The sequence below is a fragment of the Nonomuraea sp. NPDC049750 genome (genome assembly GCF_040659625.1).
Taxonomy (GTDB): Bacteria; Actinomycetota; Actinomycetes; order Streptosporangiales; family Streptosporangiaceae; genus Nonomuraea.
In genome coordinates this window covers 168,641-215,984 of the sequence record NZ_JBFANB010000018.1, presented here as the reverse complement: position 1 = coordinate 215,984, position 47,344 = coordinate 168,641, and the positions used below count along the sequence as shown (strand labels likewise).

Annotated in this window: 42 protein-coding genes (1 of these 42 only partly in view); 19 read left to right on the top strand and 23 right to left on the bottom strand. The window is 70.0% G+C overall.

Features of this window, described 5'->3' with window-relative positions; all coding sequences use genetic code 11:
• Positions 1-2: 2 nt before the first annotated feature.
• Positions 3-182, top strand: a complete 180-nt coding sequence (locus tag AB0J16_RS37770) for a zinc ribbon domain-containing protein (RefSeq protein WP_358548848.1) — start codon at positions 3-5, stop codon at positions 180-182.
• A gap of 150 nt (positions 183-332) precedes the next feature.
• On the opposite strand, the gene AB0J16_RS37765 is transcribed toward AB0J16_RS37770, so the two are convergent.
• The 6 genes from AB0J16_RS37765 to AB0J16_RS37740 are packed head-to-tail and all read right to left on the bottom strand — an operon-like array spanning position 333 to position 7,466.
• Positions 333-2,753 (bottom strand): hypothetical protein, encoded by a 2,421-nt coding sequence (locus AB0J16_RS37765; protein ID WP_358548846.1) that lies wholly within the window; start codon positions 2,751-2,753, stop codon positions 333-335.
• A gap of 31 nt (positions 2,754-2,784) precedes the next feature.
• Positions 2,785-4,005, bottom strand: coding sequence for an acyl-CoA reductase (locus AB0J16_RS37760; protein WP_358548844.1), 1,221 nt, complete (start codon positions 4,003-4,005; stop codon positions 2,785-2,787).
• Positions 4,002-5,027 carry an acyl-protein synthetase gene (locus AB0J16_RS37755; protein ID WP_358548841.1) on the bottom strand — a complete coding sequence of 342 codons (1,026 nt, stop codon included), beginning with the start codon at positions 5,025-5,027 and terminating at the stop codon, positions 4,002-4,004. Before AB0J16_RS37755 ends, AB0J16_RS37760 begins: the two co-directional genes overlap by 4 nt.
• Positions 5,024-6,457 carry an AMP-binding protein gene (locus tag AB0J16_RS37750; protein ID WP_358548838.1) on the bottom strand — a complete coding sequence of 478 codons (1,434 nt, stop codon included), beginning with the start codon at positions 6,455-6,457 and terminating at the stop codon, positions 5,024-5,026. The genes AB0J16_RS37755 and AB0J16_RS37750 overlap by 4 nt, the downstream gene beginning before the upstream one ends.
• 30 nt (positions 6,458-6,487) lie before the next feature.
• Positions 6,488-7,240: an SDR family oxidoreductase gene (locus tag AB0J16_RS37745; RefSeq protein WP_358548836.1), complete on the bottom strand. Its 753-nt coding sequence runs from the start codon at positions 7,238-7,240 to the stop codon at positions 6,488-6,490.
• Entirely contained in the window at positions 7,221-7,466 is a 246-nt protein-coding gene (locus tag AB0J16_RS37740) for an acyl carrier protein (protein ID WP_357948443.1), read from the bottom strand. Before AB0J16_RS37740 ends, AB0J16_RS37745 begins: the two co-directional genes overlap by 20 nt.
• 422 nt (positions 7,467-7,888) lie before the next feature.
• Between AB0J16_RS37740 and AB0J16_RS37735 the strand changes: the two genes are divergently transcribed.
• From AB0J16_RS37735 to AB0J16_RS37725, 3 genes are read left to right on the top strand one after another with little or no spacing between them, the layout of a single operon-like run.
• Complete coding sequence (locus tag AB0J16_RS37735; protein WP_358548833.1) at positions 7,889-8,464, top strand: hypothetical protein; 576 nt, start codon at positions 7,889-7,891, stop codon at positions 8,462-8,464.
• On the top strand, positions 8,461-10,203 hold the full coding sequence (locus AB0J16_RS37730; protein WP_358548830.1) for a hypothetical protein: 1,743 nt from the start codon (positions 8,461-8,463) through the stop codon (positions 10,201-10,203). Before AB0J16_RS37735 ends, AB0J16_RS37730 begins: the two co-directional genes overlap by 4 nt.
• 39 nt (positions 10,204-10,242) lie before the next feature.
• Positions 10,243-12,129 (top strand): glycosyltransferase family 2 protein, encoded by a 1,887-nt coding sequence (locus AB0J16_RS37725; RefSeq protein ID WP_358548828.1) that lies wholly within the window; start codon positions 10,243-10,245, stop codon positions 12,127-12,129.
• 8 nt (positions 12,130-12,137) lie between these two features.
• Here AB0J16_RS37725 and AB0J16_RS37720 read toward each other — a convergent pair whose 3' ends face one another.
• Both AB0J16_RS37720 and pseB read right to left on the bottom strand, forming a co-directional pair.
• Positions 12,138-13,262, bottom strand: coding sequence for an aminotransferase class I/II-fold pyridoxal phosphate-dependent enzyme (locus AB0J16_RS37720; protein ID WP_358548825.1), 1,125 nt, complete (start codon positions 13,260-13,262; stop codon positions 12,138-12,140).
• On the bottom strand, positions 13,262-14,245 hold the full coding sequence (gene pseB, locus AB0J16_RS37715; protein ID WP_358548822.1) for a UDP-N-acetylglucosamine 4,6-dehydratase (inverting): 984 nt from the start codon (positions 14,243-14,245) through the stop codon (positions 13,262-13,264). The genes AB0J16_RS37720 and pseB overlap by 1 nt, the downstream gene beginning before the upstream one ends.
• A gap of 88 nt (positions 14,246-14,333) precedes the next feature.
• Here pseB and AB0J16_RS37710 point away from each other — a divergent pair, with 88 nt between their 5' ends.
• Together AB0J16_RS37710 and AB0J16_RS37705 are read left to right on the top strand one after the other, a co-directional pair.
• A complete protein-coding gene (locus AB0J16_RS37710) occupies positions 14,334-15,062 on the top strand; it encodes a glycosyltransferase family protein (RefSeq protein ID WP_358548820.1) in 729 nt (242 codons plus the stop codon).
• The gene (locus tag AB0J16_RS37705; RefSeq protein ID WP_358548817.1) at positions 15,059-16,153 is read left to right on the top strand and encodes a hypothetical protein; all 1,095 of its coding nucleotides are present in this window, start codon (positions 15,059-15,061) and stop codon (positions 16,151-16,153) included. The genes AB0J16_RS37710 and AB0J16_RS37705 overlap by 4 nt, the downstream gene beginning before the upstream one ends.
• Before the next feature lie 55 nt (positions 16,154-16,208).
• Here the strand turns inward: AB0J16_RS37705 and pseI are convergent, their stop codons facing one another.
• The gene (gene pseI / locus AB0J16_RS37700) at positions 16,209-17,252 is read right to left on the bottom strand and encodes a pseudaminic acid synthase (RefSeq protein WP_358548814.1); all 1,044 of its coding nucleotides are present in this window, start codon (positions 17,250-17,252) and stop codon (positions 16,209-16,211) included.
• Entirely contained in the window at positions 17,249-17,767 is a 519-nt protein-coding gene (gene pseH / locus AB0J16_RS37695; protein ID WP_358548811.1) for a UDP-4-amino-4,6-dideoxy-N-acetyl-beta-L-altrosamine N-acetyltransferase, read from the bottom strand. The genes pseI and pseH overlap by 4 nt, the downstream gene beginning before the upstream one ends.
• Before the next feature lie 159 nt (positions 17,768-17,926).
• On the opposite strand from pseH, the gene AB0J16_RS37690 reads away from it, so the two are divergent.
• Genes AB0J16_RS37690 through AB0J16_RS37680 form a run of 3 tightly spaced genes read left to right on the top strand, consistent with a single transcriptional unit; the run spans position 17,927 to position 21,307 of the window.
• Positions 17,927-19,366: a glycosyltransferase family 2 protein gene (locus AB0J16_RS37690; RefSeq protein ID WP_358548808.1), complete on the top strand. Its 1,440-nt coding sequence runs from the start codon at positions 17,927-17,929 to the stop codon at positions 19,364-19,366.
• Between the two features lie 49 nt (positions 19,367-19,415).
• The gene (locus tag AB0J16_RS37685) at positions 19,416-20,240 is read left to right on the top strand and encodes a CDP-alcohol phosphatidyltransferase family protein (protein WP_358548806.1); all 825 of its coding nucleotides are present in this window, start codon (positions 19,416-19,418) and stop codon (positions 20,238-20,240) included.
• A gap of 17 nt (positions 20,241-20,257) precedes the next feature.
• Entirely contained in the window at positions 20,258-21,307 is a 1,050-nt protein-coding gene (locus tag AB0J16_RS37680) for a sulfotransferase (protein ID WP_358548804.1), read from the top strand.
• A 12-nt stretch (positions 21,308-21,319) separates the two neighbouring features.
• On the opposite strand, the gene AB0J16_RS37675 is transcribed toward AB0J16_RS37680, so the two are convergent.
• The 8 genes from AB0J16_RS37675 to AB0J16_RS37640 form a co-directional block, all read right to left on the bottom strand.
• Positions 21,320-22,384: a glycosyltransferase gene (locus tag AB0J16_RS37675; RefSeq protein WP_358548801.1), complete on the bottom strand. Its 1,065-nt coding sequence runs from the start codon at positions 22,382-22,384 to the stop codon at positions 21,320-21,322.
• Complete coding sequence (locus AB0J16_RS37670; RefSeq protein ID WP_358548799.1) at positions 22,381-25,017, bottom strand: CDP-glycerol glycerophosphotransferase family protein; 2,637 nt, start codon at positions 25,015-25,017, stop codon at positions 22,381-22,383. The genes AB0J16_RS37675 and AB0J16_RS37670 overlap by 4 nt, the downstream gene beginning before the upstream one ends.
• A gap of 161 nt (positions 25,018-25,178) precedes the next feature.
• Entirely contained in the window at positions 25,179-25,886 is a 708-nt protein-coding gene (locus AB0J16_RS37665) for an SRPBCC family protein (protein WP_358548797.1), read from the bottom strand.
• A gap of 75 nt (positions 25,887-25,961) precedes the next feature.
• Positions 25,962-26,816, bottom strand: a complete 855-nt coding sequence (locus AB0J16_RS37660; RefSeq protein ID WP_358548866.1) for a xanthine dehydrogenase family protein subunit M — start codon at positions 26,814-26,816, stop codon at positions 25,962-25,964.
• Complete coding sequence (locus tag AB0J16_RS37655) at positions 26,813-29,128, bottom strand: xanthine dehydrogenase family protein molybdopterin-binding subunit (RefSeq protein WP_358548795.1); 2,316 nt, start codon at positions 29,126-29,128, stop codon at positions 26,813-26,815. Before AB0J16_RS37655 ends, AB0J16_RS37660 begins: the two co-directional genes overlap by 4 nt.
• Positions 29,125-29,607, bottom strand: coding sequence for a (2Fe-2S)-binding protein (locus AB0J16_RS37650; RefSeq protein ID WP_358548793.1), 483 nt, complete (start codon positions 29,605-29,607; stop codon positions 29,125-29,127). Before AB0J16_RS37650 ends, AB0J16_RS37655 begins: the two co-directional genes overlap by 4 nt.
• A gap of 70 nt (positions 29,608-29,677) precedes the next feature.
• The gene (locus tag AB0J16_RS37645; RefSeq protein WP_358548790.1) at positions 29,678-29,881 is read right to left on the bottom strand and encodes a hypothetical protein; all 204 of its coding nucleotides are present in this window, start codon (positions 29,879-29,881) and stop codon (positions 29,678-29,680) included.
• The gene (locus AB0J16_RS37640) at positions 29,871-31,535 is read right to left on the bottom strand and encodes a PspC domain-containing protein (protein ID WP_358548788.1); all 1,665 of its coding nucleotides are present in this window, start codon (positions 31,533-31,535) and stop codon (positions 29,871-29,873) included. Before AB0J16_RS37640 ends, AB0J16_RS37645 begins: the two co-directional genes overlap by 11 nt.
• Before the next feature lie 113 nt (positions 31,536-31,648).
• Between AB0J16_RS37640 and AB0J16_RS37635 the strand changes: the two genes are divergently transcribed.
• The 6 genes from AB0J16_RS37635 to AB0J16_RS37610 all read left to right on the top strand — a co-directional run bounded on the left by AB0J16_RS37635 (position 31,649) and on the right by AB0J16_RS37610 (position 36,926).
• Positions 31,649-32,857 carry a PspC domain-containing protein gene (locus AB0J16_RS37635; protein ID WP_358548785.1) on the top strand — a complete coding sequence of 403 codons (1,209 nt, stop codon included), beginning with the start codon at positions 31,649-31,651 and terminating at the stop codon, positions 32,855-32,857.
• Positions 32,854-33,486, top strand: coding sequence for a response regulator transcription factor (locus tag AB0J16_RS37630; protein ID WP_225293703.1), 633 nt, complete (start codon positions 32,854-32,856; stop codon positions 33,484-33,486). The genes AB0J16_RS37635 and AB0J16_RS37630 overlap by 4 nt, the downstream gene beginning before the upstream one ends.
• 226 nt (positions 33,487-33,712) lie before the next feature.
• Entirely contained in the window at positions 33,713-35,113 is a 1,401-nt protein-coding gene (locus tag AB0J16_RS37625; RefSeq protein ID WP_358548783.1) for a glutamate--cysteine ligase, read from the top strand.
• Positions 35,110-35,754 carry a neutral zinc metallopeptidase gene (locus AB0J16_RS37620; RefSeq protein ID WP_358548780.1) on the top strand — a complete coding sequence of 215 codons (645 nt, stop codon included), beginning with the start codon at positions 35,110-35,112 and terminating at the stop codon, positions 35,752-35,754. Before AB0J16_RS37625 ends, AB0J16_RS37620 begins: the two co-directional genes overlap by 4 nt.
• Before the next feature lie 108 nt (positions 35,755-35,862).
• Positions 35,863-36,120, top strand: a complete 258-nt coding sequence (locus AB0J16_RS37615) for a WhiB family transcriptional regulator (RefSeq protein WP_358548777.1) — start codon at positions 35,863-35,865, stop codon at positions 36,118-36,120.
• A gap of 71 nt (positions 36,121-36,191) precedes the next feature.
• A complete protein-coding gene (locus AB0J16_RS37610; protein ID WP_358548775.1) occupies positions 36,192-36,926 on the top strand; it encodes a CPBP family intramembrane glutamic endopeptidase in 735 nt (244 codons plus the stop codon).
• 49 nt (positions 36,927-36,975) lie between these two features.
• Here AB0J16_RS37610 and AB0J16_RS37605 read toward each other — a convergent pair whose 3' ends face one another.
• Complete coding sequence (locus AB0J16_RS37605; RefSeq protein ID WP_358548772.1) at positions 36,976-37,695, bottom strand: PIG-L deacetylase family protein; 720 nt, start codon at positions 37,693-37,695, stop codon at positions 36,976-36,978.
• Between the two features lie 276 nt (positions 37,696-37,971).
• Between AB0J16_RS37605 and pcrA the strand changes: the two genes are divergently transcribed.
• Positions 37,972-40,191 (top strand): DNA helicase PcrA, encoded by a 2,220-nt coding sequence (gene pcrA / locus AB0J16_RS37600; RefSeq protein ID WP_358548864.1) that lies wholly within the window; start codon positions 37,972-37,974, stop codon positions 40,189-40,191.
• A 49-nt stretch (positions 40,192-40,240) separates the two neighbouring features.
• On the opposite strand, the gene AB0J16_RS37595 is transcribed toward pcrA, so the two are convergent.
• Both AB0J16_RS37595 and AB0J16_RS37590 read right to left on the bottom strand, forming a co-directional pair.
• Complete coding sequence (locus tag AB0J16_RS37595) at positions 40,241-41,257, bottom strand: L,D-transpeptidase (protein ID WP_358548769.1); 1,017 nt, start codon at positions 41,255-41,257, stop codon at positions 40,241-40,243.
• A gap of 137 nt (positions 41,258-41,394) precedes the next feature.
• The gene (locus AB0J16_RS37590) at positions 41,395-42,168 is read right to left on the bottom strand and encodes a hypothetical protein (RefSeq protein WP_358548766.1); all 774 of its coding nucleotides are present in this window, start codon (positions 42,166-42,168) and stop codon (positions 41,395-41,397) included.
• Between the two features lie 133 nt (positions 42,169-42,301).
• Between AB0J16_RS37590 and galE the strand changes: the two genes are divergently transcribed.
• The gene (galE, locus tag AB0J16_RS37585) at positions 42,302-43,288 is read left to right on the top strand and encodes a UDP-glucose 4-epimerase GalE (protein WP_358548764.1); all 987 of its coding nucleotides are present in this window, start codon (positions 42,302-42,304) and stop codon (positions 43,286-43,288) included.
• Positions 43,289-43,481: 193 nt separating this feature from the next.
• On the opposite strand, the gene AB0J16_RS37580 is transcribed toward galE, so the two are convergent.
• On the bottom strand, positions 43,482-44,357 hold the full coding sequence (locus tag AB0J16_RS37580; RefSeq protein WP_358548761.1) for a hypothetical protein: 876 nt from the start codon (positions 44,355-44,357) through the stop codon (positions 43,482-43,484).
• Between the two features lie 158 nt (positions 44,358-44,515).
• Complete coding sequence (locus AB0J16_RS37575) at positions 44,516-45,418, bottom strand: hypothetical protein (RefSeq protein ID WP_358548759.1); 903 nt, start codon at positions 45,416-45,418, stop codon at positions 44,516-44,518.
• A 222-nt stretch (positions 45,419-45,640) separates the two neighbouring features.
• Between AB0J16_RS37575 and sucC the strand changes: the two genes are divergently transcribed.
• Together sucC and sucD are read left to right on the top strand one after the other, a co-directional pair.
• A complete protein-coding gene (gene sucC / locus AB0J16_RS37570) occupies positions 45,641-46,822 on the top strand; it encodes an ADP-forming succinate--CoA ligase subunit beta (protein ID WP_225293673.1) in 1,182 nt (393 codons plus the stop codon).
• Positions 46,823-46,825: 3 nt separating this feature from the next.
• Positions 46,826-47,344 carry the 5' portion of a succinate--CoA ligase subunit alpha gene (gene sucD / locus AB0J16_RS37565; RefSeq protein WP_219531323.1) on the top strand. Its footprint extends 357 nt past the window's final position, so 519 of the gene's 876 nt are visible here — the first part of the coding sequence; its start codon is at positions 46,826-46,828; the stop codon falls past the right edge of the window.

Genomic DNA, 47,344 nt, shown 5'->3' with positions numbered 1-47,344 from the left:
TGTTGGTCGACCCCGCCTACACCTCGCAGGCGTGTCCGGAGTGCGGGTGTGTGTCCAGGGCGAATCGGCCGGCGCGGGGCCGGTTCGTCTGCACCGGGTGTGGCCTCGCTGGGCACGCCGACCACATTGCGGCCCGCAACATCGCCACACGCGGCATTGCGGGCTGGGCTGTTATCAATTAGCCACACGCTACCGGCCTCCCTTCACCCAGACGGGACCGCGAGAGCAAACCACCAGCTTCAAACGGTGGTAGTTGATACGGGAATGCTGCTGTGGCCGTCCATTGATGCGCGGGCTGTTTCTCCGCACCATTCTTGGAGTAGGGCAGACTTTTACCCGGCGCCGAGTTCGTAGACCGAGCACTGGCCGCTGCGGAAACGCAGCGTCGCGAAGCCATCAAGGGCCGTGTCATTCTCGGTGAGCGCCCATTTAACGCCATATTCGCGGACGAGCCGCGCGACATTCTCCGCCGACGGCTGCCGGAACATCGTGTCGTTCGCCGCCAGCCGTTCCTGGTCCGCGAATGGCAGGGCCAGGTAGGAGAGGCCGAACGGCTCGCTCCGCGACATCGTGCTCTGGGCGTACGCCCACCCCTCCACCAGCACCCGGCGCTCGCTGTAGGCGGACACCCAGAAATGGCGACTGTCGCACACCTTCCAGCCGACGGGCCGGCAGTGCGCGTTGGTCGCCACCACGTCGTCGGGCGAGGAGTGATCCCGCAGCCACCGCCCGGCCTCCAGCGCACCCTGCGGCACCATGCGCACAGGCGGCGGCGCCTCGTGGTGGCTCGACGGCCCGACCCCTTGGGCCAAGGTGGCCGGCACCGCGTAGCCGGTGAGCAGCGCGACCACCGCCAGCACTACGGGTCCGCGCCGCAGCGTGACGGTCGCGACGACCCCCGCGAGCACGAGGTATGGCAGCGCGAGGGGGAACAGCCCGTGGACCGGCACGTTCGGTCCGAGCAGCGCTCGGACCCCCACGGCCAGCCCGGCTCCCAGCGCCACCCACCACTTGGCGGCGGCGAATCCGCGCTCCCGGCCGAGAGCGGCCACCCCGGCGATGGACGCGATCGAGAGGTACGGTCGAGCGCCCTCCAGGAAGTAGTACTGGCTGGCCGACGGATGCCCCAGCAGCACGACGGCGCCGATGCCCCCCGCCCCGATCCCGAGCAACAGCAGCATGCCCGGATCCCGTAGGACCGCCCGCCTGGCCAGCACGCCCAGCACTCCCGCCCACACGCACGCCAGGCAGATGAGGTGAATCCCCGTCAGCCCCGCGATCGGCCACACGGAGGCCCTGGCAACCTGCTTGGGTCCGAGGTCCATCACCAGCCCCCAGACCGGCCGCATGCTCGCGAACGGCGCGAGCACCAGCCCCTGCCGCTGACCCCCGAAGACCACGAACTGCGCGAACGCCAGACCGGCCAGCATGATCCCGATGCCCACGAGTGCGGGCCGCGACCACCGCTCGGTCAGCGTGCTCCTGACGTTCACGAGTGCGGGTCGTGACCACGGCTCGGTCGATGTGTTCTCGGCACCTACGAGTGCGGGCCGCGACCACCGTCTGACGATCAGTACGAGCACCAGCCCACCCAGCAACAGCGGCAGGAACGTCGCCTTTGCCCCGGTCAGCGCCGCCGACAGCACCCCGACCAGCACCCACCCGCCCCACCCGGTCTGCTCCCGGCGCAGGTACCCAACGAGCACCAGCACCACAGGGACGCAGAGCAACGCCCCGAACGTCTGCGTCGGACTCGTCCACACCGTGAACATCGACCGCGACGTGAACAGATTGCTCGCTCCCCAGTACAGCTCCGGGCTGAAGGCGAAGTACGTCACGAAGACCGCAGCCACGCCCGCCCACCACCGCCCGGTCACCCGCCTGGCGAGCACCGCCAGCAGCACGACCATGGCCACCATCATCGGCAGCATCGACAGCCGGTAGAGGAGCGTCTGTGGTTCGATCCCGGTGACCCAGCTGGTGGCGGCCATCTCGGCGTAGACGTACCAGTGGTAGGACAGCGGCTCAGCCAGGACCGTCGGGACCGTCGGGGGCATGTGATGCTTGAGCTCGCCGAGCAGGGCGAGGTGGTAGGGCATGTCGACGTAGGGAGTCGCGTTGCCGGGCCAGGTCAGGCCATGGCCCCCGTAGAACGACAGGGTGCTCCAGACGACGAGATAACAGACGACCCCCGCCAAGGCCCACGCACACCACAGGGGCATCCACTCACGACCCGCCGTCCCCGGCCCCGGCCCCGTGCCCGTCCCCGATCCCATACCCAGGCCCGGGACCGCTCCCGTCCCCGGTCCTGTCTCCGTTCCCGTTCCTCGGCTGATCCCCGGTCCCGCCTCCGGTCCCGGCCCCGACCGCCAGTACCGTCGTAGTCGGGGTACGGCGACGAAGGCGGCGATCACCGTAACGGGCCAGACGAGCACGAGCAGCGGTAGCCCGACCGCGCGCGCCGGGATGTAGGCCAGCACCTCGACCGCGTACCCCAGCGCCAGCCCTGCCGCCAGCTCCTCGGCGAGCGACCCGCGCCCCCGTGCCAACGCCCGCCACAACAGCGTCCCGGGAACCAGCACGCCGACACCGATATAGCCCCCGAAAGCGGCAATGTCCCGGACGGAAACCCCGCGCCAGACAAGCGCCGCCACAGCCACCAAGCCGACCAGCCCCACCGGCACCCAGCCGGACCACCCTCGCCGCCCGACCACCGGCGAGGCCACCACCCTCTTTGCCGCTGTGATGGTCATGCGGTCGCCACGCTCTTGTCCGCCCCGATCGTCATGTGAACACGGTGACCAGACGCGTGAACTCGGCGGTCAGGTCCACTCCATCCCAAACCCGGTGAAAGCTCAGCGCACTCCCCACCGGCACCATCCGATCGACCCCCCGACCCGCCAGCGCCCCCGCCAGCAACTCCAGCTCGGCCGGGACGAACCCGAAGTGCGTCATCGTCTGATCCCGGCGCTCCACCAGCCGAGCCAGCTCGCCAAGGCCATCGAGCCGGGCGTGTGCGAACGTCCCGGCGCCCAGCCACCGTCGTGGCGCCGCCTCGGGACCGGCCAGGGTGACGCTGGCCAGCGCGTTGCTGTGGAAGTCGATGGCGTGGGCGTCGCCGTCGGCGGCCAGTCCGTACGTGGCGACCCGCTTCTCGACCGCCATCGCGGCGTCCACGGACCACCCCCGTTTGGCCACGGCCCGCGCGAGCCAGGCGGTGAACTCCTCGCGCGCCACATCGCAGTCGGCGACCGAGCCGACCCAGTAGACGGTGCGCGGCGACGAGCAGGCCGCCTGGTCGAACCAGTAGGCGTCGTTGGCGAACCCCTCGGCGACCGCTCCCCGCGTGGCGGCCGACGCCGACAGCCAGGCCGTCGCCCGGAGCACCGCGAACGACGTCCGATCGGGAAAGGTCAGGTCACGCGCGTGCGGGGCTAGTGGATGGCGGCGGATCTCGCCGACCGCGGCGTCGCCGCCCCAGATGACCCGCAGGTCGCACGCCGCTGACAGGGCCGCGGTGACGGCGTCGGACCGGTCGTACGTGACGATGCGCTGCGTGGCGGCCACCGCCGGATCGGCGTCGGCCAGCGACTCCCGCAGCGTCCGCGTGATCGTCTCGGCCACGGCGCCCGCGCGCGGCGACAGGCGTACCACGTTGCGGTTGCCCATCAGCGCCGACAGGGCCCAGGAGTAGACGAAGACGGTGTCGACGTTCGCGGGCGGGACGTGGAACACCAGGCCGCGCGGCGCCCGCAGGTGATCGCCCCGGGGCCCGTCGAGAATCCGCGTCAGCTCGCTGGGCCGCAGGAAGAAGCCCAGCGAGGCCAGCTCGGGATGACGTCGCGCCAGCTCCGGACTCAGCAGGCGCCTGCCGAACCCGGTGAGGAACCCACGAATCCGCTCATCACCCACCGCGAGCGGCTCGCCCCCGGACATCTGCCCGATCAGCGTCTCAACTGAGATCTCCCGGCAATCGGGGAACCTGGACGAGACGTCGCTCATCATGCCGCCGACCGTGCCGAGGTGTCGCTGCAGCCGCGCGCCTCCGCTCTGGGCAGCCGCCCGAGCACCGAGAACCGCTTGCCCGGCCACACACCGTCGTCCACCCCGTGCACCACGCCGAGGTCCTCCGTCAGCAGCACGTGCCCCGGATAGGACGTGGGCAGCGTACTGACCACCTCGATCAGCCCCGGCACGCCGGGCGGCGCCTCCTGCCACGTCTCCGGATCGCGGATCACGACATCGGCGAAATCAGGGCAATAGAGCCCGCCGCCGTCCGGCCCCTCCAGGAACACCGTGCCGATCTGCTCGACCATCCCGTAGAAGTCGTGGATACGCCGCAGCCCGCACTCCTCGCCCAGCCGCCGGCGGAACGTGGCGTTGTCGACGGCCTGCTCCGCCAGCCGTTTCCAGCCCCCGGAGTGGATCAGCACCCCTTTCGAGAGGTCTAGCTCACGCAGGTGAGACCACACCATGAACGTGAACCCGAAGATCAGATAGGGCGCACCACCGTGCCGCGCGAGAAAGCCCTTGACCGCCTCGGCATCCAGCTCGCCACCCTCGTCGAGCACGAAGGTGTGGTCTCTGCCGAAGTGCATCATGCCGAGCACGCCCGCCCCACGAGCGCTCAGCGTGGCGGCGCGTATCGCCGATCGGCTGTCGACGATCAGCATCGGCAGCCGCCGCTCGCCCAGCACCGCGCGGAGCGTCGCCGCCAGCATGCGCGGCTGCGCGGCCGCCGCCTCGCGGTCGAGGTAGACGCGGCTGGGCCGCTGCCCGGTCGTACCGCTGGAGGTGAGCACCCTGAACACCGCGCTCTCCGGCACACTGCGCAACTCGTGCGTCTTGAACAGCCGCACCGGCAGCCACGGCAGATCCGCCACCCGCTCGTAGGGCCCCACCGCCCCGATCGCGTCCAGAATCCGGCGGTACGGCAGGCAGGCCCGCCGATGCCGCTCGGTCAGCGCGACCAACTCGGGCAGCAGCGCGGCTTCCTTCGCGTCCTGGGACAAGGTGAAGACGCTCACGTGCGGGCCTCCAGAGCGAGGTAGTCGATCTTCCCGGTGCCGAGCAGCGGCAGCCGGTCCACGCCGCGTACGTCGAACCCGCTCCAGTGGAGCCGCAGCTCGGACCCCAGCCGCCGGGCGAGCGTGGTGCATCCCTCGGCGTCGAGGCCCTCGGCCCAGACCGTGACACGGTCGTCGCCGCTGGTGGCCGCGACGGGGCCGCGGTCGCGCAGCAGGCGTTCGATGTCGTCGAGGTTGACGCGTACGCCGAAGACCTTGGCGATGCGTTTCATCCGGCCGGTGATGTGGAGGAAGCCCTCGTCGTCGAGGTGGCCGAGGTCGCCGGTGCGCAGCACGCCGCCCAGGTCGTCGCCCCTGGCCAGGTCGTCGGCCGTTTCGGCGTAGCCCATCATCACGTTGGGGCCGTGGTAGACGACCTGGCCGTCGTCGATGGTCAGGTGACCGCCGGGGACGGCCAGGCCTACGGAGCCGGGCTTGGCGGCCAGGCGGTCGTGGGGGAGTACGGCGATGCGGGCGGTCGCCTCCGTCTGGCCGTACATGACGAGGAAGCGCTGGGCCTTGGCGGCGAACTCGGTGACCAGGTCGGCCCGCAGCCGCCCGCCCGCCTGGGTCATGGTGGTGAGCGCGGGATGCTCGACCGGGTCGAAGCGGAGCTTGCGCAGCATCTCGTACTGGTAGGGGACCGCCGCCAGTGAGGTGCACCGGTGTTCGTCGAGCATGGTCCAGAAGGATCGCTCGAGCAGGCCCGCGTCGGTCAGCACCACGGTGGCGCCCGCGGCGAGATGGCTGTTGAGCACCGACAGTCCGTAGCTGTAGTAGAGCGGGAGGCTGGTCGGCGCGATCTCGCCGGGCGCGATGGCCAGGGCGGTGGCGATGGCGTGGGCGTTGGCCGACACGGCCGACCGCGACAGTCGCACGAGCTTGGGGTTGCCGGTCGAACCCGAGGTGGCGAGCAGGACGGCCAGGTCCGGATGGGGCTCGGGGGTGCCGCCCCGGGCACGCCGTAGGCCGTCGGCGGCTCGCGTGAAGCCGAGCAGGGCGGCGGGCTTGAACCTGGCGGCCAGCTCGGCCAGCGCGCCGGGCGGCAGGTCGGGGTCCAGCAGCGCGATGGGCCTGCCCGCCTGGAACGCCGCGAGGTAGCGCAGCACGGACGGCAGATCGTTACGCATGCCGCAGAACACCGGGCCGGGCGGCAGCGCGGCCAGCGCCTGCGTGGCGCTCGCGATCCGAGCCGCCAGGTCGTCACCGGTGAGCACTCCCGGCTCTCCGGCGACGACTATCCGCGCGTCCGGGTGCGGAAGGCACAGCGGTGTCTGCGCGTCCGGGTACGGAAGGCCCTCCCGAGGGGTCAGGTCCTCGCCGACCCGCGGTGAGGAACCGTCGGCGGGTTGGGGTGCGCCGGAGTGTCCGGAGTGTAGGGAAGCGTTCATGAAAGACCGCCCGTCCATCGTGTCGGAGACTTACAGCACCAGCCCGCCGTCCACCCCGATGACCTGCCCGGTGATGAAGCAGGCGTCGGCGGAGAGCAGGAAGGCGGCCGCGGCGGCCACGTCGCCGGCGGTGCCCAGGCGGCCGAGCGGGGTCGCGGCGACGGTGTCGGCGCGGGCCCGGTCGTTGAGCGTGGAGAGCATGTCGGTCTGGATGTAGCCGGGTGCCACCGCGTTGACCCGGATGCCCTGGGGCCCGAGCTCCTTGGCGGCGGCCAGGGTGAGGCCGAGCACGGCGGCCTTGGTGGCGGAGTAGACGGCCTGGCCCGGCGCCCCTTTGCGGCCCATGACCGAGGAGACCAGGACCACGGCCGGGTCGGTGCCCCTGCGCAGCAGCTTGACCGCGGCCTGCAGGGTGTGGGTGGCGCCCAGCGCGTTGACGTGGAAGAGCCGGCTCACCACGTCGCTGTGCATCATGCCGAGCAGGCTCGCCGCGTGCCCGCCCGCGTTGATCACCAGGGCGTCGAGCCGCCCGTGCCGCCGGTGGATCTCCCGCATCATGGCGGACACCGCGGCGGGGTCGGCCACGTCGCCGTGGACCGTGTCGGTGCGGCCCCCCGTCTCGGCGGCCACCTCGGCCGCCGCCTTGGCGGAGCGCTCCTGGTCGCGCCCGTGGAGGACGACCTCGTGACCGGTCAGGGCCAGCCGCGCGGCGACGGCCCGGCCGATGCCCAGCGTGGAGCCGGTGACGAGCGCGACCCGGAGGTCAGGTGACGGCGTCGGCACCGTGCTTCTCCAGCAGCTCGGCGGCCTTGGCGAACGAGCTCATGTCGATCATCTCGTCCGTGTCGATCATGATGCCGAACTCGTCCTCCATCGCGGCGACGAGGGCCATGTGGGCCAGTGAGTCCCACTGCGGGATCGCCCGGTATTCGAGCCCGTCGACGTCCCGGTCGGCCGGCAGGCTCAGCGAGGCGCGGAAGACGCCGCGCAGGCGGTCGAGCTGGCTCATCTCTGCTCACTTTCTGTCTTCGGACAACCACGTAGTGTAGCCGTGATCGTCCGTCAACAGAAACCAAGCACCCGTCGTGAGTAATAGAACCGTATAACGGCGAGTGCCCGCTGTGCCGGGCTGAGAATGTCGCCTGGGGCGCGTCAACCGCTACAGGGGGAATGATGGACGAATCCAATCACTGGTACGGGCACTCCCGCATACTCGGCCGATACTGTGAAATGGCGGATGACACTCCCCGGCGAATACAGGGTTTTCTGCAGCACGGCTGGAACTATCTCCACGGATTCCCGCCCAACGACCACTGGTGCAGCCCTGGCTACCCCCGTTTCGTCTGGTCAGACGTGCTCAGGCGGCGTGGCTGGTCGATGGGTCGCCGTGGTCACTATGTCATCGGCGCGCCGTGGATCTACCTTCTTGATATGGAGCCTGGAAAGGCGGCGGCCCCCGAAAGGAAGGGTACGATCTGGTATCCCTTCCACGGCTGGGAAAAGCATTCGGTCACCGGCGACCATGCCCGGCTGGCCGCCGAAATATCCGAAGTGGAGACGGAGCCGGTGACAATCTGTCTTTACTGGTTGGAATTCGCTAATCCGGACATTCGGCGGGCTTATCGGTCGGCGGGTTTCCGGGTCATCTGCCATGGTGAGCGCGGTTCGCGGTGGGACGGCAGGGGGCGCGACTTCCTGTCCGGCCAGCTGGCCGAGCTGCGGCGGCATCGCCGGGTGGCGTCCAACCGGCTCGGCAGCGCGCTGTTCTACGGCGCCTCTGTGGGCTGCGACGTCGCCGTCTACGGAGACCCGATGCAGCTGGAGGACGAGCGGCCCGAGTACGGCGGCACCGCCCGCCGCATGCGGCTCTGGCCCGAACTGCACGGCGCGCGCGTCGACCCCGAGGCGGCCAGGGAGGCGGCCCGGCAGGAGCTGGGATTCGAGTATCAGGCGACACCGGAGGAGCTACGGCGAATGTTCGGCTGGAAGCGGGCGCGATGCGCATGAACGAGGCACCCGAGAACGTCCGGCTGATCGGCGGCGAGATGCTGCTGTGGTCGGACTCATCCCATACGTCCGGTGTCACGGACTGGCGGGGCGTGGCCCTGGAACTGGTCAGACGCCTGCTCCCCATCGAGACCTGCGAGGGCCGTGAGGGCCGCCAGGGCGGAGAGGGCGGAGAGGCCAACGGAGCCGACAGGGGCGCGAGGGCCAGGGTGCTGCTGGTCGGGCCGCACCCGCGCGGCTTGGTGGACGAGGTGGTGGCGCGGGCCGCGTCGGTGGCCGTGGTGCTGCGCTCCTATCCCGACGCCTGCGCCCTGGCCGAGCGCCATCCCGATCTGGCCGTGCACTGCGGCCGTCTGTCAGCGCTGCCCGAGGGCGAGCCGTACGACCTGGTCCTGGCGCTCGACGGGCTGCGGCGTACGCACTCGGCCGAGGAGGTCGCGCCGCCCTGGCGCGAGTCGCTGGGCGCGCTCGCCGCCCTCGTCGCGCCGGGCGGGCGGTTCGTCCTGAGCGTGAGCAACGACCTGGGCATCGACCGGTTCGTCGAGGCCAGGCCCGCCGACCGGGACGGCGGCGACGAGCACTGGGAGCCGCACGGGTTCGACCAGGGCTACCCCGACGGGCCCGGCGCCCTCGACGAGGAGCTGGCGGCGGCCGGGCTGACCCCCGAGAGATGTTACGCCGCCTATCCGGGCCGCGCGGCGCCCCGCGCGCTGCTCGCCCGCGAACTGCTCGGGTGCGACCTGCCCGACGCGCTCACGGTGCCGTTGAGCGCCCGTGGCGGCGACAGGATGCTGGTGGCCGATCCGCTGCGGCTGACCCGGCTGGTGTTCAGCCACGGCCTCGGCGAGCAGCTTGCCCCGCTATGGGTGGCCATGGCGACCAGACCCTCGGCCGCGCCCACAGCGCGGGGGGACGTGCCGCTCGGCCAGTACGAGGACGCGCCCACGGACCTGCCGCTCGGCCAGTACGAGGGGTCGCCCACGGACCTGCCGCTCGGCCTGTTCGAGGAGGGTCACGCCGTACACGAGGTCACCTGGGGCGCCACCCGCCGGCTGCCCGACGGCGTCGAGCGAGCCATCCCCGCGGGCCGCGTCGTGGAGGAGGTCCTGATCGAGGCGTGCGCCCGCGAGGACGTACGGGCCGTCCGTGACCTGCTCACCGTGCTGGGCGACTGGGTCGAGATGGGCGGCGACGCCGCGGCCGACAATCTGGTCTGGGACGGCGAGCGGTTCGCCGCCATCCATGCCCTGCCCGCGCAGCCCGACCGACCGGCCGACCGCGTGGTGTTGTGCCGGGTGTTGTGGCGGTTCGCGGTACGCCTGCTGGCCGCCGGTCACCACCACCCGTGGCCGTGGCCGCGGCAGGCCGAGCAGCTGGCGTTGACGCTCTGCGGCATGGCGAACCGGCCGTGCGACCAGGCGGATCTCGACCTGGCCCGCAAGCTCGACGCCGAGCTGGGGCAGCCGGCCGAGCTGAGCGACGCCGCCCCGACGTACCGGGACCTGCTGGGCGCGCGGGACCGGCTGGCCGACCAGCTGACCGCCGCGCTGGCCAGGGTGTCCCGCCTGGAGACCAAGCTCACCTACCGCGAACGCGAGCTGCTGCGGGCCAAGGGCCGGCTGAGAAAGACCCAGCGGAAGTCGGCCGCCTACCGCAGGACGCTCGGCTACCGGCTCTCGCGCCGCCTGGCCCGCCCGCGCAGGGTCGCCCGCCGGGTTCTGCGCCTGCTGTCCGGCTGACGAATGCGCCTGCTGTCCGGCTGACGAAGAGGAGTTTCCGTGCCGGTTCTTTCGGTGATCGTCCCGTTCTACAACGTTGAGAAGTACATCGGTCCCTGCCTGGATTCGCTGGCCGCGCAGAAGCTCCAGGACCTTGAGATGATCTGCGTGGACGACGGCAGCACCGACGCCAGTGCCGCCGTGGTCGAGGCCCGGATGGCGGCCGACCCGAGGATCAGCCTCATCCGGCAGGCCAACCAGGGGGTGGGGCGGGCCCGCAACATCGGTGTCCGCCGGGCCACGGGCCGCTACCTGGCCTTCGTCGACGGTGACGACAAGGTGCCGCCCCGCGCGTTCCAGCGGCTGGTCGCCTCCCTGGAGGCCACCGGTTCCGATCTGGCCTGCGGCAACGTCATGCGGCTGCACCGCAACCTGCTCGTACCCTCGTGGGCGCACAAGCAGGCGTTCGCCGAGTCGCGCAGGCGCACGCACATCACCCGCCACCCGCTGCTGATCCGCGACCGCATGCTGTGGAACAAGGTCTACCGGCTCGACTTCTGGAACGCCCTTGGCCTGGTCTTCCCCGAGCGCATGTACGAGGATCAGCCGGTCGCCATGGCCGCGCACGTGGGCGCCTCTTCGGTCGACGTGATCAAGAGCATCGTCTATCACTGGCGGCAGCGCGACGAGGAGTGTTCCTCGATCACCCAGCGCCGCCTGGAGCCGGCCAACCTGCGGGACCGCCTGCTGTCGGTGCTGGAGACGGCCGCGCTGCTCACCACCGGCGCGCCCGCGCTCAAGCCGGACTTCGACCGCGACACGCTCGAGATCGACATGAGCGTCGCGGTGGAGGCGATGGCCATGATGGGCGCCGCGGCCGATCCCGGCCTCGTCGACCTGGTCGTCCGCTATCTCGACGGCGTCGCGCCGGAGGCGTGGCAGAGCATCCCGTTCGCGCAGCGGCTCCAGGTGCACCTGCTCCACGGGCGTCGCCTGGACGAGCTGGCGCGCGTCTTCGAGCAGGACCGCGCGGGCCGCCTGCTTCCGCGGGTCAGCCCGCCGGGCCTGCTGCGCAAGCGCTGGTACGGCCGGCACCCGGCCATACCCAGGCACCTGTCGGAGGTGTCGGCCGAGCTCAAGCTGTCGGCCCGGCTGGTCGAGCTGGATTGGCGCGACGGCGAGCTCGGTGGCATGGGCCGGGTGAGCATCGGCCGGTTCGACGTGTCGGACCTGCGCCGTACGAGTGCGCAGGTGTGGCTGCAGGAGCGCAGGACCGGCGAGCTCGTCGCGCTGTCCGACCAGCGCGTCTCACCGACCTGGGAGAGCGTCGAGCAGGAAGAGGGCGGTGCGGTGGCCGAGCACGGGTTCTCCTTCGCGTTCGCGTTCGACCCGGCGACGCTGACCCGCGCGCAGCTCGCCCGGCTCGGGCACTGGGATCTGCGGGTACGGTTGCGCGGCCCCCGGCTGAAACTGGAGGCGAAGGTCGTCGGATCGCGCTGGCTGCTGCCGCTGGTGCCCGCGCCGAAGCGCAGGGCGGGCGTGTGGCTGGTGCCGGTGCGCGGCGGCGGCGGGGCCTGGGGACTGCGGCTGCGCCGGGCCGAGGCGCTGATCGGCGAGTGCCGGGTGGACGGCGACGACCTGGTCTTCTCCGGCGAGCTCAGTGACCCGGGCGACGGCGATCCGGTGTTGCGGCTGGTGCGCAGGAGTGACGGCGAGGAGATGTACTTCCCCGTCACGCTGGCCGGGCAGAACTTCCGGGCCCGGGTGTCGCTGGTGGACATCGACGAGGTCGTCGGCCGTGAGGCGCGCTGGGACTTCGTCATCGACCAGGGCCGGGAGATCCGGCCGCTGGTACGTACCCGGGCACGGCCGCTCGTGACGGTCGCCGAGCGGCGCTTCCTGGTGGACCGGGGCGACGACGGCTGCCTCATGCTCGCCGAACGATGAGACAGCCGTCAGTCTAGGATGGCCCGCAGCCGGTCGACGACTTCGTCCTGCTGCTGGTCGGTGAGATCGGGGAAGAGCGGCAGCGAGAGCTGCTCGGCGTAGTAGGACTCGGCTTCGGGGCAGATCCCGCGCCGGTAGCCGAGGTCCTCGAAGACCGGGTGCCAGTAGGCCGGGATGTAGTTGACCTGCACCCCGATGCCCTCGGCCCGCAGGCGCTCGTAGACCTCCCGCCGGCGGCCGTCGCGGATCCTGACCGGGTAGAGGTGCCAGCACGGCGTGGTGTACGGGCGCCGCGCGGGCAGCGTCAGGCCCGGCAGGTCGCCGAGCAGCGCGTTGTAGCGGGCGACCAGCTCGATCCGCCGCGCGCGGAAGCCTTCGAGCCGCCGCAGCTGGCTGAGGCCGAGCGCGCAGAGCACGTCCGGCAGCCGGTAGTTGAGGCCGAAGTCGTGGACCTCCTGGTGCCAGCCGCCGTGGCCGGGGTCGCGCTGCTCGGCCGGGTCGCGGACCAGGCCGTGGTTACGGAAACGGGCGGCGCGGACATAGCGGTCATGGTCGCGTACGGCGACGGCGCCGCCCTCGGCGGTGGTCACGGTCTTGGTCGGGAAGAACGAGAACGTGGTGAGGTCGGCCTGCTCCCCGACCGGCCGGTCCTTGTAGCGCGAGCCGAGGGAGTGGGCGGCGTCGCCGATCAGCACGGCTCCGGTCCGGTCGGTGATCGCGCGGAGTTCGTCGTAGTCGGCGGGGTGGCCCGCGTAGTCGACCGCGGTGATCGCCTTGGTGGCGTCGCCCGTCAGTGACTCGACCGAGGCGGGATCGAGGTTGCCCGTGTCGGGCTGCACGTCGGCGAAGACGACCCGGGCGCCGCGCATGGCGGCGGTGGCGGCCGTCGCCACGAACGTCAGCGGCGAGGTGATCACCTCATCTCCCGGCCCGACCCCGGCCGCCGCGTACGCGACGTGCAGGGCCGCCGTGCCCGACGTGACCGCCAGGCACGGCACGCCGCCCGTCCACCGGGCCAGCTCGGCCTCGAACGAGCCGACCATGGGCCCGGTCGTCAGCCACTCGCCGAGCAGCACCTCGGTCACGGCCTGGACATCGGTGTCGGCGATCGACTGCCGTCCGTAGGGGAGCATCAGACGCCCACCGTCACCATGGCGCGCAGGTCCTCGACCGACAGCCAGCGGTCGTTGGTGTCGGAGCGGTAGGCGAAGCCGTCCGGCAGCAGCTCGCCGCCCTGCGGGGGCACGTAGCCCCAGCTGGCGATCGTCGGCTGCACGACGTAGCGGTCGCTCAGGCGAAGCGTCCTGCGGCCGTCGTCGGGGCCGATCATCTCCTCGTGCAGCTTCTCGCCTGGCCGGATGCCGATCTCGTAGACCGGGCTGCGGGGCGCCAGTGCCTGGGCCAGGTCGGGCAGGCGCATGCTGGGGATGCGCGGCACGTACAGCTCGCCGCCCTGCATCAGGTCGAAGGAGTCGACCACGAACCGGACGGCCTGGTCGAGCGTGATCCAGAACCGGGTCATCCGCTTGTCGGTGATCGGCACGCTGCCGCCCTCCTGGGCCAGCCGCAGGAAGAACGGCACCACCGAGCCCCTGCTGCCCACCACATTGCCGTAGCGGACCACCGCGAAGCGGGTGACGTGGCTGGCGGCGTAGTGGTTGGCCGAGACGAACAGCTTGTCGGCGACCAGCTTCGAGGCGCCGTACAGGTTGATCGGGCTGGACGCCTTGTCGGTGGAGAGCGCGACGACCTTGCGCACGCCGCAGTCGATGGCGGCCTCCACCACGTTCTGGGAGCCGGAGACGTTGGTCCTGACGTATTCGAACGGGTTGTACTCGGCCGTGTCGACCTGCTTCAGCGCCGCCGCGTGCACGACGTAGTCGATGCCGTGCATGGCCCTGGCCAGGCGCTCCCGGTCGCGTACGTCGCCGATGAACCAGCGCAGCCGCTGGTCGTCGTCGAACAGGTGACGTGCCTCGTACTGCTTGAGCTCATCGCGCGAGAAGACCACCATGCGGCGCACGTCGAGGTGGTCCAGCGCGTGCCGGACGAACGCCTTGCCGAAGGACCCAGTGCCTCCGGTGATCAGAATTGACGATCCACTGAGAATGCTCACGCGGCCCCCCGCCGTAGTCATCCGAGCTGCCCGGTAGCATAGCGCGATCGTTCGATGACACAGGGTCGCAGAGGGGAATGGGGCTTCGGTGCGGATTGTCGGAATCATCCAGGCGCGCATGGGCTCGACGCGCCTGCCGGGCAAGGTCTTGCGCGATCTCGGGGGCCGCTCCGTGCTGGGCTGGGTGGTCCGTGCGGTACGCGAAGCGGGCGCGGTCGACGACCTGGTGGTGGCGACCACCACGGAGGCGGCCGACGACGTGGTGGTGGCGGAGTGCCGCCGGCTCGGCGTGTTCTGGCACCGAGGGCCGGTCGACGACGTGCTCACCCGGTTCACGCAGGTGCTGCGGGGTCGCCCGGGCGACGCCGTCATGCGGTTCACGGCGGACTGCCCGCTACTCGATCCGGTGGTGATCCGCGAGGCCGCGCTGGTCTTCCGCGCCGTGCCCGGCCTCGACTATCTGAGCACGAGCCTGGCGCGCACACTGCCGCGCGGGCTCGACGTGGAGATCGCGGGGCTGGCCGCGCTGAAGCGGGCCGACCTGGAAGCCACCGCGCATCACCGCACGCACGTCACCTCCTACCTCTACACGCATCCGGGGGAGTCGCGGCTGCTCGGCCTCGCCTACGCGCCGTCGGCGGCCGACCTGCGGGTCACGCTCGATACCGAGGACGACTGGCGGCTCATCTCACGGGTCGTCGCGGAGCTTGGCGATCGGTGCGTGCCGGTACGGTCGCTGGTCGGCTGGCTGCGGGAGCGGCCCGAGGTGTGCGAGCTCAACGCGCACGTGACGCAGAAGGCGTTGCAGGAGGCGTGACGCACCGGGTGGGGTTCCGCTGCGACGCGGGCGTGGCGAGCGGGGTCGGCCACCTGATGCGCTGCGTGGCGCTGGCCGAGGAGCTGTGCGGGCGGGGGGCCGAGGTGCTGTTCCTCGGGGACGTGGCGGGGTCGGCGTGGGCGGAGTCGCAGTTGCGGCAGCGCGCGTTCCCGCTGTGCCCGGCGCCTTCGGAGCCGCGGGCGCTGGCCGAGCTGGTGCGGGTGCTCGGGCTGGACGCGGTGGCGCTGGACTCGTACGTGCTGGCTCCCGATACGGGCGCGGCGCTGCGGGCGACGGGCACGGCGGTGCTGGCGATCGTCGACGGCGACCCGCTGGGCCAGGAGGCGGACCTCTACCTCGACCAGAACCTCGGCGCCGAGTTGCGGCCCTTCCGACGCCCGTCCTCGCGCCCGGGGGAGGCCGCGGACGGGTCGTGGGGTGGGCCCGGGGATAGGTCTCGGGGTGGGCCGGGGGACGGGTCGGGGGGTGCGCCTGGGAGCGGGCCGTGGGATGGGCCCTGGGGTGGGCGGCTGGCGGGGGCTCGCTATGTGCTGTTGCGGGACAGCGTCCTGCTGATGCGGGGGACCGCCCGCCGCCGCCCGGCCCGGCCGGAGGGGCCGCTGGTGCTGTGCTTCTTCGGCGGCACCGACAGTGCCGGTGTGGCTCCGGCCTGGGCCGGGGCGCTGCGTGCCACCGGGCTGCCGTTCCGGGCGACCGTGGTCAGCCCGGTGCCGTTCGAGGTGGACGGGCCCGTCACGGTCATCCCGCCGACGGACCGGCTGCCCGGCCTGATGGCCGAGGCCAACCTGGTGATCACCGCGGCCGGCTCGGCCGTCTGGGAACTGCTGCACCTGGGCGTGCCCACCGCGCTGAGCTGGGTGGCCGACAACCAGCTGATCGGCTACGAGGCGCTGGTCGGCGGCGGGCTCGCGGCGGGGCTGGGACCGGCCCCGGACGCGGCTGCCGTCGGCGTCCTGACCCGCCTGCTCGCCGACCCGGCGGCCCGCGAGGAGTACGGCAGACGCGGCGCCGGGCTGATCGACGGCCGCGGCAGGGAACGCGTCGCCGACGCGCTGCTGGCCCTCCTCTGAACGAGCCCTCCGCTGAACGAGCCCTCCGCTAAACGAACACTGAGCCGGGCGCTCGTCAGACCAGGTCCCAGGTCAGCGGGGTGCCGAGTGTGGCGTCCCTGGCGAAGCGGCGGCCCATCACCTGCGCCGCCGCCGCCGGCGGCAGCCCCCCGGCCGGCCGGATGGAGCGGACGTTCTGCTCCGTCACCGGTTCGCCCGCCCGCACATCCCGTACGACATACAGCGACCGCCGGAACCGCAGCCCCTCGCGCTCGGAGGCCCGCGGCCCGATGACCGCGCTGCCCAGCGACTGCCAGGCCCGCTCGCTCTCCACCACGAGCGCCGCGAGCTCGGCGGGCTCCAGCGAGAACGCCGAATCCACACCCCCGTCACCCCGGTCCACCGTGACGTGCTTTTCGATCAGGCACGCGCCGAGCGCGACCGCCGCGAGCGCGGCGCCGATGCCGGGCGTGTGGTCGGAGACGCCGACGACCGCGCCGGTGAGCCCGGCGAGCAGCGGCAGCGAGCGCAGGTTGCTCTCGGCGGGCGCGGCGGGGTAGGAGGCGGTGCAGGCCAGCATGGCGAGCTGTATGCAGCCCGCCTCGCGGGCGGCCTCCGCTGCGGCGTGGATCTCGCCGATCGACGCCATGCCGGTGGAGATGATCAGCGGCTTCCCCGTCGCGGCGGCGAGCCTGATCAGGGGCAGGTCCACGATCTCCGAAGAGGCGATCTTGTAGGCCGGGGCGCCGAGATTCTCCAGCAGATCGATGGCCGTGGGGTCGAAGGGCGAGGAGAACGGGATGAGCCCCCGCCCGCGAGCCCTGGCGAAGATCGGCTCGTGCCACTCCCATGGCGTGTGCGCCCGCTCGAAGAGCCGGTAGAGCCGCTCGCCGCCCCACAGCTCATGGTCGTCACCCAAGCGGAAGGCGGGGCCGTCGGCGTCGACGGTGATCGTGTCGGGGCGGTAGGTCTGCAGCTTCAGGGCGTGCGCGCCGCTGTCGGCCACCGCGTCGACGATGGCGAGAGCCTGTTCGAGGCGGCCGTTGTGGTTGCCCGACATCTCGGCGATGACGAAGGGGGGCTGTCCCGCCCCGATCGCGCGCCCGGCGATGGAGATCATGCGCTGTCCTTCCTCAAAGAGTCGTCCCTTCTGATGAGTTGCACAGTGACGACGTCGCGGCGGACGCCGTCGATGTCGCGCCCGTGGACGGCGACCTCGGCGAAGCCGAAGCGCCGGTGCAGCCCCCTGGCCGCCTCGCTGCGGGCGAGCACCTCGCCACGCAGCGTGGTCAGCCCCAGCGGCCCGAACGCGTGGTCGATGGCGGCTCGCTCCAGCCCGATCCAGGCCGGCAGCAGCGCGCCCGACGGCTCCAGCCCGGCCAGATCGAGGTAGAACCCCCACTCGCCGCTCCGCGCGGCGGGGTCGAGCTCGGAGAACGTCACGACCCCCGCGGGGGTCCCGTCGTGAACGTAGATCAGCACCCGTCTGGCCGGATCGTCTTTTACCCCGGCCCACCACCGGGCGTGCTCGTCCTCGGCGATGACGTGGGTGGTGAAGCTCGCCGCCCGCACCCTCGGGTGGTTGCGCCATCGGCGGATGGCGGGCAGCTCATGGTCGTGTACGGGTCTCAGCACGACTTCCCCCTACTCAGCGCGCTCGATCCATTGCACAACGTAGCGGATCCATCCGGCAAAGAGCTGATCAGAGTGCGGCATCGAACGTCGTGCCGGAGTGATGACCAGGGCATGCTGCCCTCGACCCCAACTACCCCGACCCCAAGGGAGCTTCTCGGTATGACGCCCATGCTCAGCGTCGTCGTCCCGATCTACAACGTGGAGCCGTATATCGGCGAATGTCTGGAATCTCTGGCGGCTCAGACGCTGGAGGACATCGAGGTCATCCTCGTGGACGACGGCTCACTGGACGGAAGCGCGCGGGTGGCCCGCGAGTTCGTGGCCCGTGACCCCCGCTTCGTTCTGATCGACCAGTCGAACCAGGGCCCCGGTCCGGCGCGCAACGCGGGGATCCGGCGGGCCCGCGGCACCTATCTGGCCTTCGCCGACAGCGACGATGTCGTGCCGCCCAAGGCGTACGAGCTGCTGGTCGAGTCGTTGCGGGAGAGCGGCTCGGACTTCGCGTGCGGCGGGGTGCTGCGCCTGAGGGAGGGCGAGCTGGCCGTGTCGTCCATGCACGAGAAGGCGTTCAGGCGCCCCGCGCGGGGCGCGCACATCCGGGAGCGCCGGTCCCTGGTCAGGGACCGCACGGTCTGGAACAAGGTCTACCGGCAGGACTTCTGGCGCGAACACGAGCTGGAGTTCCCGGCGGGGATCTATGAGGATGTGCCGCTCAGCATGCGGGCGCACGTACTGGCGAAGGGCGTCGACGTGCTCCCCGACATCGTCTACCACTGGCGCAAGCGCGAGGAGGGGGAGAGCTCGATCACCCAGCGGCGGATGGAGCTGCCGAACCTGGCCGAACGACTGGCCGCCATCCGCGCGGTCCGGGCCTTCCTCAGCGAGCAGGAGCCCGAGCTGGCCGACGCCTTCGACGGCGTGGTGCTGGAGAAGGACCTGCTGTTCCTGTTCCAGGCGCTGGAGTACGCCGAGGACGACGAGGTCGGGCCGCTGCTCGAACTCTCGCAGGAGTGGCTGGCCGGGCTGAGCCCTGTCGCTCTCGGCGAGGTGGCGTCGCTGCGCCGGCTCGAACTCCACCTGCTGAGCCGCGGCCTGGTCGAGGAGCTGCGGGTGGTGCGCAGGTTCCGGCGCGACTCGGTCGACGGCACCCCCATCGTGCCGCACGAGATCGGCTGGTACGGCGACTATCCCTACTTCCGCGACCGGACCCTCCAGATCCCCGACGCCGTCTTCGAGGCGAGCGACGAGGTCAAGCTGCTGGCCACGGTCCATGAGTGCGGCTGGACGGGCAGCCGCTTCGAGGTACGCGGTGAGGTGGCCCTCCACCGGGTGGCGCGCGAGCCGAACCGGCTCAGCATGTGGCTGACCGACGGCGAACGCCGGGTCCCGCTGGAGGTACAGCGCACGGGCGGGCAGGGCGTCTCGGTGGAGATCGATCCGGCACGGCTCGAAGAGGGCGGCCCGAGCTGGCGGCTGCACGCCCGGGTGGAACTGTGCGGCCTGGTGCTCAAGGCGTGCTTTCGCGACGCCGAGGCGCAGAAGGTCTGGCGGCTGTCGGTGCCAGGATGGTCAAGAACCGGCATGGACATCGCCCAGTAGTTCCAGAGAGTAATTGGATCACGGCGGTGCGTCGCCATGCTTGGAAGCCATGAGGACCTATTCGCTCGATGACGTCTACGCGACACGCAAGCGGAGAGACTCCTGGTGGACCGTGTACTTCGTGGACCCGGTCGCCTGCCGGGCAGCTCTGCTGGTGGCCAACCACACACGGTTGACGCCCAACCAGCTCACGGTGGTCTCGCTGGTCCTCGGCATGGTGTCCGCCGTATGTCTCGCGATGGACCTGCTGGCCGCGGGGGCGGCCATGTTCTATCTGAGCTTCATGGTGGACTGCCTTGACGGCAAGATAGCGCGGCTCAAGGGCTCGGGGACGCCCTTCGGCCTGTGGCTCGACTACGTCGGCGACCGGATCAGGGTGGTGTGCTGCGCCACCGGTCTCGCTTACGGCCAGTACGCGATCACCGGCGACGTCCGCTACATCGTCATGGGCGCGGCGGTGGCGGTGGTCGACCTGTTCAGGTACGTCAACGCGCCGCAGATGAAGCGGGTCCGCGAGACGGTCAAGGCGGAGCGGGAGGCCGACGGTGAGGCCCGGGCGGAGGAAGAGGACGAGCCCGAGGTGCGGATACCGCGCCAGAGGCCGCCGATGAGCCGGTCACGTCGTCTCGTGCGGCGGATCAACAAGGCGATGGTCCGCCGCCGTATCCGCGCCCACCTGATCAGCGGCATCGAGTTCCACGCCGCGGTGTTCGTGGTCGCGCCGCTCGTGGGCACCGTGGCGCTGATCCCGGTCTCCGCGGTCGCCAGCGTCTCGTTGCTGGTCAACGAGGTCTACCTCGTCCACCGGATGTGGCTCTTCACGCGCAAGCACAGCGTGCCCTCCACGAGGAGCCGAGAGCACGTTCTCGTCTAAGTTTTTCGGGGGTTTTCATGTCAGACCGGCCCATCTTCGTCGTCGGCTGTCCGCGCTCCGGCACCACGATGCTGCAGCTCATGCTCCACTCGCACCCGCGGATCGCGGTGCCGCCGGAGACCAGGTTCCTGGTGCCCGTCTACCACCGGCGCCGCTCGTTCGGCGACCTGCGTGTCGAGGAGCGCCGCCGCGCGCTCGCGGAGTGGATCGCGGGCGACCGCAGCACCAAGTTCCGCGAGCTCAAGATCGACAGGGAGGACTTCGTCCAGCAGGTCGTGGACGGGCCAGGGACGCTCGGCTCGGTGCTCGGCACCACCTTCCGCATGTACGCCGACCGCTTCGACAAGGCCCGCTGGGGAGACAAGCGGCCGAGCTACGTCAAGCAGGTCGACATCCTGCTCAGGCTCTTCCCCGACGCCCAGTTCATCCACCTGATCAGGGACGGCCGCGACTGCGTCTCGTCGCTGAAGGAGATGCCCTGGTACACGCTGGACTCCTTCCACGCGATCTCCACCTGGGCCGAGGCCATCGACGCGGGCAACAGGCTGCGGCGGATGCTGCCCGAGGACACCTACTACGAGCTGCGGTACGAAGACCTCACCGACGACCCGGCGACAGAGATGAAGAAGCTCTGCCACTTCCTCGACGAGGACTTCGACCCGAGCACGGTCTCTCCGCGCGAGGCGGCCACCGTGGCGGTCCCCGCGCACAAGGTCTGGCACAGCAACACGCACGGCGAGGTCACCCGCTCCAGGGTGGGCAGCTGGGCCAAGCGGCTGGAGGACTGGGAGATCTCGCTGTGCGAGCAGGTGCTCGGCGACCGGCTGGAGGCCAACGGCTACGAGCTGTCCGGCGCGCCGGCGGCGTCCAAGGAGCATCTGGTCACCTGCCACAAGACGATGCAGAAGCGCCGCGCCAACCGGATGCGCAAGATGGTGCGCGACCGCATCAACCGGCTGCGCGAGCCGAGCCCGGTCGCCGCGCTGCTCACCTCGAAGCAGCAGCTGCTCGCCGGGATTCCGCAGCCGCGTAACGAGTCGCCCGAGCTGGCCCAGCGCGCGCGATAGCAGATTTGCTCGTCACCTGGTCAGGTGGACGAACAGGGATTCCCAGCGGTCCAGCACGTGGTCGAGCCGGAAGGCGGCGGCTCGTGCTCGAGCGGCGGCGCCCAGGCGCCGCCGCTCCCACGCCGAGCCCATCAGCCGGGCCAGCGCCGCGCCGAACGCGCCGACGTCCCCGGCCGGGACGAGCACCGGCGCCGCCGATCGCACCCCGCCCGACACGTCGAACGCCACCGCGGGCACCCCATGCGCCGCCGCCTCCAGCAGCACGATGGGCAGCCCCTCGTGCTCGCTGGTCAGCCCCACGATCGCCGCCTTCAGATATTCGCCCGTCATCCGGGCGGCGGGGACGCGGCCCCTGAACACCACCCGATCCCCGACCCCCTCGCGCACGGCGTGCGCGCGCAGCCGCTCCAGCTCACTACCGTCGCCGATCAGGTGCAGCTCCCACGGCGCCGGCGCGCCGGCCCTGGCGAACGCGCTGATGAGCCGGTCGAATCGCTTGACCCCCTCCATCCGCCCCACCCCCAGCACCCGGGGCGTCTCCAGCCCGGACACCTCCTCCGGCCAGCGCGCCAGCGGGTTGGGCAGGGCCCAGGTGTTGGGCAGCAGCGCGTCCTCGGAGAAGCGCCAGGCGTCGTCCTCGCTGAGGAAGACCGCCTGGTCGAGCTTGGGGTAGTGCTGTCTGATCGAGCCGAGGTGCCAGCAGCCGCGGGCGTGCTCGTACGAGCCGTGATACTGCCCGACCCGATGGAGCGAGCCGGGCAGGACGGACGTGAGCCGCGTCACCACCCCCGGCGAGGTCAGCACCGCGAAACCCGTCCGCATCGGGCCGAACAAGGCGGCCAGCCGCTCGTCGGCCCGCTTGCGTGCCCGCGGGCTCTGCGGTCCCAGGGGTTCCGGGCTGATCACGTGGCGATGGTAGTCGGGCTCCTCGACATAGCGGAACGGCGCCGTCGCCCGGTGCAGGCCGACCACGTGCACGTCGTAGCCGCGTTCGGCCAGCCCCTGCGCCAGGGTGTGCGTCACCTGCTGGATGCCTCCCAGCGTGTCGGCGTCCATGCAGGCGAACACCACGGTCACGACGCCGCCCGGTGCCCGAAGAAGGCGTCCACGACGCGCGCGGCGGCGTCCCCGCGCTCGTCCGCGCACCACAGCTCGCGGAAGGCCGCGTACCGCTCGGCATGGGCCGCGTGTACGGCCGGCAGCTCCCGCAGCGCCTCGACCACCTCCTCGGTCGTCGTGACGCACGGCCCGGGGGCGATGGCGGGCAGGTCGTGGTAGACGCCTCGCTCGGTCAGCCGGTACTCGTCCCAGTCGTCGATCAGGAACACCATGGGCTTGCCGGTCAGCGCGTAGTCGCACATCACCGACGAGTAGTCCGTGAGCAGCGCGTGCGAGGCCAGCATCAGGTCGTTGATCTCCGGGTACGACCCGGCGGGCCGGACGAAGTGCCTGATGTGCTGCGGGGTGCTGAAGCGTTCCACCGGGTGCGTGCGCAGGATCAGCACCCACTCGTCGGCCAGCTCCTCGGCCATCAGCTCCAGGTCCGCCCGGACCGATCGGCCGCTGTTCTTGGCCCGGTCGCGATAGGTGGGCGCGTAGAGCAGGATCTTCCTGCCGGGCGGTATCTCCAGCCGTCGCAGGACGTCGTGCCTGCTCTCCTGGCGCACCAGCGCGTCGCAGCGCGGCGTGCCGTACCTGAGGACCTGACCCGTGTAGCCGTTGGAGGGCAGGAAGACCCGCGAGAACTCGGCGCTCGGCGAGACGAGCGCGTCCCAGCGGGCGACGGCGGCGCGCCACTCGGTGCGCGGGCGGTCGAAGTCGGCGCGCAGGTCGGGCGCGTCGAAGCCGACCGACTTGATGCCCTGGCCATGCCAGGTCTGGAGATAACGGGTACCGGGCGGTTTCGGGTAGTTGAGCGGGAAACCGTGGCTGTCGACCCAGATGCCCGCGCGGGCCAGCAGCCATACGTACCGCCAGCCGCCGCGGCGGACGAGCCGGGCATCGGCGGGGAAGTTCGCCCGGCACCTGGCCACCGACCAGAAGACGCGGATCGGCAGGCCGCGCCGCCGCAGCTCCTCGTAGATGGCGCGCGGGCTGCCGGTGTAGCCCTTGCCGACGTCGGCCTCGAACAGGGCCAGGTCAGGGCGGGGCGGGAGCAGGCGGATCACCGTCTTGTAGAAGCGCAGCTTCATCGCCGGTGTGCTGAACCGCCGCAGCAACCGGCGCTTGATCCGGTGGAGCCGTGACCTGACCGAAGGGACGCGTACGCGCAGGTAGGCGGCGTTGCCCTCGGCCGTGACCGTGCGCGCCATTTGCAGCGCGATCGGCTCCATGTCGGGCGGGGCCATCAGCCGGTCCGTCGTGGTGCGGCCGTCGCTGTTCCTGGTGAACCCGATGCGCGGCTCGCACGAGGCCGTGGGCGTGAAGGTGATCTCACTCACGTAGCCGCCGTCACCGGACGGAACCGGCTCGATGGGGACGCGTTGGCCGCCGAGCTGGAGGAAGGCCGTCCAATCGACCGGCAGCACCCCGAAAGGGTCGTAGGTGTGCACGCTCATCCGGATCCGCTCGCCGTCCCCGGCGATCTCGGTCACCTCGTGCCGCAGCCGGGCCGCGGTGTAGGGCAGCTCGGCCATCCGCAGCCGGGTGATGTCCATGCCCGGCGTGACCGTCGTGCCCCAGTACGTCCGTCCCTCATGGCGTACGGCGGCCCGTGGGGCGGCACACGGGTCGGGCAGCGACCGGGCGGCCACCAGCAGGTCGTCGACCCGGTCGCCGAGGATGAGATGGCAGCAGACCCGGGCCATCGGCTCGATCCGCTCGAACACCTCAAGCGGGATCTCCTCCAGGTACGGCCGCACGACGGAGGCGAACTCCTTCGCCCACACCCGGCCGCGCCTGGGCAGCGGGTTGAGGTAGACGCGCAGGTCCTGCCTGAGGAAGCGGTACTGCCGGTCGGGCACCAGGTCCGCGGCGTCGTGGGCGCGCAGCACGTCGTCGCTCATCCGGGCCGCCACCACGCGGTGCCGTACGTTGTCCATCTCCTTGATGTTGAGCGAGATGGAGCGGTCGTCGGGCGCGCGGTGCCAGTGGTAGACCACCCAGGGCACGACCGCGAACCGGCGCGACACGGCGTACAGGCCGGCCGCGAAGACGTGGTCCTCGTAGTGGATGTCCTCCGGGAAGCGCAGCCCGTTCTCGCGTAGAAAGCGCACGTCGTAGAGCTTGTTGGTGCTGAAGCAGTCGAGGAACAGCTCGGGCTCCGCGCCGATGCCCGCCACGACCCGCCTCTTGGCGAACAGCGACGGGTAGTAGGGCGCCAGCCGGCCGTTCCGCTCGTGCAGCCGGGAGATCTGCCCGGCCACGAAGTCGGCGCCGGTCCGCTCGATCTCGCCGAGCAGGCTCTTGCAGGCGTGCCTGGGCAGCTCGTCGTCGCTGTCGAGGAACATCACGTACGGCGCGGTCGTCGCGTCGAGACCGTCGTTGCGCGGCGCGCCGCAGCCGCCGCTGTTGACCTGCCGGCGCAGGTAGCGGACACGGGGATCGGACCGCGCCAGCTCGCTCGCCACCCGGGGGGTGTCGTCGGTGCTCGCGTCGTCGGCGATGATCACTTCGAGGTCGCGTAGCGACTGGCCGAGTACCGAGCGCACGGCCCTGGGCAGGCGGGCCGCGTCGTTGTAGGTGATCACGACAACAGTGCAGTCCGGCATGCTCATCTCCCCCGGAATGTCCCCCGAAATAAGACATGTAGGGATGAACTGCCCCAGCATCGGGCGAAGTGTCCGGACTTGATGGTGTCTTTGCTGATATCAGCGCGACTGATCAGCCGGCCGATATCAGCGCATGAGACGTCCGATCAGCCGGGCCGATGTCAGCGCATGAGACGTCTGATCAGCCAGCCGATGAGCAGCAGCCCCGCGATCGCCCCGGCGACGGGCGCCAGGCGCTTCAGCAGCGGCGTCCCGGCGATCTCCAGGAGGTCGAGCGCCTCCTCGTCGGGCGTGCGCGACGTACGCAGCGTCCCGGCGGGCCGGACGTCCTCCTCGGGACCGGGCACCACGCTCAGCCGCGGCTCGCCCTCCAGGGGCTCCGCGGGTACGGCTGCAGGCACGGCGGGCGCCTCGTGAGCCGGCTCGGTCAGCAACTGCGCGAGGTTGGCGGCGAACTTGTCGATGAGCTTCGCGCCGACCTCGGCCATGACCCCGCGCCCGAACTGGGCGGGCCGGCCGGTCACGTTGAACGACGTCTCCACCCGGACCGTGGTGGACCCGTCGTCCGGCGTCAGCGTGGCCTTGACGGTCGCCGAGGCCGTCCCCGCGCCGCGCGCCTCCTTGCCCGACGCCTCGATGGTGAGCGTATGGGCGTCCTTGTCGACGTTCTCGAACCGGGCCACGCCACGGTAGGTGACGGTGATCGGGCCGACCTTGACCTTCATCCGGCCGGTGAACTCGTCGCCCTCGAAAAGGTCGAGCGAGGCCCCCGGCAGGCACGGCGCGACCCGTTCGACGTCGAGCAGTACGGCCCACGCCTGCTCGACCGGCACTGGAACGCTGAACTCATGCTCGAACCGCATCGCCATGGATCCGCTCCTCTCCGCTGATTGCGACATTACGACTGAGAAGGGGCGCCCCGAAAGGGCGCCCCCTCGAACCGGTCAGGGAGACCCGGCGGCGTGCAGAATCGCGCGATGGGTCAGCACCCTGGCCAGGTGCCGGCGATAGTCGGGCTGGGCGTGCAGGTCGGAGGGCGGAGAGGTGCCGGCCGCCGCCTCCTCGCACGCCTGCCGTAGGTCATCGCTCAGCTGCCTGCCCCGCAGGGCGGTCTCGACCGCGTGGGCCCGTACGGGCGTCGGGCCCATGTTGGTCAGGCCGATCCGCGCCTCCTCGATCGCTCCGTTGGAACGCTTGACCGCCGCGGCCACCCCGACGATGGCCCACGACTGCGCGGTCCGGTGGAACTTCTCGTAGTGATAGCCCCAGCCGGCGCCGAGCTTCGGCAGCCGCACCCCGACCAGGACCTCTCCCGGCCGCAGCGCCGACTCCAGGTAGTCGACGAAGAACTCGGCGGCGGGGATCTCCCGCTCGCCCTCACCCGACCTGGCCACGAAGACGCCCTCCAGCGCCAGGACCACCGCGGGCAGGTCGCCCGCCGGGTCGCAGTGCGCCAGAGAGCCGCCGAACGTGCCGCGGTGGCGTACGGCGGGATCGGCGACCGTCGCGGTGGCCTGTGCCACGAGCGGGCAGTCGGCGTTGACCACGCCGGAGCGCATCACCTCGTCGTGCGTGGCCATCGCGCCGATGAAGACGTGGTCGCCACGGTCGTGCACGCCCGTCAGCTCGGGCAGGCGGCCCACGTCGACCAGCTTCGACGGGTAGGCCAGCCGCAGCCGGAGCAGCGGGAGGAGCGACTGGCCACCGGCGAGGACCTTGGCGTCCTCGTCGGCGGCGAGCTCCTGGACGGCCTCGCCGAGCGAGCCGGCGCGGACGTAGTCGAACTGGGCCGGGATCATCGCAACGCCCTCCAGATCCGCTCGGGTGTACATGGCATCTGGATGTCGTGGATGCCGCGTGGTCGCAGCGCGTCGACGATGGCGTTGACGACCGCCGGGGTCGAGGCAATCGTGCCGGCCTCGCCGACGCCCTTGGCACCCAGCGGATTGCTGGTGGCCGGGGTCTCGGTCCGGTCGGTGACGAAGTCCGGCAGGTCCATCGCCGTCGGCAGCAGGTAGTCGGCCATCGTGGTGGTGAGCAGGTTGCCCTCCGAGTCGTAGACGGCCTCCTCGTACAGCGCCTGCGCGACGCCCTGCGCGATGCCGCCGTGGATCTGGCCCTCGACGATCAGCGGGTTGACCACCGTGCCCACGTCGTCGACCGCCACATACGAGCGGATCTTCGCCATGCCGGTCTCGGTGTCCACATCCACCGCGCACAGGTGGGTGCCGTGCGGGAAGGAGTAGTTCTCCGGGTCGAAGGTGGCGTCGGAGTCGAGCCGGGCCTCGACGCCCTCGGGCAGGTCGTGGGCGGTGAACGCGGCGTAGGCCAGCTCCTGGATGGTCTTCTGGGAGTCGGTGCCCTTCACCTTGAACACACCCTCGGCGAACTCCAGGTCGTCGGGCGAGCATTCGAGCAGGTGCGAGGCGAGCTTCCTGGCCTTGTCCTTGACCTTGTCACACGCCTTGAGCACGGCGATGCCGCCGACGGTCAGCGAGCGCGAGCCGTAGGTGTCCATGCCCTTGTGCGCGATCGCCGTGTCGCCGTGGAGCACCGTGATGTCCTCGAACGGCACGCCGAGCGCGTCGGCCGCGATCTGGCTCCACGAGGTCACGTGTCCCTGGCCGTGCGGGGAGGTGCCGGTGATGACCTCGACCTTGCCGGTGGGCAGCATGCGTACCGAGCCGTGCTCCCAGCCGCCCGCGCCGTAGTTGGCCGCGCCGAGCATCCGGGACGGGGCCAGCCCGCACATCTCGGTGAACGTGCTCACCCCGATCCCGAGCTGGACCGGGTCGCCACGGTCACGCCGGTCGGCCTGTTCGGCGCGCAGCTTGTCATAGCCGAACAGCGCCATCGCCTTGTCCGTCGCCGCCTCGTAGTTGCCCGAGTCGTAGGTCAGCCCGGAGATGGTGGTGTACGGGAACTCCTCGTGCTTGATCCAGTTGCGCCGCCGTACCTCCAGCGGGTCCAGGCGCAGCTCGGCGGCCAGCTCGTCCATGATCCGCTCGATGCCGTACGTCGCCTCGGGCCGGCCCGCGCCACGGTAGGCATCGGTCGGCATCTTCGTGGTGAAGACGCCCGTACAGCCGAACTCGTAGGCGTCCATCTTGTAGATGGCGTTGAACATCGACGCGCCGAGCAGCGGCACGCCGGGCGTGACCAGCATCAGGTAGGCGCCCATGTCGGCCAGCAACTCCACCTGCAGCCCGCGGATCCGCCCGTCGGCTTCGGCCGCCAGCCTGAGGTGCTGGATCTGGTCGCGGCCGTGGTGCACGGTCAGGTTGCCCTCGGAGCGGGACTCCGTCCACTTGACCGGCTTGCCCAGCCGCCTGGTGAGCAGCAGGCACAGCACCTCTTCGGCGGTGACCTGCAGCTTGGAGCCGAACCCGCCGCCCACGTCGGGCGCGATCACCCGGATCTTGTGCTCCGGGATGCCGGTCACCACGGCCAGCATGACGCGCAGGACGTGCGGGATCTGCGTGGCCGACCAGAGCGTGAAGGAGTCGCCGTCGGTGGTCGCGAGCACCGCCCGCGGCTCCATCGCGCTCGGGATCAGCCGCTGCTGAATGTAGGTCCGGTCGATGACCACCGGCGCGTCCCTGAAGGCGGCCTCGATGTCACCCGAGGTGATCTTCGCGGTGAACGCCTGGTTGCCCGCCTCGTGCACCTTGGGGCTGTCAGGGGTGAGCGCCTCGTTCATGTCGAGTACGGGCGGCAGCGGCTCGTAGTCGACCTCGATCGCCTCCAGCGCGTCCGCGGCCCGGTAGCGGTCGGTGGCGACCACGCAGGCGACGGCCTCGCCCACGTAACGCACCTCCGACACGGCCATCGGCGGGTGGTCGGGGATCACGATGTCCTCGCTCACCGGCCACGCGCACGGCAGGCTGCCCTGCTCGGCGGCGAAGTCCTGGCCGCTGAACGCCGCAACGACACCCGGCAGTTCGCGTGCCGCCGAGACGTCGACCCCGGTGATCCGCGCGTGCGCCATCGGGCTGCGCAGGAACGTGACGTGCAGCATCCCCGGCTGCACCAGGTTGTCGGTCCACTGGGTGCGCCCGGTCAGCAGCCGCGCGTCCTCCTTGCGCTTCCTCGCCTTGCCGACCTCGGTCATCGCGTCTTCACCGCCTGGCCCATCTCCTGGGCGCCCCGGCGTACCGCGCGGACGATGTTGCAGTAGCCGGTGCACCGGCAGAGGTTGCCTTCCAGGCCCTCCCTGATGGCGTCCTCCGACGGATCCGGATTGTCCCTGAGCAGGTCGATCGCGGCCATGACCATGCCGGGGGTGCAGTAGCCGCACTGCAGGGCGTGTTCCTCGTGGAAGGCCTGCTGCATCGGGTGCATCGACCCGTTGGCGCCCAGGCCCTCGATGGTGACGATGTCGCAGCCGTCGGCCTGCACGGCGAGTACCGAGCAGCTCTTCACACTCTTGCCGTCGAGCATGACGGTGCAGGCGCCGCAGTTGCTGGTGTCGCAGCCGACCGGGGTGCCGGTCTTGCCCAGACGATCTCGTAGCAGGTGGACGAGAAGGAGCCGCGGCTCGACTTCCTCCTCGTACTTGACTCCGTCGACGGTGATGGCTGTCCGAGGCATACGTCCTCCCAGAGGAGCGCGGGAAAGGCGGACAAGGCCAACGTACGCCGGTGTTTTTCCCGGTCAAGGGTTACTTGCCGCGGATCACCCGCGCGATTACGGCGACGAACCCCGCGAAGCCCAGCCCGATGATGACCAAAGACACCAGGACCAGGGGGTCCGTGATCTCATGGGTCAGGATCAGGATGCCCAGCACCACGAAAAGCATGCCGCTCAGCAGCGCCATCCAGTCCGTCCGGTGCACGCGGCGCGGCTTGTCGACCTCACGCGCCACGCCGCACCTCCATGTCGCCGATGCCGCCCCGCAGGTTCAGCACGATCGTCGGAATGGCGCCCTTCGGGCGCGTGTCGGGCTCCAGCACCTTGTCGAACTTGACGTCTACGCCGCCTCTGAGCGACTGGTCCACCTTGATGTCGCCGACCTTGTTGGTGGCGTGCACCTCGACCCGCGCCGTCGGTGGCACGATCACCATCAGCTCGCCGATCGAGACCTTGGCGTTGACCGTCAGGCTCGCGCCCGGCGTGAGCTTGAGCTCGGACAGGTCGAGCCGGCCGTCCCCGACGCCCACGTCGTAGATCCGGCTCGCCTCCGCCATGGTGGCCGGCCGCCAGACGAAGTCGCCGACATTCCGCGGCAGGTCGCCGACCATCAGGCCGAGACCGATCAGCAGGGCGACCAATGTGCCGGCCGCGACCAGGCCCGCGCCGCGACCCCACCAGGCGGCGATCAGCAGCCCGGCGCCGATGGTGACGAGTACGGCGCCGCCGACCAGGGTGGGACTGACCCCCGAGGCGGACCTGGCTTGGACCGCCACGACGATCCCTCCAATGATGATTGCCAGCAACATGGTCATGGCGCCGATGAACGATCTGGGCCGCTTCTGCTTCTGGCGGGGCGGGGGCGTCGGCCTGCCGTACAGGGCGGGGTCGTACGGCGAGTAGCCGCCGGCTCGTTTGCGCGGGTCGAGCGGCTGGAAGGGGCCGTTCGGCGCGAACGGCTCGCCGTAGCTGAGGGCGGTCATCGGGTCGGCACGGAAGCGCGGCGGCGCGGGCGGTGTGGGCGGCTGGGGCGTCTGAGGCGGCGTCTCGGGGGCGGACCTCCGGTGCGGCTCCGCGCTCCCGTGCGGCTCTGCGCTCCCGTACGGCTCAGCCCTCTCATACGGCTCGGCGCGAACGGCGGCCGGGGTGTCGATCGGCGCTCGCGTCGGCTCGTCGGCGGCCCGGTCGTCGATCGGCACGTCGGCGGGGACGGGGTTGACGCGCGTCGGGGCGGTCGGCGGCTCCGATACGACGGGAGACGCGGTCACCGTCTCCGTCGGCGTCTCCGCCGCCCTGTCCGTCTCCGTCACCGGTTCGCGTGTGTACGGGGCGGCGGCCGGGCGGGGCCGCGCATAGCCCGTCGTGGGCGCGGTTTGGCCGGGGATGGGCGCATACGTGAAGTCGTTCAAGTACGGCTCGGACTCGCCCGGCTGGGCGCGGTGGGTGAGCCGCTCGGGCATCGACCGGACCAGGCCGAGCAGGTCCACGCCGTTGGTGTGCGCCGCGAGCAGCCCGATGGCCAGCATCATGCCGACCACCAGCGTGCCCGAGTCGAGCCAGACCGTCGCCAGGTTGAGGCCGAGCCCGGCGGCGAGCACCGCCGTCAGCAGCGCCATCACGGTGTCGGCGGCGAAGTCGCGCCCGGTCCACTGCTCGATGTAACCAGGCCGTCCGTTCGGCTCCTTCATCAGCAGGAACGCCGCGATGTACAGGAACAGCCCCATCCCGGAGCCGAAGAGCAGCACCGCGAAGGCCACGCGGAACACCACCGGGTCGATCCCCGTGTAGCGTCCGAGCCCGGCGCAGACTCCCATGACGAAGCGCCCCTCGCTGCTACGTCGCAGCGCGGTCGGCGGAGCGGCCGGTTCCTTCGGTGGTGCTTCTGTCATGCCACTATCGTGGCCCCACCGGCCCGCCGTACGCATCCGGGAGACCCCTGACCCGACCCGGGGGTTGTTCCCTGATGTCCATAACGCGGCCTTCATGTGACGATGGCGATGTTATGGCTGACCAGAAGACTCTTGCCCAAGCCGGTGGCGACGCGCCCTACCGCCGGATGATGCGCCCCATGGAGGGCCGGCTGCTCGGTGGCGTGGCACAAGGGCTCGCGGCTCAGCTGAAGCTCGATCCTGTGGTGATCAGGCTGATGTTCGTGCTGCTCAGCGTGGTCGGCGGGGTCGGCGGGGTGGCGTACGCGGTGCTCTGGATGATCACGCCTCGCGTGCCGTACGAAGGGCAGCCGCCGCAGCGTGACTGGAGCCAGCTCGCGGCGTTCGGCGCGATCAGCATGGCGCTGGTCGCGTTCGGCTGGCTGACCGGCGCCTCCCAGGGGGGCATCGCCATCCTGCCGTTCGCCGTGGTCGGCATCGGCGCGCTCATCCTGTGGCAGCAGGCCGATCCCGAACGCCGCCGCAACTGGGTGAGCGGGGCGACGAAGAGCATCCGGAAGAACCGGGTCCGTACGCTGCTCGGCATCGCGCTCGTCGTCATCGGCGCGGCGGGCTTCCTGGCCGCTCAGGGGGAGCTGTCCAAGGCCAGGCCTGGCCTGCTGTTCACCGTGGTGGTGGTCGGCGGGCTGGCGGTCATCGCCGCGCCCTGGCTCGCGGGCCTGTGGAAGGAGCTCCAGCTGGAGCGGCGCGAGCGCATCAGGTCGGAGGAGCGGGCCGAGGTCGCGGCGATGGTGCACGACTCGGTCCTGCACACGCTCACGCTGATCCAGCGCGTCGCGCACGACCCGCGCGAGGTCACCAGGCTGGCCCGCGCGCAGGAGCGCGACCTGCGCAACTGGCTCTACCAGCCCGCCCAGGACGCCGACGCGACGCTCGCCGCGGCCGTACGCAGGATCGCCGCGGAAGAGGAGGACGCGCACGGCGTACCGATCGAGGTGGTCTGCGTGGGCGACATCGAGCTCGACTCGGCTGGCAAGCTCGGCGCCATGCTGAAGGCGTCGAGGCAGTCGATGGTCAACGCCGCCAAGTACTCCGGCAGTCCGTCCATTTCCGTCTATGCCGAGGTAGAGGGCGAAGAAGTCACGATTTTCGTGAAGGATCGTGGCAAGGGATTCGACCTCAACGCGGTGCCTCTCGACAGAATGGGGATCAGGGAGTCCATCATCGGGAGAATGGAGCGTCACGGCGGCACCGCCAGGGTGCGCACCGAGCCCGGTGAGGGCACGGAAGTGATGTTGACGATGAAGGTGGAGAGGCAATGACCAGGGTGCTGATCGTCGACGATCACCGGCTGTTCCGTTCCGGCGTACGGGCCGAGCTGGGCGACTCGATCCAGGTCGTCGGAGAGGCCGAGGACGTCGAGACGGCGGTCAAGGCGATCGCCGAGCTCGCTCCCGACGTGGTCCTGCTCGACGTGCACATGCCCGGTGGCGGCGGGCAGGAGGTCCTGCGCAGGGTGCTCGGCGCCGGGTCGCAGGTACGCTTCCTGGCGCTGTCGGTGTCCGACGCGGCCGAGGACGTGATCGGCGTGATCCGCGGCGGCGCCCGCGGCTACGTGACCAAGAACATCAGCGGCACCGAGCTGACCGACGCCATCCGCCGGGTGGCCGACGGCGACGCGGTCTTCTCGCCGCGGCTGGCCGGGTTCGTGCTCGACGCGTTCGCCTCGTCGGAGGCGCCGTCGATCGACCCCGAGCTCGACTCGCTGACGCAGCGTGAGCGCGAGGTGCTGCGGCTGATCGCCCGCGGCTATGCCTACAAGGAGATCGCCAAGGAGCTGTTCATCTCGGTCAAGACGGTCGAGACGCACGTGTCGTCGGTGCTGCGCAAGCTCCAGCTGTCGAACCGGCACGAACTGTCCCGCTGGGCCACGGCCCGACGTCTGGTCTAGCGGTTTTGGGGTTCGGAACGGCGGAGATCGGTAGACCTGTTCGCTGGTCGCGGTCGCTCTGAGGCACGCCAGGCGCGCAGGCGAAACTGGGGAGCGCCGGCTTGTGTCGCTTTGGCGGGCCGACATGCTGGCTTAGTTGGCTCTGGCATGCGACATTTCCAGAATGGGCAGGGACGTGCCGGTCGTCGTGTTCAGTCGGGACGATCGTCGGAAATATCGGGAAAAAGTGCGACGATGCCTGGACGTCTTCGCCCAGATGCTCCGCGAGGCTCGCTTCGAGGTCGACCGGCCCCTCGCCGGGCTGGAGATCGAGCTCAACATCGTGGACGCCGCGGGCGAGGCGGCCATGCGCAACGCCGAGGTGCTCGCCGCCATCGCGCAGCCCGACTGGGCCACCGAGCTGGGCCAGTTCAACATCGAGATCAACATCGAACCCCAGGAGCTGGGCGCCGACGGGTTGCTCAGGCTGGAGAACGACGTCAGGGCCCGCCTCAACCACGCCGAGGAGCGCGCCCAGTCCGAGGGCGCCCACCTGGTCCTGATCGGCATCCTGCCCACGCTGCGCGAGCAGGACATCGGCGAGGGCACGCTGTCGGCCAACCCGCGCTACCGGCTGCTCAACGAGCAGATCTTCGCCGCCCGTGGTGAGGACCTGCACCTGTCGATCGAGGCGATAGAACGCCTCGACACCCACGCCGACAGCCTCGCGCCCGAGGCCGCCTGCACCAGCGTGCAGCTCCACCTGCAGGTCAGCCCGGAGCAGTTCGCCGCGCACTGGAACGCCGCCCAGGCCATAGCCGGGGCGCAGGTGGCCGTCGCCGCCAACTCGCCGTACCTGTTCGGCAAGGAGTTGCACCGCGAGACCAGGATCACGCTGTTCGAGCAGGCCACGGACACCCGTCCCGCCGAGCTGAAGGCTCAGGGCGTACGGCCGCGCGTCTGGTTCGGCGAGCGGTGGATCACCAGCGTGTTCGACCTGTTCGAGGAGAACGTCGCGTACTACCCGGCCCTGCTGCCCCTCTGCGAGGATGAGGACCCGCGAGCCGTGCTGGAGCAGGGCCGCATCCCGGAACTGCACGAGATGACCCTGCACAACGGCACGATCTACCGGTGGAACCGGCCGGTGTACGCGGTGGCCGGTGGCGCCCCGCACCTACGGGTGGAGAACCGGGTGCTGCCCGCCGGGCCGTCCGTGGTCGACATCGTGGCCAACGCGGCCTTCTACTACGGGCTGATGGCCGTACTCCCGCATGCCGAGCGGCCGATCTGGAGCCAGATGTCGTTCGCCGCCGCCGAGGACAACCTGAACAGCGCGGCCAGGCACGGCCTCGACGCGCGTCTCTACTGGCCGGGGCTGGGAGAGGTGCCCGCCGGCGAGCTGATCCTGCGCCGCCTGCTCCCGCTGGCCCACGAGGGGCTCGACAAGTGGGGCGTGGACCGGAGCGTGGCCGATCGGCTGCTCGGGGTCATCGAGGGCCGGTGTCTGTCGGGCCGTACCGGGGCGACCTGGCAGGTCGAACGGGTACAGGCGCACGGCGGCGACCGGCACGAGGCGCTGCGGACGATGACGCTTGATTACATAGAGCGGATGCACGGCAACGAGCCGGTGCACACTTGGGACGTGTGACGCCTTTGAGCAGAGCCCTGGCCCTCGTCCTGGTGTTACTCCTGGCCGCGTGCGGGCTGTCCCGGCCCGCTTCCATGGACGCGTCAGGGGCCGACACGTTCGAGGGTGACGTACGGACGGCGCGGGAGTTGACGGAGGCGTTCTGGAAGCAGCAGTTCAGCGCCCTCGGCCGGACTTACCGCCCTATTGCCGACTTCGTACCCTATTCCGGGAGCTCGGGGCCCAACTGCGGCGGCCAGCCCGCTGTCCCGAACAACGCCTTCTACTGCCCTGACGGACATTTCATTGCCTATGACCAGGACTGGATGGAGTCGCTCTGGAGCGAGATGGGGGACGGCTCGGTCTACCTGATCATCCCCCACGAGTTCGGGCATTCGGTGCAGGCCCAGCTGCGGTCCGGCTTCGACCTGAACGTACAGGCGGAGCTGCAGGCCGACTGCTACGCGGGCGGCACGCTGTCGTCGCTCGTCAGCTCGGGCGCGCTGCGGGCGGAGCCGGGGGACGAGAACGAGCTGATCCTGAACCTGGAGGCGGCGGGCGACCCCACGGATGACTGGCTCAACCCCAGCGCCCACGGCACGGCCCAGCAACGCCAGCAGTCCTTCGCCAACGGCCTCAACGGCGGGGTAGGCGCCTGCTGATCTTTTGTCGGGGTTCGCGGCAGATGGGCGAGGGCCTGCTGGGGATGTACTCGCGTGTCAACCCAAAGGATGATGCGGCCGATCATGACGTCGGCATACCGTTGCCTCATGCCATTGGGAGAGATCGGCTGGCTGCGCGGGGGCGCCTGCAGATCCAGTGATCCTGAGCTGTTCTTTCCGCTCGCGCCCTCCGCCACCCAGGAGGCACGCGCCAAGGCGGTCTGCGCCACCTGCCAGGTCCTGACCGAGTGCCGCTCCTACGCGCTGACGGCAGGGGAAACGGACGGCATCTGGGGCGGCCTGACCCCGGAGGAGCGCCGACGCTCCCGCTTCCCCTTCGGCTGGCGCAGCCCAGCCGCCAGTTAGCGCCGAGAGGTCACGCCGTGGCCTGTGGTTGGCCCGGCCCGTGAGGGACAGAGGCGACGTAGCCTGCAGGAGTGCTGCTTCGCTCGATCGCCGTGCTGGCCGTGGCCAACGTCCTCAACAACCGGGTGGCGCCCCGCCTCGCCCCCCTGACCTCCGTCGCCGCGACGGCCGCCCTGGTGGCGATGGCGCGACGGTCCGGGGTGTCATGGCAGGAGCTCGGGTTCGAGCACGGGCCAAGGGGCGCGGCGATCGGCGGCGCCCTGGCGGCGGGTGTCGCCGCCGTCTACACGGCCGGGGTCGCGATGCCACGCACCCGGCCGCTGTTCCAGGACGACCGCGCCCTGTCGCTGTCGCGCGCCCGCGTCCTGGAGGAGGCGCTGGTGCAGGTCCCTCTGGGCACGGTCCTGCTGGAGGAGATGGGTTTCCGCGGCGCCCTGTACGGCACGCTTCGCCGTACCCACGGGACCGTCGCGGCGACGGCGGCGTCATCGGCCCTGTTCGGGCTGTGGCACATCCTTCCGGCCATCGACATGTCCCGCGCCAACCCGGCACTCGGCGCCCTGGCGGCCGGTGAGACCCCTGGCCGCCTGGACACCGCCCGCGTGGTGGCGGGCAGTGTGGTGTCGACGGCCGCCGCGGGCGTCCTGTTCTGCGAACTACGCCGCCAAGGCGGCTTGACGGCCCCGACCATGCTGCACCTGGCGACCAACTCCCTCGGCTACCTTTTCGCCAGAATCGCCGGAAAGCCCCGTCATCCGGCGGCCACCCCCGCCGGCAGGACCGCCAAGACCGGCGGGGCTCGCTAGGGCCGCCAAGACCGGCGGGACCCGTCTCAGGGGACGGTCCAGGTGTGGGTCAGGCCGTTGTGACGGTTTGGAAGCCCTCCGCGTAGTGGCCTTCGCCGAAGCCGGCCTGTTCGGCCCACGCGGCGAAGCGGCTCTTCACGAAGTCGGCGAAGCCCTCGATGTGTCCCACCTGGCTGACGTGCGACTGCAGGGCCGCCAGCTTGCGGTCGATCGCCTCCGTGATGTCCGTCCAATGGTTGGGGGTGGAGCCGCCCATGAGCCAGACCTCGCGGACCGTCCAGGCGTCCAGGCCCTCGTCCTTGACCAACTCGGGGAAGGCGTACGGGTTGCGGGCGTCGGGGTAGACGGCGTCGAGGGTGGAGCCGCCCACCGCGCGGTGGTCGGGGTGGCTCGGGGCGATGAACTGGTAGTTGCGGTCGGGGTGGTGGGTGATCACCAGGTCGGGACGTACCTGGCGGATGACCCTGGCGATGTCCTTGCGCAGCGCCAGCGACGGCACCACCGTGCCGTCCGCGTGGCCGAGGAAGCGGACGTCCGTGACGCCCACCGCCTTGGCGGCGGCCGTCTGTTCGGTTCTGCGCAGTTCGGCCATGCCGGTGTTGTCGAGCGTACGTTCGTTGCCTCCCGCGTCGCCGTCCGTGACCAGCAGGTAGGTGACCTCGACCCCCCGATCACCGAAGAGGGCGACCGTGCCCGCGGCACCGAAGTCGGCGTCGTCGGGGTGCGCGGTCACGACGAGTACCCGGTTGATCTCGTTGTCGGCGAGCATCTTCTCCCTTTCGGATCGTTCTTTGACCACAACCAGCGGTTCACGGCCGACATTCCAGGCTGCTGGATCCGCCGCCACGGTTTTGGGGCTGGGGTTCCAGGCGGCCGGTGGGAAGGGGGTTTCGGGGGTCGGGGGCTGATGGGTGGGTTCGTGGTTCCAGGGGTTCGGAGGGGATTGTCGGTTTTGGGGGGTGGGATTCCAGGCGTCGAGGCGCCGTTTGTCGGTGGAGAGTCTTAACCTGGGTGCGTGCCGACCCAAGTCTCTGTTGACCACCCCTTGCTCGATGGCCTCAACCCGCAACAGCGGGAGGCCGTGATCCATCACGGCGGTCCGCTGCTGATCGTGGCGGGGGCGGGATCAGGAAAGACGCGGGTGCTCACCCATCGCATCGCCTACCTGCTCGGTGAGCGGCAGGTGCATCCGGGCGAGATCCTGGCCATCACCTTCACCAACAAGGCCGCGCGCGAGATGAAGGAGCGCATCGACCGGCTCGTCGGGCCCAGGTCGAAGGCGATGTGGGTGATGACGTTCCACAGCGCCTGCATGCGCATCCTGCGCCGCGAGGCCAAGCGGCTCGGGTTCCCCTCCAGTTTCTCCATCTACGACCAGGCCGACTCGCAGCGGCTGATGGCGATGGTGTGCAGGGAGATGGATCTCGACCCCAAGCGCTACCCGCCGCGGTCGTTCTCGGCCCAGGTGAGCAACTTCAAGAACGAGCTGGTCGACTACGAGACCGCGCTCGACAAAGCGGGCTCCCACCTGGAGAAGGTGCTCGCCGAGGCCTACAAGAGCTACCAGCGCAAGCTCACCGAGGCCGGCGCGATGGACTTCGACGACATCATCATGAACACGGTGACGCTGTTCCAGCTCTTCCCGGAGGTGGCCGAGCACTACCGGATGCGCTTCAGGCACGTGCTCGTCGACGAATACCAGGACACCAACCACGCCCAATACATCCTGATCAGGGAGCTGGTGGGCCGCCCCGACCTGCGCACGGCCGACGGCGAGCTGGTCCGTTCTGGCGCCGACCAGTCGGAGCTGTGCGTGGTCGGCGACGCCGACCAGTCGATCTACGCCTTCCGTGGCGCGACGATCCGCAACATCCTGGAGTTCGAGCGCGACTACCCCGACGCGCGCACGATCCTGCTGGAGCAGAACTACCGCTCCACCCAGAACATCCTGGCCGCCGCCAACGCCGTCATCGCCCGCAACGAGTCGCGCAAGCCGAAGAACCTCTGGTCCGACCAGGGCGACGGCCCCAAGATCGTCGGTTACGTGGCCGACAACGAGCACGACGAGGCCATGTTCGTGGCCCAGGAGGTAGATCGGCTCAGCGACGAGGAGGGCGTCAAGGCCGGCGACGTCGCGGTGTTCTACCGCACCAACGCGGCCTCCCGGGTGTTCGAGGAGATCTTCATCCGCACCGGCCTGCCCTACAAGGTGGTCGGGGGCGTGCGCTTCTACGAGCGCAAGGAGGTTAAGGACCTGCTGGCCTACCTGCGCGTGCTGGCCAACCCCGCTGACGTGGTGTCCATGCGGCGCATCCTCAACGTGCCCAAGCGCGGCATCGGCGACCGGGCCGAGGCGATGCTCGAAGCGCTCTCCTCGCGCGAGCGCATCTCCTTCTGGGACGCGCTGCGCAGGGCCGATGAGGCGTACGGCATGGCGACGCGCTCGCTCAACGCGGTGCGCGAGTTCGTCGCGATGATCGAGGGGATGATCGGCAAGGCCGAGGGCATGCCGCCGTCGGCGCTCGCGGAGGAGATCCTGGTCGCCACCGGTTACCGCGCCGAGCTGGAGGCTTCGGAGGATCCGCAGGACGAGTCCCGGCTGGAAAACCTCAACGAGCTCATCTCGGTGGCCTCGGAGTTCGAGGAGGCCAATCCCGAGGGCACGCTGGTGGAGTTCCTGGAGCAGGTGTCGCTGGTGGCTGACGCCGACCAGATCCCCGAAGCCGACGGCGGGCAGGGCGTGGTCACGCTGATGACCCTGCACACCGCCAAGGGGCTGGAGTTCCCGGTCGTCTTCCTGACCGCGATGGAAGACGGCGTCTTCCCGCACATCCGCTCGCTGGGCGAGCCGAAGGAGCTGGAGGAGGAGCGCCGGCTGGCCTACGTGGGGATCACCAGGGCCCAGAAGCGCCTCTACCTCACGCGGGCCGCTGTACGCAGCTCGTGGGGCTCGCCGTCGTTCAACCCGGCCTCGCGGTTCGTCAACGAGGTGCCGGTGCAACTGCTCGACTGGCGTACCCCGCCGGAGAAGTCGGCCTGGAGCGCGGCGACCCGGCGCGAGCCCGCGCAGGCGGCGGCGCCGAAGAAGGGCGCCCGCACGGTGCCCACGCTGGCACCGGGCGATCGGGTGACGCACGACGCGTTCGGGCTGGGCACCGTCGTGTCCGTGGACGGGGTGGCGGAGAAGACCAAGGTCAAGATCGACTTCGGGAGCGGAGGCGAGAAGACGCTGCTCCTCGCCTACGCTCCGCTGGAAAAACTCTGACCGCTGGAAAAGCTTCTGACCGCTGGAAGGCTTCTGACCCGTCGGGTGCTCAGCTCTTCTGCTGCTGCTGGGCGCCCTTCGGGAGGGCGCTGCCCTTCTTCCACTCGGTCCAGTTGAGCTGCCAGTAGCTCCACCCGTTGCGCCAGTCGAGCTTGCGCTTGGTGCCGGTGATCTTGACGACGTCGCCGCGCTGGGCGATGCCGTAGAACCACTTGGCGCCGGCCGGAGTGGCACGGACGCAGCCGTGGCTCTGGTTAGAACGGCCTAGGAACTGGTAGTAGCCCGCGCTCTGATGCACATACTCGCCGCTGTCGGAAATGCGTACCGCCCACGGGATCTCCTCCTTGTAGTACTGAGGGTCCTTGGGGTCGGTGACGCCCATCCACGCCGAGGTCATGGTCTCCAGCGGCTTCTTGTTCATCGTGAGATGGGTGCCGCTGGTGGTCAGGTAGACGTCCACGCCGTTCTTGACCATGCCGCCGCGGCCCGCGCTGATGGGGATCGACTTGACGAGCTTGCCGTCGCGCCGGACCTTCATCACGTGGCTGCGGGTGTTCACCACCGAGATGTTGGAGTAGCCGACGGCGAAGCGGCGGCTGACATCCTTGGCGGCCTCGTTGCCGGGAATCTGGCTCAGGCGGGCGTTGAGCTGAACCTTCTGGTGCGGACGCCAGTACGTCTTGGTGCGGTAGACGACCTTGCGGTCGGTCACCCAGCGCCAGGCGCCGTCGACCGGCCGGTCCGCCTGCACCTGCAGGACGGTCTCGGCCGCCGCCCTGTCGGTCACCTTGCGGTCGAACGTCACGATGATGGGGAAGCCGACGCCGACCTTCTCCTTGGCTTCACCTTCGGGGGTGATGTCGGCGATCTCCAGCTTGGCCTTCTTCGCCGCGACCTTCTGTACCGGGCTCTTCGGTACGGCCTTCCTCGGCACGGCGGCGCCGGCCGCGTGCACCGGGGTGGCGGCGGCGACCTGAGCCACCGGGGCAGGTGTTCCTTCCGTGCTACAGGCCGCCACCGTGGTGATCAGGGCGGCCAGAGCCAGCATCCGGGGGAGGGGATTCAAGGGTTACTCCAGGACTATGTCTACGCATCAGGCGTCTCATAAGTGAGACAACCAAAAGACGCCATACGTGGACGCCTGGCGATAACGATCATGTAACGCCTCTCGGGGTCCTGGTTTACGGCCCCGGCGCGCCCGACTCAGTCGTTGAGCTTGGTGGTGATCTTGCTCGCGGGCGGCGACTTGATCGAGACCTTGGCGCCCCAGCCGGTGTAGCGGGTCTCGGTCGTGACCGCCTTGTCCTCCCACCAGGAGATGTCCAAGAAGTCCGTGGCCTGCCACGTGGTGGTCAACTGGCTGGGGAGCCCCTTGGCGTCGACCTTGAGGGCGTACGTGACGGTGGCCTCGGTGTCGGAGCGCATCGGGATCGAGCTGCTGAACCAGGGGGAGATCTTGAAGAGCTTGCTGAAGGTGATCTGGCCGCGGTAGGTGGACCCGCTGAGCTTGCCGTTCTTGACCAGGGCGGCGAGCGTCGCGGGCTCGGCCGGACTCACCACCTGGCCGAACCAGCTGCTCATGGTGCTGAGGTTCATTTTGCTGTACGTCTTGAACCAGGTCTTGCCCTTCGGCATGTCCTCGCTCAGGGTGCCGCCCGACACCCACGCGACGTCACCGATCGCGATGGTCCGCTCGGGCGTGGTGTTGTGCCCGTCGTACAACGGACTGGAGAACTTCCCGGTGATGTCCCAGCCGGTGATCCCCTTCTTGCCGAACTGAATGCTGCCGGTGCGCCGGACCAGCGGATCCTTGTTGACGGCGCCGACGAACGCGCTGGTGTCGGTGAAGCGGACCCCGTGCCCGGCCACGAGCTGCGCTTTTAACGCCGCGACGGGGTTCTTCGGCGCCGCTTGAGCGGGGGCGGACGAGACGAGTACGGCGACGCCGGCCGTGAGTGCGGTGATCATGAGTTTCATGAGGCGCCATCTTGCCGACAAATGATCACGACAGCACCTCATTACCCGCGCGGGAAAGCCATGATCGCCGCGTGGACACCCGAGTCGGCGCGAATGACGCCGGGCTCGGCGGAGGACCCAATAGGGTGCCGGGATGCGGGTACTGATTTCGGGTGGGGCGGGGTTCATCGGGAGCACGATCGCGTCGGCGTGCCTGGACGCGGGGATCACGCCGGTGATTCTCGACAACCTGGTCACGGGGCGGCGGGAGTTCGCCGAGGGCCGGACTTTCTACGAGGGCGATATCGCCGACGGGATGCTGGTCGACAAGATATTCGCCGAGCAGCCCGACATCGAGGCGGTCGTTCATTGCGCCGCGCTGATCGTGGTGCCGGATTCGGTGGCCGATCCGGTCGGCTACTACCGGGCGAATGTCACCAAGAGCCTGGAGTTCGTGGATCACCTGCTGCGCAACGGGTGCGAGCGGATGATTTTCAGCTCCTCGGCGTCGATTTACCGCACCGGGGACGATCATACGGTCGACGAGCGGTCGCCGCTCGATCCGCAGAGCCCCTACGCGCGGACGAAGGCGGTCTGCGAGGCGATGTTCGCCGATATCGCGGCGACCCGGCCGATCAACGTGCTGTCCCTGCGCTATTTCAATCCGATCGGGGCGGATCCCGCGATGCGCACCGGGTTGCAGCTGCGGCGGCCGAGCCACGCGCTGGGCAAGATGATCGGCGCGTACGAGGAAGGCGTGCCGTTCGAGATCACCGGCACCGACTACTCCACACGTGACGGCTCCGGGATCCGCGACTACGTCCACGTCTGGGATCTGGCGGCGGCGCACGTGGCCGCGTTGCAGCGCTTCGATGACCTGTCCGAGGCGGAATCGGTCATCAATCTGGGCACCGGCTCAGGGACGACCGTGCGTGAGCTGGTCGACGCGTTCAACCGGGTGGTGACGCGACCGGTCGAGGTGGTCGAGACCGAGCGGCGGCCCGGCGACGTGGCGGGCGCCTACACGCGCAGCGACCTCGCGCACCGGCTGCTGGCGTGGCGGCCGCGCTACTCGATCGAGGAAGGGATCAGGCACTCGCTCGACTGGGCCGCCGTACGTGACTCGCGCCTTGCCGAATGAGCGCCCTGCTCATCACCGGCCCCGCGCGCTGACTACGTCAAGCAACCCCGCCTCTCCCGCCTGGCGATGGGAGAGACAGGAGATGCGTGAGCCCGGCTGTCTCACGGTGGAGCCGAGCGTGAGCCCGGCTCCTACGAGAGAGCCGAGCGTGAGCTCGGTTCTCTCGTGGTGAAGCTGTACGGCGGTTCGGTGGTTACTTCGCGATGCTGCTGAGCGGAACCGTCAGCGAAGGAATCTCGTCCGTGCTGTCCGTGCCGTCCTTGAGCTCGTCCGTCACCTGGTCGGCCGGCGGCGCGGTGATCTTCACCGCGTTGCCCCAGCCGCTGTACAGGGTCTCGACGCTGAGGGCCGACTCGTCGTCCACGTTCGAGGAGAGCGCGGCCAGCGGCATCGTCGTGACCAGCCGGGAAGGCAGGCCCTTGGCGTCGACGGTGAGCTTCCAGGACAGAGCGATCTTCGCCGTCTTCTTGCTGGCGGCGCCGAGCATGAGGTTGCCGCGGAAGGACGGGGAGATCCTGCGCAGCTCACCCACGGTGATCTTGCCCGCGTAGCCGCCCTTGGCCGGCTTGGCGCTCTTGAACAGGGTCTTGAGCGTGGCCGACTCGGTGAGGTTGAGCGGCTGGCCGTAGACGCCGCTCAGGCCGGAGAACGGCACGTTGCGCATCCTGACCCAGGTCTTGTCCGCGGGCAGCAGGTCTACCCAGAGCCCGCCGGACAGGTACGACGTCTTGCCGATCGTGATCGTCCGCTCGGGCCTGGACAGGGCCTTGAGGGTCTTGTCCTCGTCGTCGCCCGATCCCATCCCCTTGAGATTGAACTTGCCGGTGATGTCCGACGCGGCGACGCCCGTCTTGCTGAACTGGTACGCCCCCGACCGACGGGTGATGATGCCCCGCATCCGGCCCTGGACGGCGGTGGTGCGCTCGCTGAACTTCACACCCTTGCCGGCGACGAACTGCTTCTTCACCGCGGCGACCGGGTCCTTGGCGGCCGGTGCCGCCTGTGCCGGCCCGGCAGCCAGGAGTGTGGCGGCCGACGCTAAAGCCAGCCCCGTGATGATGCGCTTCATATCAATTCCCTCGTCTCTTGATTTACGGAAGCGGGAGGATCCTGCCAAACGAAGATCACGACGATATCTCAACCGATTGTCCGCAGCGAGGAAAATATGTGGATTTTTCGTGCAGAAGGGCCCCGACATCGTCGGGGCCCCTTTGTGGAAATTTCTGACTATGGGGTGTTTCCATCGTCGTCAGGCGGAACGCTGACGTAGTTCCTGTCGATGGCGGCCGGTGGCTCGGGGGCCTTCTTCGTCAGGTCCTTGACGTCCGCGACCTGGTCGGATGGAGGCGCGGTCACGTTCACCGCGGTGCCCCACTCGGTGTATCGGCTTTCGGTCGTGGCGTGGAGGGTGGCCTTCTTGGTGGCCTTCATGGACCACGAGATGGCCAGTCGCTTCACCAGTTTCCGCGCGTCGAGCGTCAGGCGCCAGGAGATCATGGTTTTGGCGGGTTCGCCGGTCGGCTTCATCGCGATCTGCTCGCGGAACGTCGGCGACAGCTTGTACAGCTCGGCGAAAGTGATCGAGCCGCGATACTGGGCGCCCCTTACCGTCTTCGTCTTGGCCAGCAGGTATTTGAGCGTCGCCGGTTCGAAGACGTTGATGAGCTGGTCGCCATAAGCGGCCGAGGACGGGCTGCCGTTCATCCCGACCCAGCTCTTGTTCTCGGGTAGGAGGGTGCTGTACAGGCCGCCGTTGACGTACATGCGCCGGCCCACGCTGACGAGGTAGATCCGCTCGGTGAGCAGGTCGACGGCGTCGGCGATGGAAGCGTCCTTAGCCGCCATCTTCTTCAGCCGCGCCCGTTCCTGCGGCGTGAGGATGGGCGTACGGGTGTTCTCGGCGCCCGCGATGCCCTTGGCGTCGAACCCGATCACGCCCTGCCTGTCGGCCTGGGTGTAGGACTCACCGCCGATCTTGATGCTGGTCCGCTCGGCGAACTTGACTCCCTGCCCCGCGACGAACTGCTTCTTCAACGCCGCCACCGGGTCCGCCGGTTTGGCCTGCGCGTACGCGGGAGCGGCCACGGCCAGCGCGGAAACTGCCACCGCGCCGGCGATCCATCGCCTCATAGATGTGGGTGCCCTTCTTCAGATGTCCCGAAATATCGTGCTGAAGTGAGATCACTGTCACATAACGGGATAACTGAGACCCGATGACCTGGTCAGGTCAAGCTTGGGGCTAGGCTTCACTGGCGGAAACGCCCGGCACGCACGCACGGGGTGGCCCGGGCCGTCGAACATTTCAGTCGGACAAGCGTCGAACATCAGTCGGATAAGCAAGGACGGACCCTCGTGGACCTGTTCGAACATCAGGCGAAGGAGCTCTTCGCTGACTACGGCATCCCGGTGCCACGCGGCATTGTCGCTCACACCGTGGAGGAGGTACGGGCGGCGGCTGAGCAGCTGACCGGCCGCGTCGTCGTCAAGGCCCAGGTGAAGACCGGAGGCCGCGGCAAGGCCGGTGGCGTGAAGGTGGCCGATGACGCCGCCGACGCCGTTGACAAGGCCAACGCCATCCTGGGCATGGACATCAAGGGCCACACGGTCCACAAGGTGCTCGTGGAGGAGGCCAGCGCGATCGCGGAGGAGTACTACTTCTCCTTCCTGCTCGACCGCGCGAACCGTACCTTCCTCGCGATCTGCTCCGCCGCGGGCGGCATGGAGATCGAAGAGGTCGCGCACACCGCGCCCGACAAGGTGGCCAAGATCCCGGTCTCCGCGCTGGACGGCATCGACCGCGCCAGGGCGCGGGAGATCGCGGCCGCGGGCGGTCTGCCCGAGAAGGCGCTCGACGGCGCCGCCGAGCTCATCGAGAAGCTCTGGTGCGCGTTCGTCGACGAGGACGCCACGCTGGTCGAGGTCAACCCGATGATCCTGTCGGCTGACGGCCAGGTGAAGGCGCTCGACGGCAAGGTCACGCTCGACGACAACGCCGCGTTCCGCCAGCCGGAGCACGAGGCGTACGCCGACAAGAACGCCGAGGACCCCCTTGAGGCCAAGGCCAAGGAGAAGGACCTCAACTACGTCAAGCTCGACGGTGACGTGGGCATCATCGGCAACGGCGCGGGCCTGGTCATGTCGACGCTCGACGTGGTCGCCTACGCCGGCGAGGCGTTCCCCGGCAAGCCGTCGCCCGCCAACTTCCTCGACATCGGCGGCGGCGCCTCGGCCGAGGTCATGGCCGCGGGCCTGGAGATCATCCTCTCCGACCCGAGCGTGAAGTCGATCTTCGTGAACGTCTTCGGCGGCATCACCTCCTGCGACGCGGTGGCCAACGGCATCATCTCGGCCTTCAAGCTGCTGGAGAGCCGCGGCGAAGCGGTGACCCACCCGCTGGTGGTCCGGCTTGACGGCAACAACGCCCTGCTCGGGCGGCAGATCCTGGCCGACGCCGCGCTCCCGCGCGTCGAGCTGGTCGACACGATGGACGACGCGGCCAAGCGGGTCGCCGAGCTCGCTGCGGTAGGTGCGTGACACATGGCTATCTGGCTGACCGAGAACAGCAAGATCATCGTTCAGGGCATGACCGGCGGTGAGGGCACCAAGCACACCCGCCGCATGCTCGCCTCCGGCGCCCGCGTGGTCGGTGGCGTCAACGCCCGCAAGGCGGGCACGACGCACGAGGGCCTGCCGGTGTTCGGCACGGTGAAGGAGGCCATGGAGCAGACGGGCGCCGACGTGTCGGTCGCCTTCGTGCCGCCGGCCTTCACCAAGGACGCCGTCAAGGAGGCCATTGACGCGGAGATCCCGCTCTGCGTGGTGATCACCGAGGGCGTGCCGGTCCACGACTCGACCGAGTTCTGGGCGTACGCGATCGCCAAGGGCAACAAGACCCGCATCATCGGCCCCAACTGCCCCGGCATCGCCTCGCCCGGCGCCTCCAACGCCGGCATCATCCCCGCCGACATCACCACGGCCGGCCGTATCGGCCTGGTGTCCAAGTCGGGCACGTTGACGTACCAGCTCATGTACGAGCTGCGCGACTTCGGCTTCTCG

What these genes read in the sequence shown, in the direction of transcription:
- AB0J16_RS37765 (WP_358548846.1), bottom strand. Translation starts at nt 2,753, where the DNA reads ATGACCATCACAGCGGCAAAGAGGGTGGTGGCCTCGCCGGTGGTCGGG.
- AB0J16_RS37760 (WP_358548844.1), bottom strand. Translation starts at nt 4,005, where the DNA reads ATGATGAGCGACGTCTCGTCCAGGTTCCCCGATTGCCGGGAGATCTCA.
- AB0J16_RS37750 (WP_358548838.1), bottom strand. Translation starts at nt 6,457, where the DNA reads ATGAACGCTTCCCTACACTCCGGACACTCCGGCGCACCCCAACCCGCC.
- AB0J16_RS37740 (WP_357948443.1), bottom strand. Translation starts at nt 7,466, where the DNA reads ATGAGCCAGCTCGACCGCCTGCGCGGCGTCTTCCGCGCCTCGCTGAGC.
- AB0J16_RS37735 (WP_358548833.1), top strand. Translation starts at nt 7,889, where the DNA reads ATGGAGCCTGGAAAGGCGGCGGCCCCCGAAAGGAAGGGTACGATCTGG.
- AB0J16_RS37730 (WP_358548830.1), top strand. Translation starts at nt 8,461, where the DNA reads ATGAACGAGGCACCCGAGAACGTCCGGCTGATCGGCGGCGAGATGCTG.
- AB0J16_RS37720 (WP_358548825.1), bottom strand. Translation starts at nt 13,262, where the DNA reads ATGCTCCCCTACGGACGGCAGTCGATCGCCGACACCGATGTCCAGGCC.
- pseI (WP_358548814.1), bottom strand. Translation starts at nt 17,252, where the DNA reads ATGATCTCCATCGCCGGGCGCGCGATCGGGGCGGGACAGCCCCCCTTC.
- AB0J16_RS37690 (WP_358548808.1), top strand. Translation starts at nt 17,927, where the DNA reads ATGACGCCCATGCTCAGCGTCGTCGTCCCGATCTACAACGTGGAGCCG.
- AB0J16_RS37685 (WP_358548806.1), top strand. Translation starts at nt 19,416, where the DNA reads ATGAGGACCTATTCGCTCGATGACGTCTACGCGACACGCAAGCGGAGA.
- AB0J16_RS37680 (WP_358548804.1), top strand. Translation starts at nt 20,258, where the DNA reads ATGTCAGACCGGCCCATCTTCGTCGTCGGCTGTCCGCGCTCCGGCACC.
- AB0J16_RS37670 (WP_358548799.1), bottom strand. Translation starts at nt 25,017, where the DNA reads ATGCCGGACTGCACTGTTGTCGTGATCACCTACAACGACGCGGCCCGC.
- AB0J16_RS37665 (WP_358548797.1), bottom strand. Translation starts at nt 25,886, where the DNA reads ATGGCGATGCGGTTCGAGCATGAGTTCAGCGTTCCAGTGCCGGTCGAG.
- AB0J16_RS37660 (WP_358548866.1), bottom strand. Translation starts at nt 26,816, where the DNA reads ATGATCCCGGCCCAGTTCGACTACGTCCGCGCCGGCTCGCTCGGCGAG.
- AB0J16_RS37655 (WP_358548795.1), bottom strand. Translation starts at nt 29,128, where the DNA reads ATGACCGAGGTCGGCAAGGCGAGGAAGCGCAAGGAGGACGCGCGGCTG.
- AB0J16_RS37650 (WP_358548793.1), bottom strand. Translation starts at nt 29,607, where the DNA reads ATGCCTCGGACAGCCATCACCGTCGACGGAGTCAAGTACGAGGAGGAA.
- AB0J16_RS37640 (WP_358548788.1), bottom strand. Translation starts at nt 31,535, where the DNA reads ATGACAGAAGCACCACCGAAGGAACCGGCCGCTCCGCCGACCGCGCTG.
- AB0J16_RS37635 (WP_358548785.1), top strand. Translation starts at nt 31,649, where the DNA reads ATGGCTGACCAGAAGACTCTTGCCCAAGCCGGTGGCGACGCGCCCTAC.
- AB0J16_RS37630 (WP_225293703.1), top strand. Translation starts at nt 32,854, where the DNA reads ATGACCAGGGTGCTGATCGTCGACGATCACCGGCTGTTCCGTTCCGGC.
- AB0J16_RS37615 (WP_358548777.1), top strand. Translation starts at nt 35,863, where the DNA reads ATGCCATTGGGAGAGATCGGCTGGCTGCGCGGGGGCGCCTGCAGATCC.
- AB0J16_RS37605 (WP_358548772.1), bottom strand. Translation starts at nt 37,695, where the DNA reads ATGCTCGCCGACAACGAGATCAACCGGGTACTCGTCGTGACCGCGCAC.
- AB0J16_RS37590 (WP_358548766.1), bottom strand. Translation starts at nt 42,168, where the DNA reads ATGAAACTCATGATCACCGCACTCACGGCCGGCGTCGCCGTACTCGTC.
- galE (WP_358548764.1), top strand. Translation starts at nt 42,302, where the DNA reads ATGCGGGTACTGATTTCGGGTGGGGCGGGGTTCATCGGGAGCACGATC.
- AB0J16_RS37580 (WP_358548761.1), bottom strand. Translation starts at nt 44,357, where the DNA reads ATGAAGCGCATCATCACGGGGCTGGCTTTAGCGTCGGCCGCCACACTC.
- AB0J16_RS37575 (WP_358548759.1), bottom strand. Translation starts at nt 45,418, where the DNA reads ATGAGGCGATGGATCGCCGGCGCGGTGGCAGTTTCCGCGCTGGCCGTG.